General features: G+C 71.7%; 47 protein-coding genes and 1 riboswitch (1 of these 48 running past the window's edge). Of the genes, 13 read left to right on the forward strand and 34 right to left on the reverse strand.

Going from position 1 to position 57,671, the window contains the following annotated elements; genetic code table 11:
* The first annotated feature begins 204 nt into the window (after positions 1–204).
* Both ABD211_RS04700 and ABD211_RS04705 read left to right on the forward strand, forming a co-directional pair.
* Positions 205–651: a Fur family transcriptional regulator gene (locus ABD211_RS04700; RefSeq protein ID WP_344126573.1), complete on the forward strand. Its 447-nt coding sequence runs from the start codon at positions 205–207 to the stop codon at positions 649–651.
* Positions 652–728: 77 nt separating this feature from the next.
* Positions 729–1,688 carry an endonuclease/exonuclease/phosphatase family protein gene (locus ABD211_RS04705; protein WP_344126575.1) on the forward strand — a complete coding sequence of 320 codons (960 nt, stop codon included), beginning with the start codon at positions 729–731 and terminating at the stop codon, positions 1,686–1,688.
* Between the two features lie 21 nt (positions 1,689–1,709).
* Here the strand turns inward: ABD211_RS04705 and cimA are convergent, their stop codons facing one another.
* Positions 1,710–3,317 carry a citramalate synthase gene (cimA, locus tag ABD211_RS04710; RefSeq protein ID WP_344126577.1) on the reverse strand — a complete coding sequence of 536 codons (1,608 nt, stop codon included), beginning with the start codon at positions 3,315–3,317 and terminating at the stop codon, positions 1,710–1,712.
* Positions 3,318–3,608: 291 nt separating this feature from the next.
* Here cimA and ABD211_RS04715 point away from each other — a divergent pair, with 291 nt between their 5' ends.
* Together ABD211_RS04715 and ABD211_RS04720 are read left to right on the forward strand one after the other, a co-directional pair.
* Positions 3,609–4,130, forward strand: a complete 522-nt coding sequence (locus ABD211_RS04715) for a ribosome maturation factor RimM (RefSeq protein ID WP_344126579.1) — start codon at positions 3,609–3,611, stop codon at positions 4,128–4,130.
* A 79-nt stretch (positions 4,131–4,209) separates the two neighbouring features.
* Positions 4,210–4,818 carry a gluconokinase gene (locus tag ABD211_RS04720; RefSeq protein WP_344126581.1) on the forward strand — a complete coding sequence of 203 codons (609 nt, stop codon included), beginning with the start codon at positions 4,210–4,212 and terminating at the stop codon, positions 4,816–4,818.
* Here ABD211_RS04720 and ABD211_RS04725 read toward each other — a convergent pair.
* The 14 genes from ABD211_RS04725 to ABD211_RS04790 all read right to left on the reverse strand — a co-directional run bounded on the left by ABD211_RS04725 (position 4,802) and on the right by ABD211_RS04790 (position 22,148).
* Complete coding sequence (locus tag ABD211_RS04725; protein ID WP_344126583.1) at positions 4,802–5,899, reverse strand: branched-chain amino acid aminotransferase; 1,098 nt, start codon at positions 5,897–5,899, stop codon at positions 4,802–4,804. The two genes, ABD211_RS04720 and ABD211_RS04725, sit on opposite strands and share 17 nt — an antisense overlap.
* Before the next feature lie 198 nt (positions 5,900–6,097).
* Positions 6,098–7,132 carry a 3-isopropylmalate dehydrogenase gene (locus tag ABD211_RS04730; protein ID WP_344126715.1) on the reverse strand — a complete coding sequence of 345 codons (1,035 nt, stop codon included), beginning with the start codon at positions 7,130–7,132 and terminating at the stop codon, positions 6,098–6,100.
* 139 nt (positions 7,133–7,271) lie between these two features.
* The gene (locus tag ABD211_RS04735) at positions 7,272–8,021 is read right to left on the reverse strand and encodes a collagen-like domain-containing protein (protein ID WP_344126585.1); all 750 of its coding nucleotides are present in this window, start codon (positions 8,019–8,021) and stop codon (positions 7,272–7,274) included.
* 381 nt (positions 8,022–8,402) lie between these two features.
* On the reverse strand, positions 8,403–9,179 hold the full coding sequence (locus tag ABD211_RS04740) for a 3-ketoacyl-ACP reductase (protein WP_344126586.1): 777 nt from the start codon (positions 9,177–9,179) through the stop codon (positions 8,403–8,405).
* Positions 9,176–10,570 carry a hypothetical protein gene (locus ABD211_RS04745; protein WP_344126588.1) on the reverse strand — a complete coding sequence of 465 codons (1,395 nt, stop codon included), beginning with the start codon at positions 10,568–10,570 and terminating at the stop codon, positions 9,176–9,178. The genes ABD211_RS04740 and ABD211_RS04745 overlap by 4 nt, the downstream gene beginning before the upstream one ends.
* A 134-nt stretch (positions 10,571–10,704) precedes the next feature.
* Positions 10,705–12,297, reverse strand: coding sequence for a phosphoglycerate dehydrogenase (serA, locus tag ABD211_RS04750; protein ID WP_344126590.1), 1,593 nt, complete (start codon positions 12,295–12,297; stop codon positions 10,705–10,707).
* Between the two features lie 575 nt (positions 12,298–12,872).
* Positions 12,873–13,502 (reverse strand): DUF4360 domain-containing protein, encoded by a 630-nt coding sequence (locus ABD211_RS04755; protein WP_344126592.1) that lies wholly within the window; start codon positions 13,500–13,502, stop codon positions 12,873–12,875.
* Entirely contained in the window at positions 13,499–14,128 is a 630-nt protein-coding gene (locus tag ABD211_RS04760) for a DUF4360 domain-containing protein (protein WP_344126594.1), read from the reverse strand. The genes ABD211_RS04755 and ABD211_RS04760 overlap by 4 nt, the downstream gene beginning before the upstream one ends.
* A gap of 95 nt (positions 14,129–14,223) precedes the next feature.
* A complete protein-coding gene (locus ABD211_RS04765; protein ID WP_344126596.1) occupies positions 14,224–15,378 on the reverse strand; it encodes a hypothetical protein in 1,155 nt (384 codons plus the stop codon).
* Positions 15,378–15,875, reverse strand: a complete 498-nt coding sequence (locus tag ABD211_RS04770) for a SigE family RNA polymerase sigma factor (protein ID WP_344126598.1) — start codon at positions 15,873–15,875, stop codon at positions 15,378–15,380. The genes ABD211_RS04765 and ABD211_RS04770 overlap by 1 nt, the downstream gene beginning before the upstream one ends.
* Positions 15,876–16,209: 334 nt before the next feature.
* Positions 16,210–17,223, reverse strand: coding sequence for a ketol-acid reductoisomerase (gene ilvC, locus ABD211_RS04775; RefSeq protein ID WP_344126599.1), 1,014 nt, complete (start codon positions 17,221–17,223; stop codon positions 16,210–16,212).
* A 91-nt stretch (positions 17,224–17,314) separates the two neighbouring features.
* A complete protein-coding gene (gene ilvN / locus ABD211_RS04780; protein ID WP_344126601.1) occupies positions 17,315–17,830 on the reverse strand; it encodes an acetolactate synthase small subunit in 516 nt (171 codons plus the stop codon).
* A gap of 11 nt (positions 17,831–17,841) precedes the next feature.
* Positions 17,842–19,728 (reverse strand): acetolactate synthase large subunit, encoded by a 1,887-nt coding sequence (locus ABD211_RS04785; protein WP_425560344.1) that lies wholly within the window; start codon positions 19,726–19,728, stop codon positions 17,842–17,844.
* A 194-nt stretch (positions 19,729–19,922) separates the two neighbouring features.
* Positions 19,923–22,148 (reverse strand): putative bifunctional diguanylate cyclase/phosphodiesterase, encoded by a 2,226-nt coding sequence (locus ABD211_RS04790; protein WP_344126603.1) that lies wholly within the window; start codon positions 22,146–22,148, stop codon positions 19,923–19,925.
* 163 nt (positions 22,149–22,311) lie between these two features.
* Here ABD211_RS04790 and ilvD point away from each other — a divergent pair, with 163 nt between their 5' ends.
* From ilvD to ABD211_RS04815, 5 genes are all read left to right on the forward strand, one after another.
* Complete coding sequence (ilvD, locus tag ABD211_RS04795) at positions 22,312–24,159, forward strand: dihydroxy-acid dehydratase (protein ID WP_344126605.1); 1,848 nt, start codon at positions 22,312–22,314, stop codon at positions 24,157–24,159.
* Positions 24,160–24,211: 52 nt separating this feature from the next.
* On the forward strand, positions 24,212–25,681 hold the full coding sequence (locus tag ABD211_RS04800) for an AAA family ATPase (protein ID WP_344126607.1): 1,470 nt from the start codon (positions 24,212–24,214) through the stop codon (positions 25,679–25,681).
* A gap of 91 nt (positions 25,682–25,772) precedes the next feature.
* Positions 25,773–25,861, forward strand: a riboswitch (ZMP/ZTP riboswitch).
* A gap of 28 nt (positions 25,862–25,889) precedes the next feature.
* Entirely contained in the window at positions 25,890–27,158 is a 1,269-nt protein-coding gene (locus ABD211_RS04805; protein WP_344126609.1) for a serine hydroxymethyltransferase, read from the forward strand.
* Positions 27,159–27,349: 191 nt separating this feature from the next.
* Complete coding sequence (locus ABD211_RS04810) at positions 27,350–28,084, forward strand: class I SAM-dependent methyltransferase (protein ID WP_344126611.1); 735 nt, start codon at positions 27,350–27,352, stop codon at positions 28,082–28,084.
* Between the two features lie 63 nt (positions 28,085–28,147).
* Positions 28,148–29,704 (forward strand): glycosyltransferase, encoded by a 1,557-nt coding sequence (locus ABD211_RS04815; protein ID WP_344126717.1) that lies wholly within the window; start codon positions 28,148–28,150, stop codon positions 29,702–29,704.
* Here the strand turns inward: ABD211_RS04815 and ABD211_RS04820 are convergent.
* From ABD211_RS04820 to ABD211_RS04835, 4 genes are read right to left on the reverse strand one after another with little or no spacing between them, the layout of a single operon-like run.
* Positions 29,701–31,779: an acyltransferase family protein gene (locus ABD211_RS04820; protein WP_344126613.1), complete on the reverse strand. Its 2,079-nt coding sequence runs from the start codon at positions 31,777–31,779 to the stop codon at positions 29,701–29,703. The two genes, ABD211_RS04815 and ABD211_RS04820, sit on opposite strands and share 4 nt — an antisense overlap.
* Positions 31,776–32,900, reverse strand: coding sequence for a DegT/DnrJ/EryC1/StrS family aminotransferase (locus tag ABD211_RS04825; protein WP_344126615.1), 1,125 nt, complete (start codon positions 32,898–32,900; stop codon positions 31,776–31,778). Before ABD211_RS04825 ends, ABD211_RS04820 begins: the two co-directional genes overlap by 4 nt.
* Positions 32,881–33,579 (reverse strand): acyltransferase, encoded by a 699-nt coding sequence (locus ABD211_RS04830; RefSeq protein ID WP_344126617.1) that lies wholly within the window; start codon positions 33,577–33,579, stop codon positions 32,881–32,883. The genes ABD211_RS04825 and ABD211_RS04830 overlap by 20 nt, the downstream gene beginning before the upstream one ends.
* A complete protein-coding gene (locus tag ABD211_RS04835) occupies positions 33,561–34,592 on the reverse strand; it encodes a Gfo/Idh/MocA family protein (protein WP_344126619.1) in 1,032 nt (343 codons plus the stop codon). The genes ABD211_RS04830 and ABD211_RS04835 overlap by 19 nt, the downstream gene beginning before the upstream one ends.
* A 200-nt stretch (positions 34,593–34,792) precedes the next feature.
* Between ABD211_RS04835 and ABD211_RS04840 the strand changes: the two genes are divergently transcribed.
* Positions 34,793–36,364 carry a glycosyltransferase family 4 protein gene (locus ABD211_RS04840; RefSeq protein ID WP_344126621.1) on the forward strand — a complete coding sequence of 524 codons (1,572 nt, stop codon included), beginning with the start codon at positions 34,793–34,795 and terminating at the stop codon, positions 36,362–36,364.
* Here the strand turns inward: ABD211_RS04840 and ABD211_RS04845 are convergent.
* The 9 genes from ABD211_RS04845 to ABD211_RS04885 form a co-directional block, all read right to left on the reverse strand.
* Positions 36,268–37,872, reverse strand: coding sequence for an FkbM family methyltransferase (locus tag ABD211_RS04845; RefSeq protein WP_344126624.1), 1,605 nt, complete (start codon positions 37,870–37,872; stop codon positions 36,268–36,270). The two genes, ABD211_RS04840 and ABD211_RS04845, sit on opposite strands and share 97 nt — an antisense overlap.
* A 42-nt stretch (positions 37,873–37,914) precedes the next feature.
* Positions 37,915–39,237: a glycosyltransferase gene (locus ABD211_RS04850; protein WP_344126627.1), complete on the reverse strand. Its 1,323-nt coding sequence runs from the start codon at positions 39,235–39,237 to the stop codon at positions 37,915–37,917.
* Complete coding sequence (locus tag ABD211_RS04855; RefSeq protein WP_344126629.1) at positions 39,234–39,803, reverse strand: hypothetical protein; 570 nt, start codon at positions 39,801–39,803, stop codon at positions 39,234–39,236. The genes ABD211_RS04850 and ABD211_RS04855 overlap by 4 nt, the downstream gene beginning before the upstream one ends.
* Positions 39,800–40,984, reverse strand: a complete 1,185-nt coding sequence (locus ABD211_RS04860) for a glycosyltransferase family 4 protein (RefSeq protein ID WP_344126631.1) — start codon at positions 40,982–40,984, stop codon at positions 39,800–39,802. The genes ABD211_RS04855 and ABD211_RS04860 overlap by 4 nt, the downstream gene beginning before the upstream one ends.
* Before the next feature lie 133 nt (positions 40,985–41,117).
* The gene (locus ABD211_RS04865; protein ID WP_344126634.1) at positions 41,118–41,939 is read right to left on the reverse strand and encodes a dolichyl-phosphate beta-glucosyltransferase; all 822 of its coding nucleotides are present in this window, start codon (positions 41,937–41,939) and stop codon (positions 41,118–41,120) included.
* A 108-nt stretch (positions 41,940–42,047) separates the two neighbouring features.
* On the reverse strand, positions 42,048–42,803 hold the full coding sequence (locus ABD211_RS04870) for a class I SAM-dependent methyltransferase (RefSeq protein ID WP_344126637.1): 756 nt from the start codon (positions 42,801–42,803) through the stop codon (positions 42,048–42,050).
* A 62-nt stretch (positions 42,804–42,865) separates the two neighbouring features.
* Complete coding sequence (locus ABD211_RS04875) at positions 42,866–44,647, reverse strand: hypothetical protein (protein WP_344126639.1); 1,782 nt, start codon at positions 44,645–44,647, stop codon at positions 42,866–42,868.
* Entirely contained in the window at positions 44,634–45,215 is a 582-nt protein-coding gene (locus tag ABD211_RS04880) for a hypothetical protein (protein ID WP_344126641.1), read from the reverse strand. The genes ABD211_RS04875 and ABD211_RS04880 overlap by 14 nt, the downstream gene beginning before the upstream one ends.
* Positions 45,212–46,444, reverse strand: coding sequence for a glycosyltransferase (locus ABD211_RS04885; protein ID WP_344126642.1), 1,233 nt, complete (start codon positions 46,442–46,444; stop codon positions 45,212–45,214). Before ABD211_RS04885 ends, ABD211_RS04880 begins: the two co-directional genes overlap by 4 nt.
* A 139-nt stretch (positions 46,445–46,583) precedes the next feature.
* Between ABD211_RS04885 and ABD211_RS04890 the strand changes: the two genes are divergently transcribed.
* A complete protein-coding gene (locus ABD211_RS04890) occupies positions 46,584–46,985 on the forward strand; it encodes a PH domain-containing protein (RefSeq protein ID WP_344126644.1) in 402 nt (133 codons plus the stop codon).
* Between the two features lie 58 nt (positions 46,986–47,043).
* Here the strand turns inward: ABD211_RS04890 and ABD211_RS04895 are convergent, their stop codons facing one another.
* Positions 47,044–47,652, reverse strand: a complete 609-nt coding sequence (locus tag ABD211_RS04895; protein WP_344126646.1) for a malonic semialdehyde reductase — start codon at positions 47,650–47,652, stop codon at positions 47,044–47,046.
* A gap of 161 nt (positions 47,653–47,813) precedes the next feature.
* On the opposite strand from ABD211_RS04895, the gene ABD211_RS04900 reads away from it, so the two are divergent.
* Positions 47,814–48,980, forward strand: coding sequence for a PQQ-dependent sugar dehydrogenase (locus ABD211_RS04900; protein ID WP_344126648.1), 1,167 nt, complete (start codon positions 47,814–47,816; stop codon positions 48,978–48,980).
* 124 nt (positions 48,981–49,104) lie between these two features.
* Entirely contained in the window at positions 49,105–50,709 is a 1,605-nt protein-coding gene (locus tag ABD211_RS04905) for a metallophosphoesterase family protein (RefSeq protein WP_344126650.1), read from the forward strand.
* A 4-nt stretch (positions 50,710–50,713) separates the two neighbouring features.
* Here the strand turns inward: ABD211_RS04905 and gatB are convergent, their stop codons facing one another.
* The 5 genes from gatB to ligA all read right to left on the reverse strand — a co-directional run.
* Positions 50,714–52,207 (reverse strand): Asp-tRNA(Asn)/Glu-tRNA(Gln) amidotransferase subunit GatB, encoded by a 1,494-nt coding sequence (gene gatB, locus ABD211_RS04910; protein ID WP_344126652.1) that lies wholly within the window; start codon positions 52,205–52,207, stop codon positions 50,714–50,716.
* The gene (gene gatA, locus ABD211_RS04915; RefSeq protein WP_344126654.1) at positions 52,208–53,689 is read right to left on the reverse strand and encodes an Asp-tRNA(Asn)/Glu-tRNA(Gln) amidotransferase subunit GatA; all 1,482 of its coding nucleotides are present in this window, start codon (positions 53,687–53,689) and stop codon (positions 52,208–52,210) included.
* Positions 53,686–53,985 (reverse strand): Asp-tRNA(Asn)/Glu-tRNA(Gln) amidotransferase subunit GatC, encoded by a 300-nt coding sequence (gatC, locus tag ABD211_RS04920; RefSeq protein WP_344126656.1) that lies wholly within the window; start codon positions 53,983–53,985, stop codon positions 53,686–53,688. Before gatC ends, gatA begins: the two co-directional genes overlap by 4 nt.
* 40 nt (positions 53,986–54,025) lie before the next feature.
* Positions 54,026–55,393: a putative bifunctional diguanylate cyclase/phosphodiesterase gene (locus ABD211_RS04925; RefSeq protein ID WP_344126658.1), complete on the reverse strand. Its 1,368-nt coding sequence runs from the start codon at positions 55,391–55,393 to the stop codon at positions 54,026–54,028.
* Between the two features lie 766 nt (positions 55,394–56,159).
* On the reverse strand, positions 56,160–57,671 hold the 3' portion of the coding sequence (gene ligA / locus ABD211_RS04930) for an NAD-dependent DNA ligase LigA (RefSeq protein WP_344126660.1). The gene runs 663 nt beyond the window's last position; only the last 1,512 of its 2,175 coding nucleotides appear in the window; the start codon falls outside the window, past its right edge; the stop codon is at positions 56,160–56,162.

Raw genomic sequence — 57,671 nt, forward strand, 5'->3', positions numbered from 1 at the left:
CGCGGTCCGCGCCCGCCTGCGCCGCCGCCGCTGAGGGCGCCGCGCCCCGTCGGACGCCCGGCACGCGTGCGGCGCGGCTCCTGCTCGCCGTTGAGGCGGCGGGCGATCCGGCCGCTACACTCGACAACATTCACCGCCTGGGTGCGCAGGTGCTCCCCCACCTGCGCACCTGGTGTCCCGCCCGCGCAGCGTTGGGAGCGTGCCGTGACGCAGACGTCCGCGCCGGGCGCGAGCCGCAACACCCGCCAGCGCGGTCGGATCCTCGCGCTGCTGGAGGCGACCGACGAGTTCCGCACCGCCCAGCAACTGCACGCCGACCTACGCTCGCGCGGCGACCAGGTGGGCCTGACCACCGTCTACCGCACCCTGCAGGCGCTGTCCGAGGCCGGCGAGGTCGACAGCATGCGCACCACCAGCGGCGAGCAGCTGTTCCGCCGGTGCGGCCGGTCGCACCACCACCACCTGGTCTGCCGCCGGTGCAACGCCACCATCGAGGTCGAGGGACCCACGGTCGAGCGGTGGGCCGCGCAGCTGGCCCAGCGGCACGGGTTCACCGAGGTCAGCCACACCCTCGACGTCTTCGGCACCTGCCCGCGCTGCGCCCGCCGCGCCGGCGACGCAACGTTGCGCGGCACCGCAGCCGTGTCCTAGACGTGGTGACCACGAACCTGGAGACCGCAGCGCACGACGAAGCCGCACCGCAGCCGCGACGGGGCCGAAGGCCCGTCGTGACCGCGTTCGTGTGGGCGTGCGTGGCGCCGACCGCGCTGTGGGCGCTCGTGCGGGTGGCCGGCTGGGAGCGGGGCGGGCTCGGGCTCCAGCTCATCGCCTTCACGCCCTACGTCGCGGCGGGCGCCGTCGCGGTGGCCGCGCTCGCCGCCGCGACGCGACGGTGGTGGGCCGCGCTCGCGGCCGCCGTCGCGACGATCGCGCTCGCGTGCTGCGTACTGCCCCGGTGTGTGGCCGACGCGGACGCCGCGCGGCCCGCGGCGCCCGGCCCCGACGTGGTGTTCATGTCGGCGAACGTGCTCGCCGGCGGGGCCGACGCGACGCAGCTCGTCGACCTGGTGCGCGACCGGAGGGTGGACGTGCTGGCGCTGCAGGAGTTCACGCCGGGGGCCCAGCGCCGGCTGGCCGCCGCCGGGCTCGACGCGCTGCTCGCCTACCGGCACACCGACGGCGCGGCCGAGGGGGTCGGCGGGTCGGGGCTGTACTCGCGCTATCCGCTGAGCGCGACCGGCGTGCGGGTGAACCCGGGCAGGTTCCGGCAGGCCTACGCGACCGTGGCCGTGCCGGGGGCGCGGCCCGTGCTCGTCGAGTCGGTGCACCCCGTGCCGCCGAACCTGGGCCCGGGCTCGGACCTGCTGCTGGACGGGCTCGACGGGCAGCCGGTCGCCACCCCGGACGGGCCGGTGCGCGTGCTCATCGGCGACTTCAACGCCACGCTCGACCACGCGGCGCTGCGGCGCCTGATCGACACCGGGTACCGGGACGCGGCGGCCACCGTGGGCGACGGCCTCACCCCCACCTGGCCGTACTACGGCGAGCGGGTGCCCGTGACGCCCAAGGTGACCATCGACCACGTGCTCGCCGACCGGCGGATCGGGGTGCGCGGCTTCGCCGCCGTCACGGTGCGCCGCACCGACCACCGGGCGCTCGTCGCGACCCTCGCGCTGCCCGGGCCCTGAGCCGGGCCCGGGCGGCCGGGGTCAGCCGACGGGCTGGGTGAGGGCCACACCGTAGGTGAGCGCGTCGACCAGGGCGTGCCAGCTCGCCTCGACGACGTTCTCGTGCACGCCGACCGTCGTCCAGTCGCGACCGTCGGAGTCGACGGTCTCGACGAGGACGCGGGTGATGGCGCCCGTGCCGTGCGAGCCCTCCAGGATGCGCACCTTGTAGTCGGACAGCTCGAAGCCGCCGATGCGCACGTAGTGCCGCGACAGGGCCTGGCGCAACGCCATGTCCAGGGCGTTGACCGGGCCGTTGCCCTCGGCCGTCGCGATCACCCGCTCGCCCCGCACGCGGACCTTCACGGTGGCCTCGGAGACGACCGCGCCGTCCTCCCGGTGCTCCACGATCACCCGGTACGACTCGAGCGAGAACGGCACCGGGGTCTCCCCCAGCTCGGAGCGCACGAGCAGCTCGAAGGACGCGTCGGCGGCCTCGAACGACCAGCCCTCCGCCTCCAGCTGCTTGACCTTGTTGGTCACCCGCGCGGCCGTCTCGGGGTGGCCGGCCAGGTCGACGCCGAGCTCGCGGGACTTGAGCTCGATGCTGGCCCGGCCGGCCATCTCCGTGATGAGGATCTTCATGTCGTTGCCCACGACCGCAGGGTCGATGTGGTTGTAGAGCACGGGATCCACTTTGATCGCGCTCGCGTGCAGACCCGCCTTGTGGGCGAAGGCCGCGGCCCCCACGTAGGCCTGGTGGGTGTCGGGGGCGAGATTGGCGATCTCGGCGATGGCGTGGGAGACCCGCACCATCTTCTCCAGGCCGCCCTCCGGTAGGACCGGCAGCCCGAGCTTGAGTTGGAGGTTGGCCACGGTCGCGAACAGGTCCGCGTTGCCGGGCCGCTCGCCGTAGCCGTTGGCGGTGCACTGGAAGTGGCGCACGCCCGCCTCGACCGCGGCGATCGTGTTCGCCACCGCGCAGGAGGTGTCGTTCTGGCAGTGGATGCCCAGCCGGACGACGGCCTCCTCGGGGGTGACGCCGAGCAGCACCGCGAGGCGCTGCGCGACCTCGCCGACCGCCCGGGTGACCATCGACGGGAGCATGCCGCCGTTCGTGTCGCACATGACGGCGACCTCGGCGCCCGCCTCCAGCGCGGTCGCGGCGACCGACGCGGTGTACTTCGCGTCGAAGCGGAAACCGTCGAAGAAGTGCTCGCAGTCGAGGAAGACCCGGCGGCCCTCGGCGACGAAGAAGCTGACCGTGTCGCGGACCATCGCGAGGTTCTCGTCCAGCGTGGTGCGCAGCGCCCGCTCGACGTGGCGCACGTCGGACTTGGCGACCAGGCACACGGCCGGCGTCTCGGCCTCCAGCAGCGCCCGGACCTGGGCGTCGTCCTTCACGTGGACGCCGGCCTTGCGGGTGGAGCCGAACGCCACCAGCTGCGCGTTGCGCAGCTTCAGCTCGGTGCGGGCACGGGCGAAGAACTCCGTGTCCTTGGGCATCGCGCCCGGCCAGCCGCCCTCGATGAAGGTGACGCCGAACTCGTCGAGCAGGCGCGCCACGGCGAGCTTGTCGACGACCGAGTACGAGATGCCCTCGCGCTGTGCCCCGTCGCGAAGGCTGGTATCGAAGACCTGGTACGTCATAGGACGGATCCTTTCAGTGGCGTGTCCAGCGCTCACCCGGCTCACAAAAAAGACCCCTCGCGGATGCGAGAGGTCTGCGCGCGCAGGTGGGGCGGTCTGCGCGCGCTATTCGATAATGAGCAGGTTTGCGGGTCGTGCCACGCCGAACACCCTTGCATACCTGACCGTGACGGAGAAGCTCCGTTCCGCATGTCGGGAACGAAACTTCGCGCCAGGGAGGATTGCGGCACGCGGAGGACGGGTACGCCTCTGATAGACCGATGACGCAACGATGCGAAAGGGAGGTGCCTCGTGTACCCGACTCAGCAGCCGGAGCCGCGCGACCCGCAGACCGCCGACCAGTGGCCGACGCCGAACCCGGCGGCGGACAACACGTTCCGGACCCCCGAACCGACCGCCGATGACGTCTACGCCCCGCCCACGCGCGGCTTCGACGCCACCCGTGCGTTCGACCCGTGGAACTTCCGGCCGGACAGTGGCCTGCCCAGCGCCCAGGACATCATCGGCTACCACGTGGAGGCCACCGACGGTCGGTGCGGCAAGGTGGAGGAGGTGCACGGCGCGGCCAACGGCAGCTTCCTGGTCGTTGACACCGGCCCGTGGATCTTCGGCCACAAGGCCATGCTGCCCGCCGGCGTGGTGACCAACGTGGACCACGTGGACAGGAATGTCTACGTCGACCGCACCAAGGACGAGATCAAGAACTCGCCCGAGGTGGAGCCCGGCAACTACACCGATGCCGCGCACCGGGAGAAGGTGGAGGGTTACTACGCCACCTACTACGGGTTCCCGCCCGGCGGTACGGTCCGGTAACGGAACGCACCGTACCCGTGGTCAGGTGGGGTCCCCGCGGCGCGCGAGCGTCGCGGGGACCTCGCATGTCCGTACCCTGATGGTTGGGCGACAGGAGGGCATCGGCATGACGGGCGGCATCGTGGTCGTGATGGGGGTGTCCGGCAGCGGCAAGACCACCATCGGCGAGCGGCTCGGCGCGGCGTGCGGAGTGCACTTCGGCGACGCCGACCGCCTGCACCCGCCCGCCAACGTGGCCAAGATGGCCGCCGGCACCCCGCTCACCGACGAGGACCGGTGGCCCTGGCTGCACGCCGTCCTGGCCTGGATGAACGACCACGCCGACCGGACGCCGCGCACCGAACTGGGCGTCGAACTGGGCGTGGCCGCCGTCGTCGGCTGCTCGGCCCTCAAGCGCAAGTACCGCGACCTGCTGCGGACCGCCTCGTGCCCGGTGCGGTTCGCCTACCTGAAGGGCGACCGCCGCACCCTGGCCACGCGCCTGCACCGCCGGCAGGGCCACTTCTTCCCCGAGCAACTGCTCGCCGCGCAGCTCGCCGACCTGGAGGAACCCGCGCCGGACGAGAACCCGGTCGTCGTGTCGATCGGAGCCAGACCCGACGCCGTGGTGGAACAGATCGTCGCCGGCCTGCGCGACGCGGCGCGGCCCGTCGACCCGCGCCGCGCACGACCTACAGGATCCGCTTGACCCAGCCGTACGGGTCCTCGGCGCTGCCGCGCTGGATGGCGACCAGCCGCTCGCGCAGCCCCATGGTCACCGGACCGGGCTGACCCCCGCCGATGGTGAACGCGTAGCCGCGCGACCTGACCGCGCCGACCGGCGTGATCACCGCCGCCGTGCCGCAGGCGAACGTCTCGACGACCCGGCCGCTCGCGGCACCCTCGCGCCATTCGTCGACGCTCACCGGCCGCTCCTCGACCGGCCGGCCCCCGGCCCGGGCCAGCGTGAGCACCGAGTCGCGGGTGATGCCCGGCAGGATCGTGCCGGTCAGCGGTGGCGTGACCAGCGTGCCGTCGTCGAGCACGAAGAAGATGTTCATGCCGCCGAGCTCGTCGATGTACCTCTGCTCGACCGTGTCGAGGAAGACCACCTGGTCGCAGCCCTGCTCGATGGCCTCGGCCTGGGCCACCAGGCTCGCGGCGTAGTTGCCGCCGCACTTGGCCGCCCCCGTGCCGCCCGGCGCCGCCCGCGTGTACTCGGCGGAGATCCACATGGTGGCGGGCTTCACCCCGCCCGTGAAGTAGGCGCCCACCGGGGACGCGACGAGGCAGTACAGGTACTCGTTGGCGGGTCGCACGCCGAGGAACACCTCGCTGGCGAACATGAACGGGCGCAGGTAGAGGCTGCCCTCGGGGTCGGTGGGCACCCAGTCACGGTCCACTGTGACCAGTTCGCTGATGGAACCGAGGAACAGCTCGTCGGGCAGGTGCGGCATGGCCAGCCGGGTGGCCGAGTCGCGGAACCGGCGCGCGTTCGCGTCGGCCCGGAACGTGGTCACGCCGCCGTCGGCGGTCCGGTAGGCCTTGAGACCCTCGAAGATCTCCTGCGCGTAGTGCAGCACCGCCGCCGCCGGGTCCAGCGGGATCGGGGCGCGCGGCTCGACGCGGGCGTCGTACCAGCCCTTGGTGTCGGCGTACCGGATGGTCACCATGTGGTCGGTGAAGACCCGGCCGAAGCCCGGGTTGGCCATGAGCGCGGCGCGCTCGACGGCCGGTACCGGCTGCGACGCCGGACGAATCTCGAAATCGAGGTGGTCACCACCAGCCATCGCTTGCCTCCAAGAGGACTCAGGTATGTGGAATGCCCCGTGCCTGCAACCTACCCGAACGAGCGTTCAGCCGACAGGATGGGGGCGGAAAAGCAAAAGCAGTCCGCCGCCCGGTCAGGCGGCGGACTGCTTGCCGTCTGATCTAGGCGGAGGCGGTCTTGCCGCCTTCCACCTTCGCCAAAAAGACGGCTCAGGCTGTCAGGCGGCGGAGGCGTGGGCCGCCAGGCGGTCGCCGACCTCATCGGTGCGCAGGGCCTGCCCCGGAGTACGGGAGGACAGCTCCACGGCTACGGCGTGCTCGACCCGGCGGGCCTGCTCGGGGTGGCCGAGGTGGTCCAGCAGGAGCGCGACCGACAGGACGGCCGCCACCGGGTCCGCTACGCCCTGGCCCGCGATGTCCGGGGCCGAGCCGTGTACGGGTTCGAACATCGACGGGAAGTCGCGCTCGGGGTTGATGCACCCGCTCGCGGCGAGCCCGATGCCACCGGTCACGGCGGCCGCGATGTCCGTGAGGATGTCGCCGAAGAGGTTGTCGGTGACGATGACGTCGTAGCGCTGCGGCTGGGTCACGAGGAACATGGCCGCCGCGTCGACGTGCTGGTAGTCGGTGGCGATGTCCGGGAACTCCCGGGCCACCTCGGCGAAGGTGCGGGCCCACAGGCCGCCCGCGTGGGTGAGCACGTTGGTCTTGTGGACCATCGTGACCTTGCGCCGCTCGCGCTTGCCCGCGCGGGCGAAGGCGTCGCGGATGACGCGCTCGACGCCGTGGCGGGTGTTGAGGCTCTCCTCCGTGGCGACCTCGGCGGGCGTGTTGGTGTGCATCGTGCCGCCGGCGCCCGCGTACAGGCCCTCGGTGCCCTCGCGGACCACCACGAAGTCGATCTCGCCGGGCTTCACGCTGCCCAGCGGGCCGGAGGTGCCGGGCCACAGCCGGGACGGGCGGAGGTTCACGTACTGCTGGAACGCGAAGCGGAGCTTGAGCAGCAGGCCGCGCTCGAGCACGCCCGGCGGGACGCTCGGGTCGCCCACCGCGCCGAGCAGGATGCCGTCGTACCCGGCCAGCTCCTGCAGGACCGACTCGGGCAGCACCTCGCCGGTGCGGTGGTACCGCGCCGCGCCGAGGTCGTACTCGGTAGCCTCAATCCCGGGCAGCACCGCGTCGAGCACCTTGCGGCCCTGCGCCACCACCTCGGAGCCGATCCCGTCACCCGGCACCAGCGCGATCCTCGCCACCGTCACGTCACTGTCCTCCTCGACACACGTTCCTACGAACGTTAAGAGGCCATCCTACGTCGCGGTACACCGGTCCCAGGATCCGGACATGCCACGACGGGCGCCGAGCCCTCGGCACCCGTCGTGACCAGCGAAAACATCAGGCCTTGAAGCAGACCGCGAACGGCGAGACCCTCGGCGTCCCGCTGACGCGACGCAGCTCGAACAGCCACGTACGGTTGGCCTCGTCCGACTGGTCGCGGCGGGACGTGAACTGGTCCACCCCGCCACCCGAGACGGTGTAGCTACCGCCCAGGACAACCTCGCCCGCGGCGCACTGGACCCTCACGATGGCCGAGAAGCCCGTGATCGTGACGGCCGGACCGGCCGTCCTCACGACGTTGGTGGGGCCGGCGGGACCGACCGGGCCAGCGGGACCAGCCGGGCCCTGCGGGCCGGTGGCACCCTTCGCGCCCGGGGCGCCGGTGGCGCCGATCGGGCCCTGCGGGCCGGCGGGGCCGGCTTCGCCCCGCGGACCAGCGGCACCCGTGGCACCCTGAGGACCCGCGGGACCCTGCGCGCCGGTCGCACCCTGCGCGCCAGTCGCGCCAGTCGCGCCAGTCGCCCCGGTCGCGCCGGTCGCACCAGTAGCCCCGGTCTTGCCGATGGGGCCCTGCGCGCCGGTCTTGCCCGTGGCGCCGGTCTGGCCCTTCACGTTCCAGCGCAGCAGGGTCTCGCCCTTGGCGCACTTGGCCTTCGAGTCGATGACACGCAGCGCGCCGGTCTTGGTGTTGCGGCAGCCCGAGATGGTGCCGTCGGAGCCGGGCACGCTGGCGAAGGCGGCCGTGCCGAACAGAGCGCCGGTCACGCCGATGGCGGCGACGGCGGCGAGACGCTTCTTGGTGAGCATGGCGGTTCCCCTTCGATCCAGTGCGACAAACGGAGTCGATCGACGCAGCCGTCGGAGGAGGTGCCCAGCGTGGTGCACGCACGGTGGGTAACCCCGACGGTCCGTCTCGATCGGGTCTAGTGCCACATCCGTGTTGCACCTGACGAGAACTGCTGCGGCTGCTACCAGATGTGCCGCTGTTCAGTTCGGGGATGACAATAACCCGACAGAAACGGCCACCAAAAGCTTCTTGAGGGACTCTTGACGACCGTTTCTCTCAGTAGTCGGCCCGATCACAGAGAGCGCACCTTGCACCCGCCGGTGGAGCCCGTGATCCGCTACTCCTGCGCATGGTCGGGGCGCCCGCCGCCTTCCCCTTCGGCGGGCGCCCCGACCGAGCCTCTACAGGGCGCGCAGGTGGAACCCGCCGTCCACGTCGATAACCTGGCCGGTGCTGAACGGCAGCAGGCCGCTGGCCACGGCGACCACGGCCGCGCCCACGTCGGCGGGCTTGCCCCAGCGGCGGATGGGCGTGATGCCCTCGTCGTGGATCAGCCGGTCGTACTTCCCGGTGACGGCGCCGGTCATGTCGGTCGCCACGATGCCGGGCCGGATCTCGTACACGTTGATGCCGTGCTCGGCGAGTCGGGCGGCGTACAGCGTGGTCATCATCGCCAGGCCGGCCTTGGCGACGCAGTAGTCGCCCCGGTTCACGCTCGCCGTGTAGGCGCTGATCGACGAGATCGTGACGATGCGCGGCGACGTGACGACCCCCGCCCCGATCTGGGCGATCATGCGGTTGGCGACGAGCTGGGTCAGGAAGTACGGGCCCTTGAGGTTGATGGCGATGAGCCGGTCGAACGACTCCTCCCCCGCCTCCAGCAGGTCGGCGCGCACGTTGGGCGCCACGCCCGCGTTGTTCACGAGCAGGTCCAGCCGCCCGAACGCCGCGTAGGTCTCCCCGACCAGCCGCTCCCGGTCGGCCGCCGACGACACGTCGGCCCGCACCAGCGCCGCGCGCCCGCCGGCCGCCTCAATCGCCTCTCCGACCTCCTTGGCGGCATCCGCGTTGGACGCGTAGTTCACGACGACGTCGTGCCCAGCCGCGGCCAGAGCAAGCGCGATTCCGCGCCCGATCCCCCGCGAGGCCCCCGTGACAAGAGCGACCGGCCTCGTCATGCCCGCACCTCCGCGGGCCCGAAGAACGTGTAGTACTGGCCGTCCTTGGCCACCCGGCCGAGGTAGAGGGCCAGCTCGCGGGCGTGGTAGTCGCCCCACATGCTCGACTCCCCGTTGGGCACCGACTGGCCCTCGTGGACCTGGTCCCAGCCGTTGGGGCGGTGGTAGACCGAGTGCAGGAGCAGGCCCTGGTGGGCCGGGTCGGTGCTCAGGTACGGCTCGGCGAGCAGCGTGTCCGACACGGTCAACCCGGCCTGCCAGTAACGCCGACCCGCCTCCGCGTCGCCGTGCCCGCTCAGGTAGCGCCCGAGGCGCAGCAGGCCCTGCGCGCCGATGGCCGCGGCCGACGAGTCGACCGGCTCGTGCGCGTTGTAGGGCTCGGCCGGGCGGTCGAGGTAGTCGCCGAGGTGGACCAGACCGGGCGCGCCCGTGTCCCAGTACGGGATGCCGTCGACCGGGGTGTGCTCGAGGTAGAAGTCGCAGGTGGCCCGCGCGGCGCGCAGGAACAGGGCGGTCACCTCGTCCCGCCCGCCGAACGGGGACAGCTCGGCGTCGTCGAGGATGTCGAGGAACTCCAGCTGCTCCGGGTAGCCCACCATCGCCCACGCGAGACCCCGCGTCCACGTGGTGAACGGCGAGTAGCCCTGCTGCGTACTCGGGGCTCTGAAGTTTCCGTCGTTGACGTTGAACAGCGCCTCATGCACGGTGCGCCCGTTGAGGTCGTAGCTGTCGCGGCCCTCGCCGTAGTAGATGTTCCACTTCGCGGTCGAGCGGGCGTGCTCGATCAGGCGGCCGAGCAGCGAGATCCGCTGGTCCTGCTCGCCCATGAGCACGTGCCCGAGCAGGTGCGACACGGACAGGGCGCGGCAGGAGCGGATGGTGTCGACGAACAGTGACTGCGGCCCGTTGAACGAGTAGATGTAGCCGTGGCCGGCCGCGGTGGTGCGCCAGCGCGACGCCTGCACGGCGCCGGTGATCTTCAGGGCCAGCTCGTAGAAGTCGCGCTCGCGGGCATCGTCGGCGATGCGGCCCTCGCGCTGCAGGCGCCACAGGTTGCCGTACGTGCTGACGTTGTTGAAGCCGTGGTCGTGCACGCCGATGTGGCTGACGTGGCTGGCCATCGCGGTGACGGTGCGGTCGCGGCCCATGGTCAGGAAGCGCTCGTCGTCGGTCGCGTCGAACTGCAGGACGGCCGAGCCGTACTGGAAGCCCTGGGTCCACTCGGTCCAGCCGCGCGCCGTGTACCGACCGTCGACAGTGAACACCGGCGCGGCGGTGCCCGGCGGACAACTCTCGTCGATCGATTCGATCTTGCTGGCCGACAGCTGCCACATGTGGTCGATCTTGGGCAGCAGGTCGGCCGCGGTGAGGTCGTCGTTGATGTGCAGCATCGCGGCGGGTCTCTCCTTGCGGCGGCCGTGGAGGGAAGCTGGAAAGCGCTTACCTACGCACCCTACGCCATCCCACCCCCGACACGACAGAGGCGGTGACGGTCCGGGGACCGCCACCGCCTCGACGTACCGGGTCAGTCCGTCAGGTCGACCGTCGAGGACGCCGTCGCGCCGATCGCGGCGGCCGCCTTGGCCAGCGTGTCCGCGTCCACCGGCGAGTCGACCGTGAGGATCATCAGCGCCTCGCCGCCCGCCTCGCGGCGCGCCACCTGCATCGCGGCGATGTTGACGCCCAGCTCGCCCAGGATCGAGCCGACCACGCCGACCACGCCCGGCCGGTCGACGTACCGGAAGAACAGCAGGTGCCCGTCCGCGACGAGGTCGATGTCGTACCCGTCCAGCTCGGTCAGCTTGCGCACCTCGCGCAGGCCCGGCACATACGTGCCCGACACCGAGATGAGCCGACCGGTCGGCTTGGCGCCGCGCACCGTCACCAGGTTCACGTGGTCGGTGGCCTCCGTCGAGGAGACCAGCTCCAGCTCCACGCCCCGGTCGGCGGCCAGGTGCGGCGCGTTGACGTAGGTGACCTGCTCGGCCACCACGGGCGCGAACAGGCCCTTGGCCGCGGCCAGCTTGAGCACGCTGACGTCGTTGTTGGCCACCTCGCCGCGCACCTCGACGGTGACGCTCGCCGCGACGCCGCCGGCCAGCGCGGTGAACACCCGACCCAGCTTCTCCGCGAGCGGCAGCAGCGGCCGGACGTCCTCGGCGACCAGGCCGCCCGTCTGCACGTTCACCGCGTCGGGCACGAACTCGCCCTGCAGCGCGAGCTGCACGCTCCTGGCGACGGCCAGGCCGGCCTTGTCCTGCGCCTCGTGGGTGGAGGCGCCGAGGTGCGGCACGGCCACCACGTTGTCGAACGCGAACAGGGGCGAGTCGGTGCACGGCTCCTTGGCGAACACGTCGAGCCCGACACCGCCGACCCGGCCCTCGGCCAACGCCTCGGCCAACGCCGCCTCGTCGATGAGCCCGCCGCGCGCGGCGTTGACGATGCGTACGCTCGGCTTGACGAGCTGCAGCTCCTTGGCGCCGATGAGGCCGACGGTCTCGGGCGTCTTCGGCAGATGGATCGAGATGAAGTCGCTCTCCCGCAGCAGCTCCTCCAGCCCCACGAGGCGGATGCCGAGCTGCGCCGCGCGGGCCGGCTGCACGTAGGGGTCGTAGGCGACCAGCCGGGTGCCGAAGGCGGCCATGCGCTGGGCGAACAGCACGCCGATGCGGCCGAGGCCGACCACACCGACGGTCTTGCCCTGGATCTCCACGCCGGTGAACTTGGACCGCTTCCACTGCCCGGACTTGAGCGAGGCGCTCGCCGTGGCGGTGTGCCGGGCGGTCGCGAGCAGCAGCGCGATCGCCTGCTCGGCGGCCGAGACGATGTTGGAGGTGGGCGCGTTGACCACCATGACGCCCCGGGCGGTGGACGCCGCCACGTCGACGTTGTCGAGGCCGACGCCGGCGCGCGCGACGACCTTGAGCCGGCCGCCGGCCGCGATGGCCTCGGCGTCGATCTGGGTGGCGCTGCGCACGATCACGGCGTCGGCGTCGGCGAGCGCGGCCAGCAGGGCGGGCCGGTCGGTGCCGTCGACGTGGCGCACGTCGAAGTCGTGCGCGAGCACGTCGAGCGCGGCGGGGGCGAGTTCTTCAGCGATGAGGACGACAGCAGGCATGCTTCCTCGCGGTGGCTCAGCGAAACGCGGGCGTATGGGTGGACGAACGGGAACGCCACGTCGCGCTCCGCATTGGCTGCCGCCGATCGTAAGCGCTTTCTGCCCCGCACCGGAGTCCCAGCCCACACCGCCACGCATGCAAAAACCAGACAAACATCACATAGTACGCCGCTGGCGGGTCGGAAGCCGCGGCGGGCGGCCCGCTCCGACAGGTCCCCGGTCGAGCCGAGCTGGACCGTCAACCCGTCCCGCTCGACGATGGCCGGCAGCCCGAGCGTCCGCGTCTGCCTCGACATCGCCCGCCGAACGGCGGCGGGCGCCGGCGGCCAGACCCGACGCGGTGCGTCACCCTCCGGCGGCGCGCTCGTCGACTCGGCCTGGGCCCACCCGCGTAACTCCACCGCCGGTGGCACCACGCCGCCTGCCGTAGGAGCAAGCCGACATTTGGACCGTCACGCAGGTAATTACGCGCTGAGTTCCAGGCGTAACGGTCCACACGTCGCTACTCCGGCCTCGCCAGATGTGCACGGTGGGCGGGTGCCCGGCACAGGTGCACATCTGGCGAGGCCGAATGGTCACCTGGTCGGGCACGCCTTCCAGGTCAGGTTGTACTTCGTGCTGAACTCGACGTCCGAGGAGTCCATGTTCAGGAAGCTGGGGTTACGCAGGTCGGACTGGCCCCCGTACACCCGCAGCTCGGTGTTGATGTTGATGTTGCGCTGGACGCCGCACGGGCGGTAGACCCGTTCCATGATCGGGATCTCGTCGCGGACCTGCCAGTCGTCGTCCATCGGGCCGAAGAACCGCCGACCGCTGCGCTGCGTGGAGCCCTGCCCCTGGAAGTAGTAGGCGGCCTGGTGCAGGCCCGCCGCCCCCCGCTCCAGATGGCCGAAGCCGCGGTAGTCCACGGACGCGACCGCGAAGGTCAGCCCGTTGGGTACGTGCACGTTCAGGTTCAGCTGGCAGTTGCGGCGGAACTCGACCGGCCCCGCGCCCGCCCCGACCCGCGCGGAGTAGTGGCTGTAGGTGACCGTCATGGCCGTGTTGTCCGGCGACATCGCCACCGCCGTGGTCCCGATCGGACAGCCGGAGCCGTTCGCGGTCACCACGTCGATCACGATGCGGTTTCCCGGCGCCGCGCCGGCCGTGGCCGGCATCAGCAGCGACAGGGCCACGCCCGCGAGGGCCGCGACGCGGCGCCTCATCGGCCGCACCGCTTCCAGGTCAGGTGGTAGACGGTGCTGATGGCGGTGTCGGTGGAGTCCATCGTGAGGAAGCTCGCCTGCCGGGGGCTCGAGCTGCCCCGGTTGACCCGCAGTTCGGTGTTGATGTTCAGGTTGCGCTGCACGCCGCAGGGCCGGTAGACGCGCTCGGCGATCCCGGCCTGGTCCCTGATCTGCCAGTTGCGGTCCATCGGGCCGCGGAACGGCGTGGCGAGGCGCTGGTTGAGCGGCTGGCCCTGGAAGTAGTAGTTCGCCTCGTGCCGGCCGCTCGCGCCGCGCGCCAGGTGACCGAAGCCGCGGTAGTCGACCGACATGACCGCGAAGGTCAGCCCGTTGGGTACGTGCACGTTCAGGTTCAGCTGACAGTTGCGACGGAAGGCGAACGGGTCCGACCCGGCGCCGGTCTGCGCGATGTAGCGGCTGTACGTGACGGTGAAGGCGGTGTTGTCCGGCGACATGGCCACGGCCGTGGTCCCGATGGGACAGCCGGAGCCGTTCGCGGTCACCACGTCGATGATGATGCGGTTGCGGGGCGGCGCCGCGTACGCGGCGGTAGTGAACATCATCGACGCGGCCAGCGCGCCGCCGATCATCGAGAGCTTGAACATGGCGCTCCCTCGGTAGATTTCAGACCTTTTGTCCGAATTTCTCGGTTCAACCGAACCTTTTCCGAAGGGTTACGCGCCACGCGCGGCGACACGGCTCAGCGCGTACCCGACCACCCCCGGTACGCGGGCGGCCCGATCACCAGCTTGTCCGCGAGCCGCACCGCCTCGGACGAGGCACGCCCACCGATCTGCAACCACGAGCCGTCCGCCAACTGGACCGTCACGTAACCGTCGTCCGTCAGGACCCCCCGCCGACCCCGTACGGTCGTCGGCTGCTGGTCGACCATCACGGCCGGCTTCGTCGAGCTGAGCAACGCGCGCACGCCGGGATCGTCACCGTCGATGTCGTTATTGAAGATGTCGATCACCTGCGCCCACTCCGCGCCCATAACCGTCGAGATCAGCTCCATCGGGAGGCCCCTGGCCCGCTCCGGCAGCCACCCGAAACTCATGCCGACCTCGACGCCCGACCGCTGCGCGGCCACCACAGACGCAGCCACCCGCGCCGCCGCCTCGGACCCGCCGGCCGCGACCGAGACGGAGACCCTGACCAGCGAACCGTTCAGCACCCAGCTCAGTTCCGCCAGGTCAGGCCCGCCGGGCTCGCTGCGGTACGCGGGTTGGCCGTTGACCGTGGCATTCGCCTCGCCCCCCAGCACGCGCGGATCGCTGACGGGCCCCTGCGTGGCCGGAACGTCCGCCCGCTGGGGATCCAGAGTTCTGGGCAGGGTGACCGCGATCGACACGAACCTCGTGGCCGCCAGCCGCTTGGCCCTTTCATCCATATCGCCGCTCGTTTCCTGGGCGATGTTCTGGTACTCCTGATCGGCCCAGGACTGCAACTGCCGGGGATCGCCACCCGTGCGGGCGAGCCGCTCGAACTCGGCGACACCGGCGGGCAGCCAGGTGGGCTGCACCAACAGCGGCGCCCAGGTGTTCCCGGCGGCGGGCGAGGGGTCCGGCCCGATGGACGGCGCCACTGAGACCGGCGAGGGTTCCGGCCCGGTCGACGGGACCGCCGGCCCCGGCCCCGGTCCCGCGTCGGTGCCCGGACGCAGTACGAAGAAGGCGGGCACACCTGCCGCCGCCGCGCCGACAGTCGCGCCGCCGATGGTGAGCAACGCGCGGCGCTGACGGTGGACCCGGATCCGCCCGGTCAGGCCCTGGACCACCCGGTCCGGCGCGGGTGCCTGATGGGCGATGCGCTCAAGGGCCGCGAAGATCTCGTCGTGCTCGCTTCGCTCGGTCATCAGTACCTCCCGTGCGCGGTCGAAGCGGACATGGCGGTCCGCAGGGTGGCCAGAGCCCGCGAGGCGTGTGCGCGCACGGTGCCCTCCCGGCATCCCAGGTACTCGGCGATCTCGGCGTCCGTCCGCCCGTCGTAGTAGCGCAAGGCGACGACGGCGCGCTGCTTCGGTGGCAGCGAGGCGATGCGGCGGACGAGGTCGTCGCGCACGCCGTAGGCGCCCGCGTGGTCGGGCAGGTGCGGGGACGCGGCGTCCAACGAATCATGGGTCAGCGGGACGGTCCGGCGGGTTCGCCGTCGGGACCGCAGGCACTCGTTGACCACCATGCGTTTGAGGTACGCCTCGGGATGCTCCATCGCGACAATGCGCTGCCAGCGGCCGTGCGCGCGGACCAGGACGTCCTGGACGACGTCCTCGGCCAGGTGCGCGTCGCACGCCACGACCATCGCGAAGCGCAGTAACGCGGACACCCGCGTCCTGAGGTACTCGTCGAATGTCATCCATCCCCCCACGCCCGTTACCGCTACAACCCGCGACGCCACGGATCTGTTGAGTCGGGCGCGGACATTTTCGTGGAGAAACGCCACACGTCGAGACCACTCGCGGCGGGCAGCGCGCCACCTATGCACGGTTGGCGGCCGTCGAGCCCGCCAGATGCCCACGTCGACATCGCAGGGACCGTGCCATCCCGCCAGAAGCGCACATGTGACGAAGCGGGACGCGGCCTTGGCGGCCACGTGTGCACATCAGGCGCGGGGCAGCAGCGGGGCGGAGACAGCTGTGCCGGGGCGACCAGCATGGTCGCCCCGGCACAGGCTGGGAAGCTCGGACGGGTCAGGCCGTCTCGGTGATCGGGCGGTCGACCCAGCTCATCATGGCGCGCAGCTTCTTGCCGGTCTCCTCGATCGGGTGCGCGGCACCCTCCTCGCGGAACTTGGTGAAGTTCGGGCGGCCGCCCTCGTCCTCGGCGATGAGCTCCCGGGCGAAGTCGCCGTTCTGGATCTCGCTGAGGATCTTGCGCATCTCGTCCTTGACCGCCGCGTTGATGACGCGCGGGCCACGGGTGTAGTCGCCGTACTCGGCGGTGTCGGAGACGCTGTAGCGCATCCGGGCGATGCCGCCCTCGTACATCAGGTCCACGATCAGCTTGAGCTCGTGCAGGCACTCGAAGTACGCGACCTCGGGGGCGTAGCCGGCCTCGGTGAGCACCTCGAAGCCGGTCTGCACCAGCGCGGAGGCGCCGCCGCAGAGGACGGCCTGCTCGCCGAAGAGGTCGGTCTCCGTCTCCTCCTTGAACGTGGTCTTGATGACGCCGGCGCGGGTGCCGCCGATACCCTTCGCGTACGACAGGGCCAGGGCGAGCGCGCCGCCCGTGGCGTCCTGCTCGACGGCGACGAGCGCGGGGACGCCCTTGCCGTCGACGAACTGGCGACGGACCAGGTGGCCCGGGCCCTTCGGGGCGACCATGCAGACGTCGACGTCGGCCGGCGGCTCGATGAGCCCGTACCGGATGTTGAGGCCGTGGCCGAAGAAGAGCGCCTTGCCCGCGGACAGGTTGGGGGCGATCTCGTCGGCGTAGACGCGACGCTGCACCGTGTCGGGCGCGAGGATCATGATGACGTCCGCCCAGGCGGCGACCTCGGCCGGCGTGCCGACCTCCAGACCCTGCTCGGCGACCTTCGGGCGGCTCTTCGAGCCCTCGGGCAGGCCGATGCGCACCTCGACACCGGAGTCGCGCAGGCTCAGCGAGTGCGCGTGGCCCTGGCTGCCGTACCCGATGACCGCGACCTTGCGGCCCTGGATGATCGACAGGTCGGCGTCATCGTCGTAGAACATTTCCACAGCCATCCGCTGGCTTCCTTTCGGGTAACTCCGCTTGCTTGAAACTGTCTTCCAGGACCCGGGCGGGCCGGTGGCCGGCTCCGCCCGGGTCCAGTTGTCAGGACGCCGCGCGCAGCACCGGCGCGGTGATCGAACGGGCGCCGCGGCCGATCGCGACCAGGCCCGACTGCACCATCTCCTTGATGCCGTACGGCTCGAGGTCGCGCAGGAGCGCGTCCAGCTTCTCCGGCGTACCCGTGGCCTCGATGATGAGGGCGTCCGGCGATACGTCGACGACGCGGGCACGGAAGAGCGAGACGGTCTCCAGCACCTGGGACCGTATCGCGCGGTCGGCGCGAACCTTGACAAGGAGCAGCTCGCGTTGCACCGCGGCGGCCGGCTCCAGCTCGACGATCTTGAGGACGTTCACCAGCTTGTTGAGCTGCTTGGTGACCTGCTCCAGCGGCGACTCGTCGGCGTTGACCACGATGGTGATGCGCGAGACCTCGGGGTGCTCCGTCTCCCCGACCGCCAGCGAGTCGATGTTGAACCCACGGCGGGAGAAGAGACCGGCCACTCGTGCCAGTACTCCCGGCTTGTTCTCCACGAGAACGGAAAGGGTGTGCTTGGTCATCTCGGTTACACCTACAGCTCGTCGTCGTCGAAGGCAGGGCGCATGCCCCGGGCGAACAGGATCTCGTCGTTGCTGGTGCCGGCGGCCACCATCGGCCACACCATGGCGTCCTTGCCGACGACGAAGTCGATCACCACCGGGGCGTCGTTGATCGACATGGCGGCCTCGATGGTCTTGTCCACGTCGGCGGCGGTCTCGCAGCGCAGCCCGATGCAGCCCAGCGCCTCGGCGAGCTTCACGAAGTCCGGGATGCGGTGCTTGTGGGTGCCCAGGTCGGTGTTGGAGTAGCGCTCGTTGTAGAACAGCGTCTGCCACTGGCGCACCATGCCCAGGTTGCCGTTGTTGATCACAGCGACCTTGATCGGGATGTTCTCCAGCGCGCAGGTGGCCAGCTCCTGGTTGGTCATCTGGAAGCAGCCGTCGCCGTCGATCGCCCACACCGTGGTGTCCGGCTTGCCGACCTTGGCGCCCATGGCCGCCGGCACGGCGTAGCCCATGGTGCCGGCGCCGCCGGAGTTCAGCCAGGTGTACGGCTTCTCGTACGAGACGAACTGGGAGGCCCACATCTGGTGCTGGCCCACGCCCGCCGCGTAGATCGCGTCCGGCCCGGCGATCTCGCCCAGCCGCTTGATCACGTACTGCGGGGCGAGCGTGCCGTCCGTCGGCTCCTCCCAGCCCAGCGGGTACCGCGAGCGCACGTCCTTCAGCTGGCTCACCCACGGCGAGATGTCCGCCCGGTGGCCGGCCTTGTACTCCGCCTCCAGCGCGCCGATCAGCTCGTCGATGACGTAGCGCGCGTCGCCCACGATCGGCACGTCCGCGGTGCGGTTCTTGCCGATCTCGGCCGGGTCGATGTCGGCGTGGATGATCGCCGCGCCCGGCGCGAAGCTGTCCAGCTTGCCGGTCACCCGGTCGTCGAACCGGGCGCCCAGCGCGATGAGCAGGTCGGCCTTCTGCAACGAGAGGACCGCCGCGACCGTGCCGTGCATGCCGGGCATGCCCATGTGCTGGTCGTGGCTGTCCGGGAACGCGCCGCGGGCCATCAGCGTGGTGACCACCGGCATGCCGGTCAGCTCGGCCAGCTTGCGCAGCGACGCCGAGGCGTGCGCCTTGAGCACGCCGCCGCCGACGTACAGCACGGGCCGGCGGGCCGTCGCCATGAGGCGGGCGGCCTCACGGATCTGCTTGCCGTGCGGCTGCAGCGTCGGGCGGTAGCCCGGCAGCTCCAGCGTCGGCGGCCAGCTGAACGTGGTCTGCGCCTGCAGCACGTCCTTCGGCAGGTCCACCAGGACCGGACCGGGCCGGCCGCTGCCGGCCAGGTGGAACGCCTCGGCGAGCACGCGCGGGATGTCCTCGGGGCGCTGCACCAGGTAGTTGTGCTTGGTGATGGGCAGCGTGATGCCGTGGATGTCCGCCTCCTGGAAGGCGTCCGTGCCGATCGCGGCGCGCGCGACCTGGCCGGTGATCGCGACCATGGGCACCGAGTCCATGTACGCGTCGGCGATGGGGGTCACCAGGTTGGTCGCGCCCGGGCCGGAGGTGGCGATGCAGACGCCGACCTTGCCGGTGGCCTGCGCGTACCCCGTGGCCGCGTGGCCGGCGCCCTGCTCGTGGCGCACCAGGATGTGGCGCACGCGGGAGTCGAAGAGCGGGTCGTACGCGGGCAGGATCGCGCCACCGGGGATGCCGAAGGCGACCTCGACGTCGAGCGCCTCGAGCGACCGGACGAACGACTGGGCGCCGGTGAGGGTCTCGACCGACGGGGTGACGGTGGCCGCCGGCGGGTGGGGCCGTACCCCCGCCGCGACGGTGAGCGGCGACGGCGCGCCGGTCGCGGGCGGTGTCGGCGTAGCGCCGCTGCCCGGTCGGGTCTTGGCTGATTCGCTGGGTGACTTCATCGCGTCCATGCCTTCGCGTGAGTGGCTGTCCGGATCCAACAAAAAAGCCCGGGTGCCGGAGCACGCGGGCTAGCGCATCGACCTGGGGTCGACGCGCTATCGGAGAAGTACTCGGACGAGCCGGGTGTGCGACATGACCACAGACTGCCTCATCTCATGCCGCGCGTCAACTCATCTCACATCGTGGTGAACGATCATGGCTCACTGGGGTCTACCAGGGACTCCGCGTCCGCGCCCGCCAACAGAGCCTCCACCCGCTCGGCGGGCATGGCCCGGCCGAAGAGATAGCCCTGACCGAGGTGGCAACCGGCCTGCTCGACGATCGAGCGCTGGTCATCGTCCTCGACACCCTCGGCGACGACCTGCAGCCCGAGCCGCTCGCCCAACTGCACCACGATGTCCACGAGCGGGCCGGCCGTGGTGGGCGTCACTCCCTCGCCGCCCGGGCGGGCCGGCTCGGCCACCAGCTCACGGTCGATCTTGATGACGTCGACGGGCAGCTTCCACAGCTGGCCCAGCGACGAGTAGCCGGAGCCGAAGTCGTCCAGCGCGACCCGCACGCCCAGCTCCCGCAGGGCGGCCAACGGGCGGGCCAGCTCCTCGATATCGTCCGCCACGCTCTGCTCGGTGACCTCGATCACGAGCCGCCGCGGCGGCACGTGGTGCTCGCGCAGCACCTCGGCGACGTGCTCGGCGTAGCGCAGGCCCCGCAGCTCCCGCACGGACACATTCACCGCGAGCCACAGGTCGTGGCCCTCGGCGAGCCAGAGGGAGAGCTGGTGGCAGGCCTCGTGCACGGTCCACCGGCCCAGCTCGCCGATCATGCCGATCTCCTCAGCGACCGGGATGAACTCCCCCGGCGGCACCGGACCCAGCTCGGGATGGCGCCAGCGCAGCAGCGCCTCCACACCGACCGGCTTCCCGCCGGGCAGCGCGACGACGGGCTGGTAGCTCAGGCTCAGCTCCTTGCGACCGATCGCCCGGCGCAGGCCCTGTTCGAGGGTGACGCGGCGGCGGATCCAGCCGTCGTACGTGCTGTCGTAGTGCTGCACCCGGCTCTTGCCGCCCTGCTTGGCCACCCGCAGCGCCACGTCCGCGTGCCGGAACACGGTCAACGGCTCGCCGCTGGCCAGGCCGATGCTCGCCGTGATGTCGACGGTCACCCCGCCCACCTGGTACGGCCGGGACAGGACGACGAGCAGCCGGTCGGCGACCGTGCGGGCGACCTCCTCGGGCGCCCAGGTCAGCACCGCGAACTCGTCGCCGCCGAGGCGCACCGCCACGTCGCCGGGGCGGATGCTGGCCCGCAGCCGCCGGCCCACCTCCAGCAGGACGGCGTCGCCGACCTCGTGACCGTGCAGGTCGTTGATGTTCTTGAAGCCGTCCAGGTCGATCGCGACGACGGCGGCCAGGCCCCGGGCGGGGCGCTCGTGGCGCAGCAGCTCGGTCAGGCGCCGCCGGTTGCCAAGGTTGGTCAGCGGATCCGTGTACGCCATGACGCGGAAGTGCTTCTCGCTGACCTCCAGCTTGTCGGCGTGCCCGCTGACGTCGCGCAGCGCGATGGTCAGCCGGGCGAACAGCGACAGGAGGACGGCGGCGCCGGCGATCGCGCTCACCGCCGCGAGCTGCCCGGTGGTGATCAGCTCGAAGGCCGCGGCGACGAACGCCGCGCCGACGCACAGGGTCAGCCACAGGTGGTTCGGCTGGCGCTCGGCGACCGTCGCGACCTCGGCGCCCGAGCGGCCCACGAGGATCGCCGCGACCGCGATGCACACGCAACCCACGCTGACCGGGATGACGGAACTGCCCGCACGCACGGCCTCGGGAAAACAGCACACGAGTACGCCCGCGAGGCCGCCCACCGCGACCAGGGCGGCGCCGAGGGCCGCGAGCACGGCGAACCGCCGCGGCGTGACCGCCCGCGCCGCGGTCATGACGGCGAGCCCGGCCACGCACGCGGCCACGGCAGCGGGCAGGGCGATCACCAGGAACCGGGCGGTCAGGCCGGGCGTCAGCGGGTCGTCGGCGATCGCGATGAACGCGATCCAGCCCACGAAGAAGATACTGGAGCCGAGGATGAACCCGTCCAGCCCGTGGCGCAGCTTGGCCCGGGCGCCGGCGTCGGGGCCGAGCAGGTCGAGCAGGCCGATCACGAACGGCGCCGCGGCCAGGACGCCGCCGACCGCGGCCGTCCAGGCGACCGGCGTCGCCCGGTCGGCGCCGTGCGCCGCAAGGGCGGTCACCGCGAGCGCGACCGCGCTCGCGGCCATCCCCACACACAGCCACACGTACGCCCGCCGCCACGCGTCGCGGAGCGCGCGCAGCGCGCCGAGCACCGCGAGGACGCACAGGACGGCGACTCCGCCGCCGGCGAACGCGGTGATCTCCACAATGGAGCGGAGCCCGGGGGTGAGGGGCACGGGTCACACTCTGCCCTATCCCGCACCCGCGTGGGAGATCCCGTGCGCGTCCGGTGGATACCGGACACCCGGGCACGGAACTCCCTGATCATGACTCCCGCCCCGTGGACGCTGCGCGTGCCGGTGACTTGCCGTTCCGGCCAGCGGTGCCACACTTGGGCACATGCCGCAGCTCCGTTCCACCACGTCCACCTCGGGCCGCAACATGGCCGGCGCCCGGGCCCTCTGGCGGGCCACCGGGATGACCGACGCCGACTTCGGTAAGCCGATCGTGGCCGTCGCCAACAGCTTCACCCAGTTCGTCCCCGGCCACGTCCACCTGCGCAACCTCGGCGCGCTGGTCAGCGAGGCGATCGAGGAGGCCGGCGGCATCGGCCGCGAGTTCAACACGATCGCGGTGGACGACGGCATCGCCATGGGTCACGGCGGCATGCTGTATTCCCTGCCGTCCCGCGAGCTCATCGCCGACGCGGTGGAGTACATGGTGCAGGCGCACTGCGCCGACGCGCTGGTCTGCATCTCCAACTGCGACAAGATCACCCCGGGCATGCTGCTCGCCGCGCTGCGGCTCAACATCCCGACGGTCTTCGTCTCCGGCGGCCCGATGGAGGCCGGCAAGACCGTCTCCATCGACGGCGTCGTGACCCACAAGCTCGACCTGATCGACGCCATGATCGCCGCCGCCGACGAGAAGGTCACCGACGCGGAGCTGGACACGATCGAGCGCTCCGCCTGCCCCACCTGCGGCTCGTGTTCCGGAATGTTCACCGCGAATTCGATGAACTGCCTCACCGAGGCCATCGGCCTGTCACTGCCGGGCAACGGCTCGACGCTGGCAACCCACGCCGCGCGCCGCGAGCTGTTCACCACGGCGGGTCGCCTCGTGGTGGACCTGGCCCGGCGCTACTACGCGGGCGACGACTCCTCCGTGCTGCCCCGGGCCATCGCGACCCGGTCGGCGTTCGAGAACGCGGTGGCGCTCGACGTGGCCATGGGCGGCTCGACCAACACCGTGCTGCACCTGCTGGCCGCCGCCCGCGAGGCCGAGCTCGACTTCGGCGTCGCCGACATCGACGCGATCTCCCGCCGGGTGCCCTGCCTGTCCAAGGTCGCGCCGAACACGCAGAAGTACCACATGGAGGACGTGCACCGGGCCGGCGGCATCCCCGCCCTGCTCGGCGAGCTGGACCGGGCCGGCGCGCTCAACCGCGACGTGCACGCCGTGCACTCCCCCGACCTGGACACCTGGCTGGGCGAGTGGGACGTGCGCGGCGGCAGAGCCAGCGAGCAGGCCATCGAGCTGTTCCACGCCGCCCCCGGCGGGGTGCGCACCACCGAGCCGTTCTCCACGACGAACCGGTGGAAGACGCTCGACACCGACGCCGCCGACGGCTGCATCCGCGACATCGCGCACGCGTACTCGGCGGACGGTGGGCTGGCCATCCTGCACGGCAACCTGGCGCCCGACGGCTGCGTCGTGAAGACCGCCGGCGTGCCCGAGGAGAACCTGCGCTTCACCGGGCGGGCCCGGGTCTTCGAGTCCCAGGAGTCGGCGGTCGAGGGCATCCTCAACAAGTCCGTCGTCGCCGGCGACGTCGTGGTCATCCGCTACGAGGGCCCCAAGGGCGGCCCCGGCATGCAGGAGATGCTCTACCCCACGTCGTTCCTCAAGGGGCGCGGGCTGGGCCGCGCCTGCGCGCTGATCACCGACGGGCGCTTCTCCGGCGGCACGAGCGGCCTGTCGATCGGGCACGTCTCCCCCGAGGCGGCCGGCGGCGGCCTGATCGCCCTGGTCGAGGAGGGCGACGAGATCGCCATCGACATCCCGGCCCGGTCGATCGCGCTGAACGTCGCCGACGACGTGCTCGACGCGCGGCGGATCGCCCAGGAGAAGCGCGACCGGCCGTACACGCCGGTCGACCGCGAGCGACCCGTGTCCGCCGCCCTGCGCGCGTACGCCTCGATGGCCACCTCCGCCAGCGACGGCGCCTACCGCCGCGTCCCGGAGTAGCCCGCCTGAGAATGATAGCCAGACCTATTATAGGTCTGGCTATCATTCTGTCGTGACCGTAAAGCCATCACGCCTGTTCGGCCGCGATCATGAGTGGTCTGAACTGGTCGACTTCGCCTCGTCCGCGACTGCCGGCGCGACGCTCGGTCTGGTCTACGGTCGTCGCCGGCAGGGCAAGACGCTGCTTCTCGAACTCCTGAGCCGCGAGTTGGGCGGCTTTCTCTTCGCGGCAACGCAGCAGACCGAGGCCATGAACCTTGCTGACCTCGGCGCCGCCTACGCCGCGCACCGAGGTCTCGGTGTTCCCGTCGCGTTCACCGACTGGCGGCAGGCCCTGGCGGAATTGCTCCGCCTGGGTGAAGACCGGCAGGTGCCCGTCATCATCGACGAGTTTCCCTATCTCACGGCCGCGACGCCGGCGCTGCCGTCGTACCTGCAACAGGCGCTCAGCCCGTTGAGCCACGCCAAGGAGCACACCCGAACCCGGCTCATCCTGTGTGGCAGCGCCTTGACCACCATGACCCAACTGCTTGGTGGCGGCGCGCCCCTGCGGGGACGCGCGGTCCTGGAACTGGTGGTCAGGCCGTTCGGTTACCGGGAGGCCGCCGCGTTCTGGGGACTTCTGGACCGGCCCGAGCTCGCGTTCCGGGTGAACGCACTGCTTGGTGGAACCCCCGCCTACCTGGAAATGTCCGGAGGCGTGGGCCCCTCCGACGCTCGATCCTTCGATGCCTGGGTCACGCGACGACTCCTCAACCCCGCGTCCGCCATGTTCCGCGAAGGCAATCTGCTCCTCCGCGAGGAACCGACGATCACAGACCCTTCTTCGTACGCGGCAGTATTGTCAGCGATCAGCGCTGGCCGGACCCGGCGCAGCGAGATCGCGGCGGCGCTCGGCCGGCCCAGTACGGCCATTGCTCACCCACTCACCGGACTCGAGAACATCGGGCTGCTGAACCGGGTTGACGATGCGTTACGCAGCAAGCGCGGCGTCTATCGCATCAGCGAACCGGTGGTGCGGCTCCACCAACTGATCATCTCCCGCCACGAACCTGAGCTGATCTCCGGACGCGCCGAGCGGGTCTGGCAGGAACAGGCCGACACGGTGGCGTCAAGGATCTACGGACCCCATTTCGAGGACCTGGCGCGGGCCTGGTGCCGCGATTATGCAGACCTACGAACTTTGGGCGGTGCGCCGAGCTCAGTGCTGCCCGCGACTGTCGCGTGCCAGGAACACAAGCAGGGCCACGAACTCGACGTTGTGGTGCAGGAGAAGACGTCCAGCGATGGCTCCTCCGTCGTCGCCATCGGTGAGGCGAAGGGAACCAACTCACCGATGAACATCAGCGAGTTGGACAGACTCGAACATCTCCGGGCCCTGGTTCCCACCGAACGGGTGTCCCGGCCGCCCAAGCTGATTCTCTTCGCCCGTGGCGGCTTCACGTCCGACCTGACACACACTGCCGCACATCGCGAAGACGTCGAACTCATCGATCTCGCCCGCTTGTACTCCGGCGACTGACCAGTACGGCGCTGGTGCACTGTGCCGCACGGCACGTCCTGTCCCGGCCGGCGCGCCTCCCCGCCCTGCTGACGCAGGCGGTAAGGTGGGCGTCGACGACCGCGACTGGCGCACGCGAGGTGGAATCGACCACCGGGGAGCGACCGCAGATCGGGAACACCGCGCGCCTGGGTGACCCGGTCGCCGGCTCCTGCCAGGAGGAACGCTCATGCACGTACCCAACCTGTCGCATCTGGCCACCGCGGACCCGCAGCTCGCCGGTCTGATCGAGGACGAGGCGACCCGGCAGCACGACAAGCTCCGCATGATCGCGTCGGAGAACTACGTCTCCGCCGCGGTCCTGGAGGCCACCGGCACGGTCCTCACGAACAAGTACTCCGAGGGCTACGCCGGCAAGCGGTACTACGAGGGCCAGCAGTTCGTCGACCCGATCGAGGAGCTGGCCCGCACCCGCGCCGAGGCGCTGTTCGGCGTCGACCACGCCAACGTCCAGCCGTACTCGGGCTCCCCCGCGAACCTGGCCGTGTTCCTGGCCTTCCTGCAGCCGGGCGACACGTTCCTGTCGCTGGAGCTGGCCCACGGCGGCCACCTCACGCACGGCTCGCCGGTGTCCGCGACCGGCAAGTGGTTCCGGCCGGTGCACTACGCCGTCGACCGGGCGACCGGCCGCATCGACATGGACCACGTGCGCGAGCTCGCCCTCGCCGAGCGGCCCAAGATGATCATCTGCGGCGGCACGGCGATCCCACGTACCATCGACTTCCCGGCCTTCGCGGCGATCGCCCGCGAGGTCGGCGCCGTCCTGCTGGCCGACATCGCGCACATCGCGGGCCTGGTCGCCGGCGGCGCGCACCCGTCGCCGGTCGGCCACGCCGACGTCATCTCGACCACGACGCACAAGACGCTGCGCGGCCCGCGCGGCGCCATGCTCATGAGCACGGCCGAGCACGCAACCGCCATCGACAAGGCGGTCTTCCCCGGTCTGCAGGGCGGCCCGCACAACCACACCACGGCCGGCATCGCCGTGGCGCTGGGCGAGGCGGCCCAGCCGTCGTTCCGCGACTACGCCGCGCAGGTCGTCGCGAACGGCAAGGCGCTGGCCGCGGCCCTGGTCGAGCGGGGCTTCAACCTCGTCTCCGGCGGCACGGACAACCACCTGATCCTCATCGACCTGACCGACAAGGGCGTCGAGGGCAAGCCGGCCGCCAAGGCGCTCGACCGGGCGGGCATCGAGCTCAACTTCAACACCGTGCCGTACGACCCGCGCAAGCCGTGGAACCCGTCGGGCATCCGCCTGGGCACCGCCGCGATCACCACCCGCGGCCTCACCGAAGAGCACATGCCCCAGGTCGCCACCTGGTACGACGAGGCCATCACCGCGGTGGTCAAGGACGACGAGGCGGCGCTCGACCGCGTCGCCGGCGAGGTCGCCGACCTGCTGGCCGGCTTCCCGATGCCGGGCTACGCCGCCAGCTGACCCGATCAGGGCCGCGGGCTGCCGGACCTACCGGCGGCCCGCGGCCCTGATTTATGGCAGCCGACCAACCAAATCCAGACACAACGTTATGATTGCCCTTATCCGCGTAGATAAGGGCAAATGCGATGAAGGTACGATCCTTGGCTCGGCGCGCTCTCCGGCCGCTCGTGCCACGTGGGCGGCGGCGACGCGTGGCGCCGGCAACCGGGGCTCCGGTCGACGTCCGGGACATCGCGCATGACCTGACGCGCCTCGCGGTCCATTTCAAGACCGACAAGTGGGGCACCCACCGGTACACGACGCACTACCAGCGCCACCTGGGGCATCTGCGCGACGAGCCGATCAACCTCCTCGAGATCGGCATCGGCGGCTACAACCGCCCCGGCGCGGGCGGCGCGTCGCTGCGCATGTGGAAGCACTTCTTCCCCCGGGCCCGGATCTTCGGCCTCGATCTCGAGGACAAGTCGCATGTCCAGGAGGACCGGATCACCACGTACGTGGGCGACCAGTCCGACCCGGACACGCTGCGCGCGATCGCGCGGGACATCGGCACGCTGGACGTCATCATCGACGACGGCAGTCACCTGAGCCCGCACGTCATCCTGACCTTCCAGACCCTGTTCCCGCTGCTGGCCCCGAGCGGCATCTACGTCGTCGAGGACACCCAGACGTCGTACTGGCCCGAGTGGCGGGGTCGTCAGGAACGCGACGCGACCGACACGTCCATGAGCATGCTCAAGTCCCTGGTGGACGGGCTCAACTACGAAGAGTTCGTCGACGAGGACTACCACCCCACGTACACGGACCTCAATGTGGTCGCGGCGCATTTCTACCACAACCTCGCGATCATCGAGAAGGGCGTGAACGCGGAGGGCACCAACAAGAGGCGCGTCCTCAAGAAGCGCTATGGGCCGCCCGCGGAGTAACGGGCCCGCCCGCCGGTCGTTCTGCTCACTGGACAGGCTTATCTGTCCAGGTGGGGGGCCGTGATGGCGGACGTCAGCGTCGTGGTGGCCGTGTACAACACGATGCCGTACCTCAAGCGCTGCCTCGCCTCGCTGGCCCGGCAGACCATCGGCCTCGACCGGATGCAGGTCGTCCTCGTCAACGACGGCTCGACCGACGGCAGCGGCGACCGGCTCGACCGGATCGCCCGCCGGCACCCGGGCACGTTCGAGGTGATCCACCAGGCGAACTCGGGCGGCCCGGCCGCGCCGAGCAACCGTGGCCTGGAGCGGGCGCGCGGTCGCTACGTCTTCTTCGTCGGCGCCGACGACTACCTCGAGCCCGACGCGCTCGCCACGGCGGTCGCCATGGCCGACGCGCACGCCAGCGACGTCGTCGCGATCCGGATGGCCGGCGAGAACGGCCGCTTCGTCCACCAGGGCATCTTCGCCCGTACGGCGGTGGACATCGACCTGGCGACCTCGGCGCTGGCCTGGTCGCTGTCCAACGTGAAACTGTTCCGCCGGGCGCTCATCGAACGGCACGCGATCCGCTACCCCGAGGAGCTGAGCGTCTCCAGCGACCAACCGTTCACGCTCGCGGCCCTGACGCACGCCCGGCGCGTCTCGGTCGCCGCTGACAAGATCTACTACCACGTGGTACGGCGCGGCGACGCCAGCAACATCACGTACAGCGCGCACCCGGAGGAGCGGCTGCGCTGCACCGAAGCGATCATGGCGTGCGCGGAGCGGCTCCTGCCCGCCGGCCCGGCGCGCGACGCGGTGCACCGGCGCCAGCTCACCTGGGAGGCGGCCAAGCTGCTCGAACCCGGGCTGCTCGCCCTCGAACGCGACGACCAGGAATGGATCTGCGCGGGCGTGGGCCGGCTGGCGAAGCTGTACCTCACCGACGGGATCGGCGGGAAGCTCGACCAGCGCCGCCGCCTGCGCCTCAGCCTGGCCCGGGCCGGCGCGCTGGACGCCCTGCTCGCCACGCTCGCGGTCGACGTCCGCGACGGGCCGCCGGTGGTCGTGTCCGACGGCCGGGCGTACGCGGCGTACCCGTGCTTCCGCGACGCCACGCTCGGCCTGCCCGACAGCTGGTTCGACGTCACCGACCACGCCGCGGGCCTGGTGGCCCGCGGGCTCACCGTGGACTCCGTGGACCTGACCGCGCGGGGCGGGCAGTGGGCCGTCACGGTCACGGCGGGGGTGGCGCCGGGCGCGACGCTGCCGCTCGGGGCCACCCGCGTCGACGTGGCGGCCGGCGAGGTGAGCGTCCCGCTCACCGCCGACGCGGGCGCGCCCCTGGGGGCGCGGCTGCCCGTCACCGCCCTGGTCGAGGCGTGCCCGCCCGGCGGCGTGCGGCATCCGCTGACGCTGCGCCTGGCCGGGCTGGGCGAGCAGCGCGACGCGCCGATCCGCATCCCCGGTCCGCGCCTGGGCCGCACCGTCTACCGCCAGCTGGGCCGGGGTGTGTACCGCGCGACCTTCAAGACGAACCGCGAGGGCGACGTCGCGCTTGACCTGCGGCCGGTCACGTGGGCCCACGTGACGGGCTGGCTAAGCCGCCGCCTGCGGCTCAAGGCCCGTCCGCGCTAGGGCCGTGACCGGGCGAACGCGGCCGAGAGGGCGTCCTTCAGCCTCGGCCGCAGCGACGCCGCGTAGGTCGCGGTGAGGTGGCTCTTGTCCCGGTAGACGAGCACGCCGCCGATCACCGCGGCGCACCGCTCGGTGGGGCAGATCGCGTCGTTGAGGTCGATGAGCGTGACGCCGGGCAGGTCCCGCGCGGCCTCCTCCTGCGCCTCGCCGGTCCCCGTCAGCGCGGCCGACCGGGGGAACGCGCAGCGGGTCAGCCGCGTACGGTTCGCCGCGACGCAGTCCGCGATGTGCCGCGCGGGGTACGGCGTGTCCCGGAGGACGACTACGCGGGTGCCGGCGTCCACAAAGGAACGCCAGGTCCGGCGGAGCGCGTCGACCACCGCGGCGTCGTTCCGGCCGGACGTGCCGCCCCCGGGCAGGCGGACGTGGTACTGCGCACTGCTGGTGATGAGAACGTCGGGCCGGTGCGGGCCCGACAGCAGGGCGCGAAGGTCGCGGTTCCAGTCGAGACACGACGTCACCTGCCGGGCGGACTGCTTGACGATCTCGGCATCCAGCAGCGGGCACGAGGACTTCGTGTACATGCGCCCGCGCCACCCCAGTTCCGTGGCGACGGGCTCGATCGCCGGCAGCCACTGCGCCATGTGCGAATCGCCGGTCACCGCCACCGTCAGGCGGCCGGCCGGATCCCCGAACTCGCACGTCGTGAGCTTGCCGTAGGTCCCCGCGTGGCAACCCTTCCGGTAGGACGCGGGCATGTCACCCGAGGCCACGGCCGGGTCCGGGACGACCACGGTGGCCCGGTCCGCCGGCGAGCCGGCCGGGTCGTCCCGGGGCTGCGGCCGCAGGACGGCGGCGCCGGGCGCGGACCCGGGGGCGTTGCCGGCCACGGACGGCACGGTCGTCAGCAGGACAACCGCGACGAGCACGGGTACGCCCGCACTGAGCGCCCCGAGCCGCAGCGCGCGGGCTGGCACGCGCACCAGGTGCCGGCTGTAGCGGAACGGGTTCTCGACGAGGTGGTACGTCAGCGCCGCGGGCACGACGGACGCCGTCACGACCACCAGGCCGGCGAGCGCGGACAGTTCCCCGTAACGTGCCTCGGCCGCGACGAGCAGGGGCCAGTGCCACAGGTACAGCGAGTACGAGATGGCACCGAGCGCCCGGAGGACCCCGGTGTCGAGCACGCGGGCCGGCCCGGCCCGGCCCGCCGCGGGACCGGCCGCGATCACCAGGGCGGCGCCGAGGACCGGCAGCGCGGCCGACCAGCCGGGGAAGGACGTCTCCCGGTCGAACCCCACGAGGGCCGCGCCGATCGCGGCCAGGCCGGCCCAACCGAGCCACGCGGCGACCCGGCGGGGCAGGCGCGACAACCGGGCCGCGCCGAGGGCGAGGGCACCGCCCAACGCGAGTTCCCACAGACGGGTGGTGGTCACGAAGTACGCCCGCTCCGGCTCGGCGTCGGTCAGGTACGCCGACCACAGGGACGACGGCACGCCCACCGCGGCGACCGCGCCGAGCAGCCAGGCGCGGGGCACGCGCGACCCGGGCTCGCGTGCGTGCCGCCGTGCCGACGCCCGTCGGCGGGCGACGAGCGCGCCGACGAGCACGAGCAGGACCGGCCAGATCAGATAGAACTGCTCCTCGACCGCGAGCGACCAGTAGTGCTGCAGGATGCTGGGCGGTTGGTCCTGGGCGAGGTAGTCGCCGGCCTGGTCGGCCAGCCGCCAGTTCACGACGTACGCGGCGGCCGCGATGACGTCGCCGGCCGTGTCGGACCACCGCGTGGCCGGCAGGCACCACCAGCCCAGCGCCAACGTGGCCAGCAGCACGACGCCCGCGGCCGGCAGCAACCGCCGCGAGCGGCGGGCGTAGAACGCGACCAGGTCGATCCGGCCGGTCCGGTCGAGCTCGGCGACGAGCAGACCGGTGATGAGAAAGCCGGAGATGACGAAGAAGACGTCCACGCCGACGAACCCGCCGGGCGCGAGCGGCACGCCCGCGTGCCACAGCAGCACCAGGGCGACGGCTACGCCGCGCAGTCCCGCGATGTCGGGCCGGAAGTCGCGGGTCACACCGCGGTCTCGAAGAACGCCGTCACCGCGGCGACGACGCGGGCCTGCTGCTCGTCCAGGAGCTCCGGGTACAGCGGCAGGGACAGGCACTCGCGCGCCCAGGCCTCCGTGACCGGCAGGGCTCCGGCGGGCACGCCGAGGTGCGCGTACGCGGGCTGGCGGTGGATCGGGACCGGGTAGTGCACGCCGGCGCCGATGCCCCGTTCGCGCAGGAAGGCCAGCAACGCGTCGCGGTGGCGGGTACGCAGCACGTACAGGTGGTAGATGCCGCGTCGGCCGGGCGGTTCGATAGGCACGACCAGGTCGCCGACGCCGGTCAGCAGGCTGTTGTACCTGGCCGCCAGCGCCCGTCGCCGCTCGTTGGCCCAGGCCAGGCCGGGCAGTTTGGCGTGCAGGACGGCCGCCTGCAGCGTGTCGAGGCGGTGGGCGTACCCGACGATCTGGTGCTCGTACTTGGAGGTGCGGCCGTGGTCGCGCAGCATCCGCACCGAGGCCGCCAACGCGTCGTCGTCCGTGGTGACCGCGCCCGCGTCACCGAATGCGCCGAGGTTCTTGCCGGGGTAGAACGAGAAGCAGCCGATCCGCCCGTACGAGCCGGCCCGGTGGATCGTGCCGTCCGGGGCGGTGAGCTCGGCGCCCTGCGCCTGGGCGGCGTCCTCGATGACGGGCACGCCCGCGTCCTCGGCGACGGCCGCGATGGCGGGCAGGTCGGCCGGGCAGCCGTACAGGTGCACCGGCATGACCGCGCGGACGCCGTCGATGGCACCCTTGAGCGCGACCGGGTCGAGGCAGCCGGTGGTCTCCTCCACGTCGACGAAGCGCGGCGTCGCGCCCAGCCAGGTGATCGGCTCCACCGAGGCGATGAACGTGTGCGCGGGCACGGCCACGACGTCGCCGGGTCCGATGCCGAGCGCGACGAGGGCCAGATGCACGGCCGCCGTACCCGAGCCGACGCCGATGGCGTGGCGGGTGCCGCAGAACCCGGCGTACGCCTCCTCGAAGAGGCCGACCTGCGGGCCGTTGATGAACTGGGCGCTGTTCACGACCTCGGCCATGGCGGCGTCGATGTCGGCGCGCTGGCGGGCGTAGGCGGCGTTGAGATCAACCAGCGGAATAGACATGATGGCCTCCCTGGCAGGCGTCGTGGCGGGCTTGCTGGTGCGGGAACTGGTAGGGCTGGTGGTCCAGGCCGGCGGGGCAGCCGAGCTGGTCGACGTCGCCGACGTGCCGGGCCGGCACGCCGACCGCGACCGCGCCGTCGGGCACGTCCCGGGTGACGACCGCGCCGGCGCCGATCAGGGCACCCGCCCCGATCCGTACGCCGGGCAGGATGGTCACGTTGGCGCCGACCCGCGCGCCCCGGCCCACGTGGACCCCGGCGATGCAGGACGACACGGACGGGCAGCGTGGGCGGGGGGCGTTGGTCAGCGTCACGCGCGGCCCGAGCCACGCGTCGTCCTCCAGCACCGAGTACTCGGGGATGAAGCACTGCGAGTGCACCCGTACCCGGTCGCCGATGCTGACGTGGTGCTCCACGACGGACAGCGACCCGATGGACACGTCGTCGCCGAGCACCGTGTCCTCGCGGATGAGCGCGTGATGGCCGGTGGCGAAGCCGGCGCCGGCGCGGACCCCCGCGTAGATGACGGTGTGGCTGCGCACGAGCGTGCCGTCGCCGAGGACCGTGGGCGTGGGTTGGTCGGTGGCAGGCCGACCGACCAGGCAGAACTCCTCCACCACGGCGTCCGCGCCGAGCTGGACGTCGGGCCAGATGACGGCGGTCAGTCGCGCATCGACCACGGCAGCCGCACCTCCACCCGCGCGCCGTCGGCCCGCAGCGAGGCGTCGACCGCCTCCAGCGCCGCCACCACCCGGGCGCCGTTCCAGCCGTCCACGACCGGCTGCTCGCCGGTGCGTACGCAGTCGAGGAAGTGGCTCACCAGCGCGTTGAGCGGTTCCACCGTGGGCAGCGCGGGGGCGTGCATGCCGTTGCTGCGCATCCGGTAGCGCCAGGCGCCGAACGGGTCGGCCTCCATCCGGTCCACGCCCTTGTCGTAGATGCGCAGGCTGGCGTCGGGGTCGAGGTCGTCGTAGACGAGCATGCGCTGGCTACCCACGAGCGTCGTGCGCCGGGTCTTCGACGGGTCGAGCCAGCTGACGTGCATGTGGGCCAGCACCCCTCCGGGGTACCCGGCGGTGACGAACATGACGTCCTCGACATCGTCGTTGAGGTACCGCGCGCCCCGGGCGGACACCCATTCAGGGGTACTCCCGACGAGGTAGTTCGCGATCGACACGTCGTGCGGTCCGATGGACCAGAACGCGTTGATGTCGTGTTGCACCCGGCCGAGGTTGAGCCGCTGGCCGTGGAGGTAGAGCAGGTCCCCCGCCTCGCCGCTGAGCAGGTACTCCCGCATCCACCGGATCGCCGGGACGAACTCGAAGGTGTGGCCGACCATGAGCACGAGCCCCAGCTTGTCGGCCCGCTCGGCCAGCCCCGCGGCGTCGACCGCGCTGAGGGCCAGGGGTTTCTCGACCAGGACGTGCTTGCCGGCGTCGAGCGCCCGGCGGGCGAGCGGGGCGTGGGTGGCCGCGGGGGTCGCGATGACGAGGGCGTGCACCTCAGGATCGTCGAGCGCCTCGTCGAGGTGTTCCACGACCCGCACGTACGGGTGCAGTCGGGCCGCCTCGGCCCGGCGGGACTCGGAGGTCTCGACGATGTACCGGAAGGACCGGCCGGCCAGGGTGCTGAGGTTCCGCGCGTGATTAGGCCCCCAGTACCCGAAACCGACCTGTGCGACGCCGACGCTCATGGGGCATCTCCAAGATCAAAGTGTGGGTGGTTTCCATATATAACGGATTAAACCCTGCTAGGAGACACGCGTAGGATGGTGCACTTTTAGACGGATCATCCGGTCTAATGTTTCTCGACCTGCCCCTACCGAGCATCGAGGAGATCGCTTTCATGCAATCAGCTGGGACGAGCGGTCCGGCCGCCCGCGGTCGAATCGTCATGATCGTCGACACCCTGGTTCATGGCGACTCCCGCGTGCAGAAGACGGCGTACTCGGCGGCCGAGGCCGGCTGGGACGTGACCCTGCTGGGACGTGCCCCGAACGAACAGCCGCAGACCTTCGAACTCGGCCGGGCCAGGGTCGAGCTGCTGGCGGTGTCCAACGCCCTGGCCCGGCGCACCCGGGGATACCGGCGCCGGCTCACCCGGCCGCTCGCGTACCCGCAGACGGGCATCGTGACGCTGCGCCAGCAGCAGATGTGGGCCTGGCGCGCGCAACGGGACGAGCGCGTGGTGCGGCTCGACCTGGCCGTCGCGGCGGGCACCGCCCGGGCGGTCGGGGCACGCCGGCTGGCGCAGCGCGCCGAACTGCTCCTGATCCGGATGGCGCACCGTTGGGTGGCGATCCGCAGCCGCCAACTGCGCGCCACCCGCGCCGCCAACGACGCCGGACAGGACCTGCGCGACCGCGCCCGGCTGTGGTTCTGGCGGGCGGTGGGCGGCGCGGGCTACTGGCGACGGGTCGACCCCCACCTGTGGGCGTACGAGATAGCGTTCGCCCAGCGCATCGACGAACTGCGGCCCGACATCATCCACGCCAACGACTTCCGGATGCTCGGCGTCGGTGCGCGCGCCGCGTTGCGGGCCCGGGCCAAGGGCCGCCCGGTCAAGCTGGTCTGGGACGCCCACGAGTACCTTCCCGGCATCCGGCCCTGGCGTTCCTACATCGGCTGGATGGAAGCCAACTGCGCCCAGGAACGGGAGTACGCGCCCGTCGCCGACGCCGTGGTGACCGTTTCCGATGATCTCGCGGACCTGCTGCGCCAACGACACGGGCTGCGTGCCAGGCCCGCGGTGGTGCACAACACGCCGGAGATGCGGCGCATCTCGATCGCGGACGACACGCCCACGCCCAACCTGCGCGCGGTGTGCGGCGTCGGCACGGACACGCCGCTGCTGGTGTACAGCGGGGTGGCGGCGTCGCACCGGGGCATGGACCTGATGGTCGACGGACTGCCCGCCCTGCCCGACGTCCACGTCGCCTTCGTCGTACCCCGCCCCGACCAGCCCTACGTGCGGCAACTGGTTGATCGTGCCGCGGAGCTCGGCGTGGCCGACCGCCTGCACGTCGTGCCCATGGTCTCCCCGTGGCACGTGGTGGAGTTCCTGTCCTCGGCTGACGTCGGGGTGAGCCCGATCCACCGCTGGCCCAACTACGAGATCGCGCTGTCCACCAAGTTCTACGAGTACTCCCAGGCCCGCCTGCCCATCGTGTCCAGCGACGTGCGGGTGGCCGCGGCGACGATCCGGGCGACCGGGCAGGGCGAGGTCTTCCGCGCCGAGGATCTCGCCGACTACGTGCGCGCCGTCCGCGCGGTCGTGTCCGACCTGGCCCGCTACCGCGCCGCCTACGACAAGCCCGGCCTGCTGGCGGGGTGGACGTGGGAGGCGCAGGCCGAGGTCCTCGAACAGGTCTACAGCCGGCTGTGGCCGGCGCCGACGTCGTCGTACGCCCAGGCCGCGCGGCGGTCGGCGGCGCCGTCGCCGGCCGTCGCCCGAAGCGCCGACTGAAGCTCGGCCGCGCGTGCCACCGTGCAGTCCGCCAGGGCCGCGGTGTGCCGGCGCAGCCGGGCCCAGAACGCCGCGTCGGGCTCGACCGGGGCGAACAGCCACATGAGGTGCCGGTAGCTCGGGTCACCGGCGATGACCTGCTTCTCCTGGTACGGCACGGCGTCGGTGATGTGGTACCAGCGGTAGCCGTGCGGCGCGAGGACCCTGGTCAGCCGCTCCTCGACCCGGCCGCGCAGCACCTCGCAGAGGATCCACGGCCGGTGCCGGGCGATGGTCCGCTCGGCTCCCGCGAGCACGTCGGGCTCGGTGGTCTCGGTGTCGACCTTCAGCACGGCCGGTACGAGCCCGGTCCGCTCCACGTACGAGTCGAGTGTCTCCACCGTGACCCGCAACTGCTCCGAGGACGCGCGGAAGCCCTCGGCCAGCGAGTTCGAGCTGTCCGTGGAGTCGGACAGGTAGAACGTCGCGTGCCCGTTCCGGGCGCCCAGCGCCAACGGCTCGACGACGAAGCCGAGCCCGTTGTCCGCCGCGAACCGGCGGGCCGCGTCGACCAGTGCGGGCGTCGGCTCGAACGCGCGCACCGCGCGGGTGGACAGGGTGCTGGCCACCGCCGCGTACAGCCCGATGTTGGCGCCCACGTCGTACACGGCGCCGGGGCCGGCCACGTCCAGGATGGCCAGGAAGCACGCGAGCGCGTCCGGCTCGTACCCGGCGATGCCGTTCTCGCCCAGCTCCTTCGGCACGAACATGTGCTCGGGTGCGGACAGCACCAGGAGCCGCCAGGCCCCCGCGGTGGCGGAGTGGTCGGGCAGCGCCAGGCGCACGACCCGGGTCGCCGGGTTGACCGACCGTTTGGCGGCCTTGTGGGGCAGGGCCCTGTGCGGAAGGGCCTTGCGGGCTGCGGGCGGGCGCGCCGGGACCAGGTGCTTGTACGGCGCCCAGTCACGGTCGGTGGTCGGCAACGCCGCGGGATATCTGCGGGCCAGGCGCGCCGCCAGTGGGATGCTGGCGAGGTCGAGCGCCACGATGCGCTCGAGCTCGGGCAGGTCCACGGCGCGCAACGCGGCCTCGACCCGCCGGCCCACCAGCCAGGGCCGGACCAGCCGGTACACACGCCGGAACAACCGACGGTCGACGAAGCGCGACACGTCGCGCTGCCGACGGCGTACCGACGCCGCGCGGTCCCCGAGGCGACCCGACAGCCGCCGGGCCACCCGGACCAGCCGGCTCAGCACGGCGCCCGGCAGCCGGAACACGACCAGGCGCTCGAGGCGCAGCAGGAACAGGCCGTCCTCGGCCTGCCGCACGACATGGACCGTCAGTCCCGGGTTGGCGCACAGCTCCGCCCAGGGCGCCGGGTCGAGCACGACGAGATGGACCGGGACGCCGCGCTCGGCCAGGAAACGCGTATAGCTCTCCACCGATGGCGTGGGCCGGGAACCGAGCCACAGCAGCGCCACCGCGCCGGGGCCGGGTGACTGTCGCCGCACCGTACCGACCTCACTCATCGACGCTCCTTGCTGCCCATGGGCACTGCTCATCGGCGCCGTCTACCGACGCGCCAGGGAGCGCAGGGTGCGCTCCAGCGGCGCGAGCGTCACGGGCCGCGCGTACCGCTCGGCGTGGCGCTGCGCGCGGGCCTGCTGCTGCGGCGTCAGCTCGCGGGCGGCCAAGCCGGCCGCCACCATCGCGTCCGCGATGGTGGCGACGTCCAGGCCGTTCGGGTTGAACCAGAGCGGGTACCCGTCGAGCACGTCGGCCGCGGCGATGCCGGGCGCGTGCACCGACACGATGGGCCGGCCGGTGGCCATGTACTCGAAGATCTTTCCCGAGGTGACGAACCGGCCGCCGGCGGCCATGAACACCAGCACATCGAGGTCCGCGTACACATCCGCGACCGCGGTCTTGCTGACCGGCTCGTGGTAGTGCAGCGCGTCCCTGGTGCTGGCCTCCTCCAGGCCGAGACGCTCGCGCAGCTGTGCCGGGCTCTTGCGGAAGAAGCCGAGGTACCCGTGGACGTGCAGCTGCGCATCGGTCAGCTCGGGATGCCCACGGGCCTGGCCGAACGCGTCGAGCAGCTCCGCGACCGGCTGCACGCCGGTGACCGTGCCCAGGAAGCCGAACCGCAGCGGCCGGTCGGCCTCGCGCGCACCGGTCGGCACGGGCGCCGGGAACAGGTCGGGGTCCCAGCCGTTGAGCACCACCGTCATCCGGTCGGCGAAGGCGGGGTAGCGCTGGGCGTGCCAGGCGCGCTGGGGTTCGTTGACGAACACGACCGCGGACGCCCGGCTGAGCACCCGCGGCTCCCAGCGCCACGCGCCGTGCCCGGGCGGGAACGCCGGACCGTCCGTGAACTGGTTCAGCGTCCACGCGTCGCGGTAGTCCAGCACATATGGCACGCCGGTGAGGCGGTTGAACAGCCAGGCCACGGCGAACGAGACGAACGGGTTCCCGGTGGCCACCACCACGTCGAAGCGCCGTCGGGCGTGCTGGCGCAGCGCGCGGGCCAGGGCGTTCAGCCCCCACGACGCGTACTGCTCGGGGAAGAACCGGGTGTGCAGGAACTCGTACGCCGACTTGGCCAGCTCCGGCGCGACCCGGCGCAGCCGGCCGAAGCGACGGATGTCGGTCTCCCACCGGAAATGGTTGAGGCCCGGCCGGTACACCCGCACGCACGGGTCGACGGTCTCCATCAGGTCGTCGTCGACCGACCCGATGGCGCCCTCCAGGAAGCTCATCGGCGCTGCGTACGCGGTCACCTCCCAGCCCGCCTCGGCCAGGAAGTTCGCGGTGGCCCGGGCCCGGTAGATGCCGCTGGCCCGCGACGGCGGAAAGTAGAAGCTCAGGTAGAGCACCCTCGGCGCCCGGCTCATCGCGCCGCCCCGGCTCCGACCGCGCCGGCCGCCTCGGCGTCGGTGAGACGGAAGGTGAGCGGCGCGGCGCCGAACGCGTACGGATCGGCCCGCCTGATCGCCGCCACATCGATGACCGAGCGCGGATCGCTGACCACCACCGCGTCGTAGGCCGCACCCCGCAGCACCGCGCGGGATATCAGCCGCGCGCGCACGCGCCGGGTGAGCGCGCGGTAGACCGGCATGAACAGGCCGCGGTGTAGCCGGGTCGCGAAAAGCCGCAGGTACGCCCGGTGCAGCCGGGTCACCGGCCGCATCAGCGCGCCCCGTCCGAGCACCCGCACGACGAACGCCGGCGCCGCGAACACCAGCAACTGCTCCCACGCGCGGGCCCAGTGCCGCAGCTCCAACGCCGTGGTCTCGACGATCTCCACGCCGTCGGGGAGGGCGCTGCTCTTCCACGCGCCGAGGTGATCGACGATCACGGTCGCCCGTCCGCCGGCCGCGAGCACCTCGGCCGACTCGATGCTGACGGCGCGCCGCCGCGAGCCGCCCGTAGCCACGAAGAGCACGCTGCGCCGCGTCATGACACCGCCACCGGCGCGGGCGCCCCGTGCCAGGCCCGCAGGTGGGCCTCGGCGACCGCCGGGTACCCGTACCGCTCGGCGAGCTGGCGGGCGCCCTCCGCCAGGTCCAGGCCGTCAGGCCAGCGCCCGCGCAGCCGCCAGTAACCCTCGACCAGACCGTCCACGCCCGCGGACACGTCGACCAGCTCCCCCACGGCCGACTCGATGCCGGCGAGGGTCTCCTGAGGACCACCGGAGCGGGTGGCCAGCACCGGCATGCCGGCCGCGACGGCCTCCACCAGGGTCATCCCGAACGTCTCCAGCCGGCTCGGGTGCACCAGCAGGTCGTGCGAGCGCAGCAGGTCGAGCGCCGTCGCCGGCGGCACGGCCCCGAGCCACTCGACGGCGTCGGCGACGCCGAGCTCCTTCGCCTGTGTGACCAACGACCGGTACAGCGCTCCGGTGCCGGCGATGGTCAGGGTGAGGCTGTCGTCGCGGGCTCGACAGCGGGCGAAGGCCGCGATGAGGGCGGCCACGTTCTTGCGCTCGATCAGGTGCCCCACGAACAGCCACCGCCGCAGCTGACGAACGGGCTCGGGTCGCGGCAGGTCGAAACGGATGGCGTTGGGCATGACGGCGATGCGGTCGGCGTGCTGCGGGAAGGCGGCCGCGATCATGCTCCGCGGCACCTCGCCGACCACGAAGAACCGGGTCGCGCGGCGCAGCACCTCTTCGTACATGACGCGGGCCTGGGGTTCGGCGAGGACCTGGTCGACGAAGGTCGAGTGCTCGGTCACGAACAGCCGGGCATCGGGGCGCATGTGGCGCAGCGCCGACCATCCACTGTAGATGCCGGTGTGCGCGTGCACGATGCCCGCGTCGATCGGCGCGCCGCCCAGCGCCGCCCGGAGCGCGCGATCGTGCCGCGCCCCCAGCTCGGCGAAGCTCAGGCCCGGCCGGATGGGATAGGGCGCGTGCGTGACCGGCACGCCGGCGGCCGTGCGGTGCGTACGTGCCGCCGCCGGCGCGAGCGCGTGCATGGCACGTTGCGCACGGCGATCGCCACGCGGCGACATCCCGGCCGTCCACAGGTCGGAGTGGTACACGGCGACGCGGTCGCAGCGCGGCGCCACCGCCTCGACCATGGCTGCCACGAACGCGCCCCGGTAGGGCAACTCGTTGGTCGGGAACCAGGGCGTCACCACGGCGACGTCGGACCTGCTCAGGTTCGCCTCCTCGATGGCAGTTCGTACGAGATTCTAGGCTTTTATCGCTGTCTGTCGCGTACGCCGGAGCCTGCGTGTCGAGTCGCTCCGGGAGTGGTGGCCGGGACGGTCACCGGCCAGAACCGCGCGGATGGCCGGGTCCGGTTCGGACACGCGGGACCAGCTCACCGGCGTCGGGTCCGGTGACCGCGGGAAGGTCCGCATGGCGATGCGCCAGACGCACGAACATCAGCTCCCGGAGGACCCGCACGTAGTCGAGGAGACGGACCTTCGATCCGGTCCGGTGGGACCAGCGCACGGGAACTTCTACGACCGACCAGCTCCACCGCAGGCACAGGTGCAGAACCTCGAAGTCGAAGCCGAACCCGTCGAGCCTCGACTGAGCGAAAACGGCCCGCGCCGCGGCGCCCTCGAACAGCTTGAAGCCGCACTGGGTGTCGGCGATGCCCGGCACGGCCAGGACGCGAATGAGCCTGTTCCCCAGGCGGCCGGCGGCCTTGCGCAGCCTGCTCTGGTGAATCTCGATCACAGCCCGCGGCGCCGCCCGCGATCCGATCGCCACGAGATGTCCGTCGGCGAGCGCCTTGGCGAGCAGCTCGACGTCCTCAATCGGCGTTGCGAGATCAGCATCGCAGACCAGGACCTGCTGCCCCCGCGACGCGAGCACGCCCAGCCGGACCGCGTTCCCCTTGCCCCGGTGTGCGGATTCGACCACCCGGATCTCAGGATGGGCCGACGCGGCCATGGCCATGATCGCCTGGCTCCCGTCGGCGGAGCCGTCATCCACCAGGACAAGCTCCCAGGTCTGACTGCCCTGGCCGAGATAATCACACATCGTGGCCAGCGATGCCCCGAGCCGGAGCTCTTCATTGAACACCGGCACCACCACCGACAGGTCGACCCGGTCCCCACTCCACGCCGTGGCAGGCATCGTTACATAACCCCTGATTTCTCGAATTTCCCCCCTTAAAGGTCTATAACGAACTCATGAGCGCCCGGTGTCGTGGTTCGAACGCGTGCCCGGGCCGCCGTGGGCCGGCTAACGCCCGGTCGACCCGACCGCCGCGACGACCGGACCGGGACGTCGTGCCGCGCCCCTCGTGGCCCGGACGAACAGCGACACGCCCGGCAACGACTTGACCGGCAGATAACGCTCGGCCAGCACGATGGCGGTGAGTCCCGCGTTCACCAGGAACGGCAGTTCCTCAAGCTCACTCGTGCCCGCGTCCGACATGCGTCGACGCCGCACGCTGACCACGGGCCGGAGCAGGACGTTCCAGCTCCATAGCCGATCGATGACCAGGCCCGAGCTCTGGACCAGGGTGCTCAGCGACTCCCGGGTGTACCGGCGGACATGGCCCAGGGCGACGTCGTGTGGGGACCAGAGCCGCATGTCGCACGGCACCGACGCGATGAGCGTTCCGCCCGGACGCAGCACCCGGTCGATCTCGGCGGCGGCCCGTGCGTCGTCGTCGATGTGCTCCAGGACATCGAGCGCGATGACCAGGTCCACCGCCGAGGTGGAGAAGGGGAGGTTCCGGGCGTCACCCTGGATCACGTCAAGTCCGCGGTCGCGGGCGAACGCCGCTCCGTCGGAGCCGTACTCCAGGGCGACGGAACGCCATCCGTGTGCCCTGAGCACGCGGGTGTTCCCGCCGCCCGCGGCCCCGATGTCGAGCGCGAGCCCCGGTCTGCCGAGCCGGCCCAGCTCGCGGGACAGAATCGCCCGTCGCTCGCGGTACCACCAGTTGCGGTCCTCAAGGTCCACCACCTTGCGGATCTCCGCGTCGCGCACCGCCGACTCCCCTCGTTCGCGCGCGGCCCGGAAGGCCGCGATGTTCAGGCTCGCGCCCCGGATCAGCGTGGGATGAGCAGCTGCCGGAGCACGCTGGCCATCGACGGCAGGCGCACCACGACCAGCATTCCGTCGCGGCCCGGGAGGTCGACCATCAACCGTGGGTCGCTCCTGTCCCGGAACGTCCGCACCGCAGCCTCGCCGGCCGCTTTCACCCGCACCCGGTGGAAGCGGCTGTAGCTGATCGGCAGCGCGACCGTCGACGGCTGCGTGCAGGCGATCCGGTACGACAGGGTCCGCGGATCGAGCGAGGTGCGGCGCAGCGCCCGGATGGTGCAGCTGCCCCGGATGACCTCGGTCTGGCGTCTCTTCGTGTACATCGCCTCGTACGCCGCCATGACCTCGACCGACGGCATTTCGTGACCGTCGACCGCCACCCGCGGCAGATACTCCCCGATGCCCATGTTCGCCGCGGTGGGGCTGGGCGCGGTGGCGAGATCAATACGCTGCTGCGGATAGAAGTTGTACTGAAAATCGTGGTGCAGCGGCGAGAGGACCGCGAAGGTCGCGACCCAGCACAAGGCGAGCACCAGCATCACCCGGCGGCCCAGGACACGCAGATTGCCGGCGACGTGGGCGACCAGCAGAATGCCCAGCGGGGTGATGAAGGCGAGCAGGCGCCAGGGGAACTGCAGAAACTCGAGAATGGAAACGGCCTGGTACAGCGGGCGCGTGAACGAGCACTGCAGCATGAGCATCACAGTCGCGGTGACCACCAGGAACGCGCCCGCCGGGCTGAACATGACACGCCCGACAACGGACATGGCCGGACGGTGCCGCAGCGCCACGGCCGCGGCCCCTGCGACGACGAACAACGCCAACGGAAGCCAGATGCCGTAGTCGATCTGGGTCGTGAACTTGTGCGCGTCCCGCAACCACCGGAAATCGCTGTTGACGAAGTACGTGGAGAATTCGCGGAAGCGCTCGCTCGCCTTGTATCCCGCTTGCGTTACTTTTCCCGGGTTGTAGTCGTCCAGGAATCCCCACTGGACGACGAACAGCGGGACGAGCAGGACGACGATCCCCCCGGCGGACAACAACGCCGGTCGCCAGACGGCGGCCAGGCCGCGCCGTCGCTCCTTGACGAGAAACACTGTTCCGGCGATCGCCAACGGGACGGTGGCGTACATCGTCAGTGCGTTGTGCGCATTGAAGAGGAGAAAGTAGATCGGCACGATCCACCATGACCAGGTGCCGCGCCGCACCAACCGCAGACACCACCACAACAGCCAGGGAACGAGCATCATGGCGGTCAGTTCCGCCATGGCGCCGCGGATGAGCCAGTCGGTGAAGGTGTAGTTGGCCAACAACAGGACCACCGGCGCCGAGAAGGCCAGCAGCCTTCGTCCGGTGAGTTCGTGCGTGGCCGCACGCATGCCGTAGGCCCCGGCGAACATGAAGACCGCGATGGCCAACACGATGGAGAGCTTCATGGCACCGAGGACGAGGTACAGCGACGCCGACACGAAGTAGAACGTCTTGTGGTAAAAGAGCGGAAATGGTGTGCCCATGTGGAAGGCGTTGAGGGACGACCACACCGGCAACAGGTCACCGTGTCTGAAGTGGTCCGCGTACACGGCCGTGCGGTTGGCGAAGTGCAGGGCCTCGTGGTTTCTCGGCCAGCCGGCCCGTCGCAGCGGCGACAGGCAGAGCGTGACCGTGCCCGCGATGATCGTCGCAAAGAAGATCTCGCGCCACAGCCGTTGCGCCCACAGGCGTGGCCGCGGCCGGGGCGCGGCGGACTCCGTCGACGTCTCCGGACAGTCGAGCTCAACGGCCGTCACGGTTGACCGCCTGGTGAGGGTCGGGTCCGACCTCGGAGTCGTAGGCCAGACCGAACGACACCCGGGTGCCGTGGAACACGTCGGGATTGGCCCTGACGAGCGCCGCGACATCACGCAGCCCGTGCGGATCCGAGACGACGACCGCGTCGAACGGACCCTTCGACAGAACATGCCTGTTGATCAGGCGGGCCCGCGAGGTCCGTGACAGAGCCCGGTAGACGGGCAGGACCACCAGACGCTGCACCCGCGAGGCCACCTGATCCTGGTACGCGGTCAGCATCCGCCCCGCCGGATCGGCAAGGCGGCCACGGCCGACGGCCCGCAGCAACCAGGCGGGTCCCCGGAAGAGGACCAGGTTCGCGGCCCGCCGCGGCCAGTGCCGCTTTTCGAGCTTGCTCGTCTCGACGACCTTCACCCGGCGGTGCAACGGCTTGCCCGGCCACGCGTCCGCGTGGTCGAGCAGGACGAGCGCCCGTCCGCCACCGGTCACCACCCTGCGCGACTCGGTCCACACGCCCAGGTGGCGATCGCCGCCGGTGGCCACGAACAACACGTGCGGAGCAGTCATCGCACCGCCTGCTCCGCCATGGGCGCGACATCCAGCCCGCCCGTTCCCGACCACGTCGCCAGATGCGCCTCCGCCACGGCGGCGTAGCCGTAGCGGGCCGCCAGATCGGTCGCTGCCCGGGCCAGATCGAGGCCGTGCGGGAACCGGTCGCGCAGGCGCCAGTACCCGTCGACGAGCGCGTCCGGGCCCGCTTGGACCTCGACGAGTTCACCGACCATGTGCTCCACCCCGGCCAGGGTCTCCTCCGGGCCGCCGCACCGCGTGGCGAGCACAGGCATCCCGGCCGCCACCGCCTCGATGAGCGTCATGCCGAAGGTCTCCATCTGGCTGGGATGCACGAGCAGGTCGTGCTCGCGCAGCAGAGCCAACGCGGCCTCGGGGCCCACCGCGCCGCGGAACGTCACCGCGTCGCCCACACCGAGCCGCTTCGCCAGCCGCCACGTCCGTCCATACAGGGCGCCGCTGCCCACGAGGGTCAGCGTCAACGCGCTGTCGCGCTCCCGGCACCGGGCGAACGCCTCGATGAGCGCGAAGATGTTCTTGCGGGGAATGATGCTGCCGACGTACAGCCACCGCCGCAGGTCGCTCACCGGCAGGTCCCGGGGGAGGTCGAACCGCACGGCATTGGGCAGGATCCCCAGCCGGTGGGCGTGGTGCGGGAACGCCTCCGCGATCGTCGTGCGCAGCCCCTCACCGACGGCGAAGACTCCCGCCGCCCGGCTCAGCACCGTGTCGTACATCGCCCGTGCGCGCGGTTCGCGCACGATCTTGTCGATGAACGTGGCGTGCTCGGTAACGAACACCCTGGTTCCGGGGCGGACGTTGTGCAGGGCCGCCCAGCCGCCGAAGATCCCGGTATGCGCGTGCACCAGGTCCGCTGCCAGGGGCCGACGGCGGAGCGCGACCCGCAGCGCCCGCTCATGGCACAACGCGTACTCCGAATAGCTCAGGTCCGGCCGCACCGGATACGGAGCACAGACCACGCCGACGCCCGCGGGGGTGTGCCGGCCGCGTAGCGCGGTGGGGGTCAGCGCCTCAAGTGCCCGGACCGCGGATCCGCGCGCGCGCCGCGGCATACGAGTGGTCCACATCTCCGTGTGGTACACCGTCACCCGCTCGCACCGCGGCGCCACCGCATCGGCCATGGCCTGGACAAACGCGCCACGGTACGGATGGTCGTCGGTGGGGAACCAGGGGGTCACCACGGCGACGTCTGCTCGGTTCAGCATGTTCTCCCAGACCCGGTGGCGCGGTTGATCCGACGAAGATTTTACCCATATGAGATACTTTCTCCGTATATCTACCTTTGCGTGTCGGCGCGATCCAGGTCAGTCGGTCCGGCGTCTGCCGTCATGGGAGGATGGCCCGGTGGAGACCGCTGCCAAGACCCTCCGGTACCGCCACTCGTCCGCGATCACGGTCGCGGCGGTGGTGGCCCTCATCGGCGCCCTGCCCATGCTCGCCGGCGGCACCGCGTTCGGGTTGATCCTGCTCGTCCCGGCGGCAGTCGCCCTGTGGAGCTGGCGCGCGGGCACCGACGTGGGCGCCGACGGCCTGCGCGTCCGCGCGGTTCTGACGTCGCGACGGGTCCCCTGGTCGGACGTGGCGGAGCTGGCCGCCACCCCGAAGGGCGGCGTGGCGGTGCGCCTCACCTCGGGAATGACCCTCACCCTGCCGGCCGTGCCGGCCCGCGCGCTGTCCGCCGTCGCGGCCGCCGGCGGCGAGCTGACCAGCGACGAGGAGCCGGCGCGCACGGAAGCCCTCAGCTGACAGCCCACCAATAGGAAAATGGCCCACGCCGGAGCGTGGGCCATGATGATGACGCCGGTCAGACGGTCGAGACGACCTCGTCGTACTCGAGCCTGGGCAGGCGGTCGCGCCAGGCGTTACCGGCCGGACGACCGATGTTGACCACGGCGACCACCTGGTGCTCGCCGTCGGGGAAGAAGTCGGCGTTGATCCCGGCGGCGTCGTAGCCGCCCATCGGCCCGGCGGCCAGGCCGGCGGCCCGGATGCCGAGGATCAGGTAGCCGAGCTGGATGGCGGCGTTGAACCGGGCGGCGTTCTCCCGGACGGACGCGTCCGCGAAGCGGTCCTTCGCGCCGGGGGCGTGCGGGAAGACGCGCGGCAGCTCCTCGTGGAACCGGTTGTCCGCCGCGACGATCGCCACCAGCGGCGCCGCCGCCGTCTTGTCCTGGTTGCCGGGCGCCATGCGCTCCACCAGCCGCGCCCGCGCCTCGCCGGAGCGCACCAGCACCAGCCGCATCGGCTGGGCATTCATGGCCGTCGGCGCGTTTTTCACAAGGTCGTAGATCGCCCGGACCTGTTCGTCGGTGACCGGCTCGTCGGTGAAGGCGTTGGCGGTGCGCGCGTCGCGGAACAGCAGGTCCGCCGCGTCCGCGCTGAGGTGGAGCCGGTCGATCGCGGGTGCGGTCATGGCGTGTCTCCCTGGCTTGCCGAGGAGGTCCTCGTCGGTGAGGGCCGTTCAGTCGGCAATAACGTTGCCTAGCGGATTATTGTTTCGACAACATATGGAGACGATCACCACACCGCCGCGCCGGCTGGCGCCGGCGTGACAGGCCTCGCTACTGTTCGGCGATGAGGGCCACACCCCCACCTCGACGCCTCGCCGCCGTTCTCGCCACCGCGGCGCTCGCCGCAGGCCTCCTCACAGGCTGCAGCTTCGGCGAACCCGACGACACCACCGGGGGCGGCGCCCCGAACCTGCCCAAGCCCTCGCCCAGCGTCGGCGAGGGGCAGGGCGGCACCGAAACCGTCGCGACGGTGCTGGCCAAGGGGCTCGCGGTGCCGTGGGCGATCGCCTTCCTGCCCGACGGGGCCGCGCTGGTCACCGAGCGGGACAGCAAGCGGATCCTGAAGGTCGGCCCCGAGTCCGACGCGGGCGGCCTGAAGGTCGAGCCCGTGCAGACGATCGACGAGGCCCGCCCCTCCGGTGAGGGCGGGCTGCTCGGCATCGCCGTCTCGCCCAAGTACAAGACCGACAGGACGGTGTTCGTCTACTACACCGCCGAGTCCGACAACCGCATCGCCAAGCTCACCCTCGGCGGCACCCCCACCCCGATCCTCACGGGCATCCCCAAGGCCGGCAACCACAACGGCGGCCGCCTCGGCTTCGGCCCGGACGGCTACCTCTACGCCACCACCGGCGACGCCGCGCAGACCGCACGCTCCCAGGACCTCAAGAGCCTCGGCGGCAAGATCCTGCGGATGACCGCCGACGGCAAGCCGGCGCCGGGTAACCCGTTCCCGGACTCCCTGGTCTGGTCCTACGGGCACCGCAACGTGCAGGGCCTCGCCTGGGACGCGAAGGGCCGCCTCTACGCCACCGAGTTCGGGCAAAACACCTGGGACGAGATCAACGAGATCGTCAAGGGGAAGAACTACGGCTGGCCGGCCGTCGAGGGCAAGGGCAACAAGAAGGAGTACGTCGACCCGGTCGCCGTCTGGCCCACCGACGAGTCCTCCTGCTCGGGCGCCGCGATGGTGACCAACGTGTTCGTGGCGGCCTGCCTGCGCGGCGAGCGGCTGTGGCTGCTCCGGTTCACCGACACCGGCGCGCTGCTCGGCGCCCCGACCCCCGCCCTGCAGGGGCGGTACGGGCGCCTGCGCGCGGCCGCCGCCGCCCCCGACGGCTCGCTGTGGATCACCACCTCGAACAAGGACGGCCGGGGCGACCCCGCGCCCGACGACGACCGCATCCTGCGCATCGTGCTCTCCGGCAACGGCGGCGTGAGCAAGGCCTAGGCCCCTGACCGGACGGGCCGGGACACCCGGGACGGCCGGGTGAAGCTCGCCACCACCCGGCCCGGACCGGACGCAACCGCGCCGCACCGTCACATCGGTGGGGTAAGGATGAAGGGTGCGCCCCATGGCCCGTACTCGCCGGATTGTCACAACCGGGACCACCGCGGTGGTCGCGGCGGCCCGTCAGGCCCGACGGCTGGGTTACCACGTGCGGCAGGCGGCGCCGCGCTGGCGGGCCGAGGGCGGCCCGGACTGGTGGCGCTCGCGGGCCGCGCGGCGGGTGCGTTCGGCGCTCGCGCTGCTGGCGGTGACCGTGATCGGCGCCTCGGTCGGCACGCTGCTGCTGGCCAACGTGCGCCAGGACGTCGGCCCGTTCCAGGCCGACTTCTCCGTCCAGCCGGCGCTGCGCGGCGGCACCGAGGTGCGCCTGCCGCCGCTGGGGTCGCTCACGCTGAACAGCCACACCGGGCCGGCCCACCTGGTGATCAACCTCGAGTCCCTCGACGAGGGGCGCACCCGCGAGCTGGTCACCCAGCCCAACGCGATCAACCAGGCCAGCGCCGACGCCGTCACGGACGTCATGCAGGGGCTGCGGCGGCTCGCGCTGCAGTTCGCCGCCGCGGCGGTCCTCGGCGCGATGCTCGCGGCCCTCGTGGTGTTCCGGTCCACCCGCCGCGCCGCGCTGGCCGGCGGGCTCGCGCTGCTGCTCACGGCGGCGACCCTGGGCACGGCGGCGGTGTCGTTCCGGCGCTCGGCGCTGGCCGAGCCGACCTACCGGGGGCTGCTCGGCAACGCGCAGACCGTCGTGGGCGACGCCGAGCGGATCGCGAGCCGCTACGGGGAGTACACGGCGCAGCTGCAGAAGATGGTCACCAACGTCAGCCGCCTCTACGCCACGATCACGAACCTGCCCGTGTACGAGCCGGCCGACGGCACGATCCGCGTCCTGCACATCTCGGACATGCACCTCAACCCGGCCGGCTGGTCGGTGGTCCGCACGGTCGTGGAACAGTTCCACATCAGCGTCGTGGTCGACACCGGCGACCTGACCGACTGGGGCAGCGAGCCCGAGGCGTCGTTCGTCGCCGCGATCGGCGACCTGAACGTGCCGTACGTCTACGTCCGCGGCAACCACGACTCGTCGACCACGCAGGCGGCCGTGGCCAGGCAGAAGAACGCCGTCGTGTTGGACAACAAGGTCGCCACGGTGGCGGGGCTGACCTTCGCCGGCATCGGCGACCCGCGCTTCACGCCCGACAAGAACAACGTGGAGTCACCCGACCCGAACGACCCGTACGAGCAGGCGGGCCTGCAGGTCACGGGCGCGCAGCTCGCGGCAACCATCGCGGACTCGCCCGAGCGGGTGGACATCGCACTCATCCACGACCCGGCGGGCGCCGGGCCGCTGGCCGGGCAGGTGCCGCTCGTGCTCGCCGGCCACCGGCACCACCGCGAGATCAGCACCGAGCCGGGGCCGGTCGGCGCGACGTACCCGCAGACGACCATTATGGTCGAGGGCTCCACCGGCGGCGCCGGCCTGCGCGGCCTGGACAGCGGCTCGCCGCTCCCGTTGGAGCTGTCCGTGCTCTACCTCGGCGGCAACGACCACAGACTCCAGGCGTACGACGAGATCAGCGTCGGCGGCGCCGGACTCACCGAGGTCCAGCTGGAACGCCACCTGGCCGGTACCGCTGCCGCGCCGGAGCCGACAACGACTCCGACGCGGTAGTCGGTCAGCCCAGGCGGGCGATGATCAGTTCGCGGACGGTCTTGGCGTCGGCCTGGCCGCGGGTGGTCTTCATGACCGCGCCGATGAGCACGCCGGCCGCCTCGACCTTGCCGGACCGGATCTTGTCGGCGATGGCGGGGTTCGCGGCGATCGCCTCGTCCACGGCCTTCTCCAGCGCCCCGGTGTCGGACACGACCTCCAGCCCGCGGGCCGCCATGACGGCGGCCGGGTCGCCCTCGCCCGCGAGCACGCCCTCCAGCACGGTGCGCGCCAGCTTGTCGTTGAGCTTGCCCTCGTCGACGAGCTGCTGGAGCTGCGCGACCTGAGCGGGCGTCACATTCATGGCGCCCAGCTCGACGCCGGCCTCGTTGGCCCGGCGGGCGAGCTCGCCCAGCCACCACTTGCGGGCGCCGTCGGCGCTGGTGCCGGCCGCGACGGTCGCCTCGATCAGCTCGACGGCGCCGGCGTTGACGATCGCCTGCATCTCGGCGTCGGCGAGGCCCCACGCGTCCTGCAGCCGCTTGCGGTGCACCCGGGGCGGCTCGGGCAGGGCGGCCTTCAGCTCGGCGACCCACGCCGGGTCCGGCGCTAGCGGCACGAGGTCGGGCTCGGGGAAGTACCGGTAGTCGGTCGCCGTCTCCTTGCTGCGGCCCGACGTGGTCTCGCCGGTGTCCTCGTGGAAGTGGCGCGTCTCCTGGGTGATCTTCCCGCCGGCCTCCAGCACGTTGGCCTGGCGGATGATCTCCGAGCGGACGGCCCGCTCGACGCTGCGCAGCGAGTTCACGTTCTTCGTCTCGGTACGGGTGCCCCACTCGGCGCCCGGCTTCGACAGCGACGTGTTCACGTCGCAGCGCATCGAGCCCTGCTCCATGCGCACGTCCGAGACGCCGAGCGAGCGGATGACGTCGCGCAGCTCCGTCACGTACGCCTTCGCGACCAGCGGCGCCTTCCCGCCCGTGCCGACGACCGGCTTGGTGACGATCTCGACGAGGGGGATGCCGGCCCGGTTGTAGTCCACCAGCGACTCCGTCGCGCCGTGGATGCGCCCGGTGGCGCCGCCGACGTGCAGCGTCTTGCCGGTGTCCTCCTCCAGATGCACGCGCTCGATCTCCACCCGGACCGTCTCGCCGTCGACCTCGACGTCCAGCCACCCGTCGACGCACAGCGGCTCGTCGTACTGGCTGATCTGGAAGTTCTTCGGCATGTCGGGGTAGAAGTAGTTCTTGCGCGCGAACCGGCACCACGTGGCGATGGAGCAGTTGAGCGCCAGACCGATGCGGATGGTCGCCTCGATGGCGGCCTTGTTGGCCACCGGGAGCGCGCCGGGCAGCGCCAGGCAGACGGGGCAGACCTGCGTGTTGGGCTCCGCGCCGAACTCGGTCGGGCAGCCGCAGAACATCTTGGTCGCGGTGCCCAGCTCGACGTGCGTCTCCAGGCCGATGACCGGCTCGAACCGCTCGAGCGCGTCGTCGTAGGTCAACATCGCCAGGGTCGTCATCTAGACCTCCAGGTCCGGCGGGGTGAGCGTGCCGAGGGCGGACTCGAGCGCCGCGCCGACCCGGTACATGCGGTCGTCGGCCAGGGTCGGCGCCATGATCTGGAAGCCGACCGGCAGGCCCTCCGACAGTCCACACGGGACCGAGATGGCCGGGCCGCCGTAGAGATTCGTCGGGATCGTGTAGAGGTCCGCGAGATACATCTGGTACGGGTCCGCGGTGCGCGACCCGAACGGGAACGCCACGAACGGGGTCGTCGGCGACACCAGCACGTCGACCTGCTCGAACGCGGCGGTGAAGTCGCGCGTGATCAGGGTCCGCACCTTCTGCGCCTGCCCGTAGTAGGCGTCGTAGTAGCCGGACGACAGGGCGTACGTGCCGATGATGATGCGCCGCTTCACCTCAGCCCCGAAGCCGGCCTCGCGGGTGAGCGACATGACCTCCTCCAGCGACCGGTTGCCGTCGTCGCCCACCCGCAGGCCGTAGCGCACGCCGTCGAAGCGGGCCAGGTTGGACGAGCACTCGCTCGGCGCGATGAGGTAGTACGCCGGCAGGGCGTACAGGAAGTGCGGGCAGCTGACCTCGACGACCTCGGCGCCCAGCTTGACCAGGGCGTCCACCGCGTCGCGGAAGGCGGCCATGACGCCGGGCTCGGCGCCCTCGCCGCTGAACTCCTTGACGAGGCCGAGCTTGACGCCGGTCAGGTCGCCGGTCGCGCCCAGCTTCGCGGCGGCGACCACGTCCGGCACCGGCGCGTCGATCGACGTGCTGTCGCGCGGGTCGTGGCCGGCGATCACCGCGTGCAGCAGCGCCGTGTCCTCGACGGTCCGGGCGCACGGACCGGGCGTGTCCAGCGAGCTGGAGAACGCGACCAGGCCGTAGCGGGACGTGCCGCCGTAGGTCGGCTTGGCGCCCACGGTGCCGGTGACGGCGCCCGGCTGGCGGATCGAGCCGCCCGTGTCGGTGCCGATGGACAGTGGGGCCTCGTAGGCGGCCAGCGCGGCCGCCGAGCCGCCCCCGGACCCGCCGGGGATACGGCCCAGGTCCCACGGGTTGTTCGTGGGCCCGTAGGCGGAGTATTCGGTCGACGAGCCCATGGCGAACTCGTCCATGTTCGTCTTGCCGAGCATCACCATGCCGGCGCCGTTGATGCGCTCCATGAGCGTCGCGTCGTACGGCGGGCGCCAGCCCTCCAGGATCTTCGAGGCGCAGGTGGTCGGCACGCCCTTGGTGGCGATAACGTCCTTGATCGCGATCGGCACGCCGGCCAGGGGGCCGAGCTGCTCCTTATCGGCGCGCGCCTGGTCGATCTTTCGGGCCTTCTCGATCGCGCCCTCGTTGTCGACGTGCAGGAAGGCGTGCACTTTGTCGTCGACGGCCGCGATGCGGTCGAGGTGGGCGCGGGTGACCTCCTCGGCGGAGACCTCACCGTCAGCGAGGAGGCGACCCAGCTCCGCGGCGGTCGCCCTGGTCACGTCACTCACGCTTCCTCCTCCAGAATCCGGGGTACGCGGAAGCGCTGCTCCGCCGGGTCCGGCGCGCCGGACAACGCCTCGTCCGGGCCCAGCCCGGGCACCACGACGTCCTCGCGCAGCACGTTGGTGAGCGGCACGGAGTGCGAGGTGGGCGGGATGTCGTCCGCGGCGACCTCGCCGACCCGGGCCACCGACTGCAGGATCACGTCGAGCTGGCCGGCGAACCGGTCCAGCTCCTCGTCGGTGACGGCGAGCCGCGACAGGCGCGCGAGGTGCGCGACCTCCTCGCGGGAGATGGCGGCCATGATGCCCCCTAGACCAGGTTCAGATTGCGTCGCGGTGAGTCTATTTGCCGCCCTGTGCGACGCCGGAGCCGGTCCCGGCCACGGGGTGACGCGCCGCGTCGTACCGGGTCAGCCACGAGGGTATCGCCGCGGCCGGCATGGGAGCGGCGAATAACCACCCCTGGGCGAGCCCGCAGCCGGCGTCGGCGAGCATCCGCCGGGTCGCGTCGTCCTCGACGCCCTCGGCCACGACGCGCAGCCCCAACTCGGCGCCCAACCCGACGATCGCCCGCGCCACGGCCGCGTCCTGCGGGTCGGCCGCCATCCCGAGCACGAACGACCGGTCCACTTTGACCTCGGTCAGCGGCAGCCGCCGCAGGTGCCGCAGCGACGAGTACCCGGTGCCGAAGTCGTCCAGCGACAGCCCCACCCCGAGCCGCGCGAGCCGGTGCACCGCGTCCACCGCGCGCGGCGGGTCGATCATCAGCGCGCTCTCGGTGATCTCTACCTGGAGGCCGTCCGGCGGCAGGTCGTGCGCCGTCAGCCGCGCGGCGATGCCCTCGACCAGCCCGTTCTGGTGCAGGTCCCGGCCGCTCACGTTCACCGAGACCCGGAACGCGAGTCCCACGTCCCGCCAGGCGGCGGCCTGCGCGACCGCCTCGCTCAGCACCCGCTCGGTGACCTGCCGCATGACGGCCGTCCGCTCCGCGAGCGCCACCAGGCGGGCGGGCTGCACATACCCGCGCTCGGGGTGGCGCCACCGCAGCAGCGCCTCCACGCCGACGACCCGACCGGTCGCCAGCTCGACCTGCGGCTGGTAATGCAGGCTGAGCTCGTCGTCGTCGCGGCCGAGCGCGGCGCGCAGGTCGGCCAGCAGCGCCAACCGCTCCGCGGAGTGGTGGTCGGCCCGCGCCGAGTACAGCGCGACGCCCGCCCCCGACTGCGCCTGCGCCATCGCGGTGTCGGCGTGCCGCATGAGCGTCTGCGGGTCGTCCCCGTGCTCCGGGTAGAGCGCCATCCCGATCGCCGCGCTCACGTCCAACGGCAGCCCGTCGAGCACCACCGGCTCGGCCAGCAGCGCCGCGACCTGGCCGGCGCGCTCGGCGGTCGCCCGCCCCTCGACCTCTCCCCCACGGGCCACCATGATCGCGAACTCGTCGCCGTCCAGCCGCGTCACCAGGTCGCCGGGCGGCAGGTGAGCCCGCAACCGCTCCGCCACCGCGGCGAGCAACCGGTCGGCCATGGCATGCCCGAGCGCCTCCACGACCTCCCGGAAAGAATCAAGACCCAGCAGGAGTACGCCGTCCAGCGCGTCACCGCGCCCGACCGCCGCGAAGAACGCCCACCGGTCCGGCAGCCCGGTCACGGGGTCGACGCCGGCAAGATCACGCGGCCCCCCGCGCAGCCGCCGCACGGCATCCCGAATCACGCCCCCACGCTATGCGCTACCTGTCCGTTTTCGCCAGATCACCCCACTTCGTAACCAACCCGAGACCCGCCCCACCGCGCCAAAGCTCACCAGCGACGGCCGCGGGCGCAGGTCGGCCACCAAGAGCGCACTTTTGGCGGGATGGAGGCGCCGCGCCCTCGCCACATGTGCACATGTGGCGGGCACCCGGACGCTCTGCTCCGCCACATGTGCGCTTCTGGCGGGCCGGACGGCACTTGGCGCCGCCAACTGTGAACATGTGGCGAAGTAGGAACGCGGAGTCCCGCCACATGCGCACATGTGGCGAGGGGTCGCGGAGACTGGCCCGCCAGCGGCGCACATGCGGCGAGGCACAGGCACGCGGTAGCCGCCAAAAGCTCACTCTTGGCGACGCCCGAGGCCCCCACCGCCACCAAAAGCTCACTCTTGGCGAGGTCAGGGCCATCCGGGCTCGCCAAAAGCTCACAGTTGGCGAGCCCGGGAGCTCTCACGCCCGCCACAAGCTCACATCTGGCGAGGGCCGCGCCCTGCAACGCCGCCAAGAGCGCGCGAGTGGTGGGGTGCGGTCGCGCCGGCGTCGCCAAGAGTGGACATCTGGCGGAAGGGGCGGCGCGCGGGGGCCGACAGATGTGCACCGTTGGGACGACCTCGGGCCGCAACGGCTGCTAGTGACCACCCGGCGAATCGTGGAACCGTTCTCGCGGACGTCCACGCGGAGCGATCCAAGATCTTTTACAAAGATCGCCAAGGGCGCGGTTGGATGAGGTCACGCGGGTGGGGTGGTGGCTACCGGCCGGGCCGCGTCGGGGCCGTCGGCGAGGAGGACGGCGAAGCCGGCGTCGTCGAGGATGGGGACGCCGAGGGAGACGGCCTTGTCGTACTTCGAGCCGGGGTTGTCGCCCACGATCACGAAGGCGGTCTTCTTCGACACCGAACCGGCGACCTTGCCGCCCCGGGCGGTGATCGCCTCGGCGGCCTCCTCGCGGGTGTACCCCTCCAGGGTGCCCGTGATGACCGCGGTGACCCCGGCGAGCGTCTGCGGCAGCTGCTCGGACGGCGGGCGGGGCTCGTCGGCCATCCGGACGCCGGCGGCGCGCCATTTGGCGACGATCTCGCGGTGCCAGTCGACCGTGAACCACTCCGTGAGCGACTCGGCGATCTCCGGGCCGACACCTTCGACGGCGGAGAGCTCCTCGACGCTCGCCGCCTCGATGGCGTCGAGCGAACGGAAGTGGTCTGCGAGCGCCTGCGCGGCGGTGGGCCCGACGTGCCGGACGGACAGCGACACGAGCACCCGCCACAGCGGACGCTCCTTGGCCGCCTCGATGAAGCCGAGCATCTTGACCGCGTTGGCGGACAGGGTGCCCTTCTTGGTCACGAAGAACGGCGCCGTCGACAGCCGCGCCTCGTCGAGGGAGAACAGGTCGCCCTCGTCGACGATCACCTTGGCGTCCAGCAGCGCCATGGCCGCCTTGAAGCCGAGCAGCTCGATGTCGAAACCGCCCCGTCCGGCCGCGTGGAACACGCGCTCGCGCAGCTGCGCCGGGCAGGACCGGGCGTTGGGACAGCGGATGTCGACGTCGCCCTCCTTCGCGGGCGCGAGCGGCGACCCGCACGCGGGGCACTCGGCAGGCATGACGAACGCCCGCTCGGCGCCCGTCCGCTTCTCCTGGACTGCGCCGACGATCTCGGGGATCACGTCGCCGGCGCGGCGCACGATGACCGTATCGCCGATCAGCACGCCGCGGCGCACCACGTCGGACGGGTTGTGCAGGGTGGCGTTGGTGACGGTCACCCCACCGACGTAGACGGGCTCCAGCACCGCGAACGGCGTCACGCGGCCGGTGCGGCCCACGTTGACCTCGATGTCGCGCAGCAGCGTGGTGGCGGTCTCCGGCGGGTACTTGACGGCGATGGCCCAGCGCGGCGCCTTGCTGGTGGTGCCGAGCCGCCGCTGGGTCGCCACGTCGTTGACCTTGACGACGACGCCGTCGATCTCGTGCTCGACGTCGTGGCGGTGCTCGGCGTAGTACTCGATGAACTTCCGGACGCCGGCCACGTCCGGCAGCACCCGCCACCGGTCGGAGGTCGGCAGGCCCCACGCCTTGAGCTGCTCGTACGCGTCCGACTGGCGGGCCGGCTCGAAGCCGGAACGGGCGCCGAAGCCGTGCACCACCAGGCGCAGCGGCCGGGAGGCGGTGACGCGCGGGTCCTTCTGGCGCAGGCTGCCCGCCGCCGCGTTGCGCGGGTTGACGAACGGCGACCTGCCCTGCGCGAT

The sequence above is a fragment of the Luedemannella flava genome, from assembly GCF_039528515.1.
GTDB classification, from domain to species: Bacteria; Actinomycetota; Actinomycetes; order Mycobacteriales; family Micromonosporaceae; genus Luedemannella; species Luedemannella flava.

Excerpts from the sequence above, each read along its gene's own strand:
- ABD211_RS04865 (WP_344126634.1), bottom strand. The coding sequence starts at position 41,939 with ATGCCTGCCACGGCGTGGAGTGGGGACCGGGTCGACCTGTCGGTGGTG.
- ABD211_RS04745 (WP_344126588.1), bottom strand. The coding sequence starts at position 10,570 with ATGCTGCACATCAACGACGACCTCACCGCGGCCGACCTGCTGCCCAAG.
- ABD211_RS04880 (WP_344126641.1), bottom strand. The coding sequence starts at position 45,215 with ATGACTGCTCCGCACGTGTTGTTCGTGGCCACCGGCGGCGATCGCCAC.
- cimA (WP_344126577.1), bottom strand. The coding sequence starts at position 3,317 with ATGACGTACCAGGTCTTCGATACCAGCCTTCGCGACGGGGCACAGCGC.
- ABD211_RS04900 (WP_344126648.1), top strand. The coding sequence starts at position 47,814 with ATGAGGGCCACACCCCCACCTCGACGCCTCGCCGCCGTTCTCGCCACC.
- gatC (WP_344126656.1), bottom strand. The coding sequence starts at position 53,985 with ATGGCCGCCATCTCCCGCGAGGAGGTCGCGCACCTCGCGCGCCTGTCG.
- ABD211_RS04855 (WP_344126629.1), bottom strand. The coding sequence starts at position 39,803 with ATGACGCGGCGCAGCGTGCTCTTCGTGGCTACGGGCGGCTCGCGGCGG.
- ABD211_RS04845 (WP_344126624.1), bottom strand. The coding sequence starts at position 37,872 with ATGAGTGAGGTCGGTACGGTGCGGCGACAGTCACCCGGCCCCGGCGCG.
- ABD211_RS04895 (WP_344126646.1), bottom strand. The coding sequence starts at position 47,652 with ATGACCGCACCCGCGATCGACCGGCTCCACCTCAGCGCGGACGCGGCG.
- ABD211_RS04755 (WP_344126592.1), bottom strand. The coding sequence starts at position 13,502 with ATGAGGCGCCGCGTCGCGGCCCTCGCGGGCGTGGCCCTGTCGCTGCTG.
- ABD211_RS04825 (WP_344126615.1), bottom strand. The coding sequence starts at position 32,900 with ATGTCTATTCCGCTGGTTGATCTCAACGCCGCCTACGCCCGCCAGCGC.
- ABD211_RS04805 (WP_344126609.1), top strand. The coding sequence starts at position 25,890 with ATGCACGTACCCAACCTGTCGCATCTGGCCACCGCGGACCCGCAGCTC.
- ilvD (WP_344126605.1), top strand. The coding sequence starts at position 22,312 with ATGCCGCAGCTCCGTTCCACCACGTCCACCTCGGGCCGCAACATGGCC.
- ABD211_RS04740 (WP_344126586.1), bottom strand. The coding sequence starts at position 9,179 with ATGACGAGGCCGGTCGCTCTTGTCACGGGGGCCTCGCGGGGGATCGGG.
- ABD211_RS04815 (WP_344126717.1), top strand. The coding sequence starts at position 28,148 with ATGGCGGACGTCAGCGTCGTGGTGGCCGTGTACAACACGATGCCGTAC.
- ilvC (WP_344126599.1), bottom strand. The coding sequence starts at position 17,223 with ATGGCTGTGGAAATGTTCTACGACGATGACGCCGACCTGTCGATCATC.
- serA (WP_344126590.1), bottom strand. The coding sequence starts at position 12,297 with ATGCCTGCTGTCGTCCTCATCGCTGAAGAACTCGCCCCCGCCGCGCTC.
- ABD211_RS04850 (WP_344126627.1), bottom strand. The coding sequence starts at position 39,237 with ATGAGCCGGGCGCCGAGGGTGCTCTACCTGAGCTTCTACTTTCCGCCG.
- gatB (WP_344126652.1), bottom strand. The coding sequence starts at position 52,207 with ATGACGACCCTGGCGATGTTGACCTACGACGACGCGCTCGAGCGGTTC.
- ABD211_RS04885 (WP_344126642.1), bottom strand. The coding sequence starts at position 46,444 with ATGCTGAACCGAGCAGACGTCGCCGTGGTGACCCCCTGGTTCCCCACC.
- ilvN (WP_344126601.1), bottom strand. The coding sequence starts at position 17,830 with ATGACCAAGCACACCCTTTCCGTTCTCGTGGAGAACAAGCCGGGAGTA.
- ABD211_RS04735 (WP_344126585.1), bottom strand. The coding sequence starts at position 8,021 with ATGCTCACCAAGAAGCGTCTCGCCGCCGTCGCCGCCATCGGCGTGACC.
- ABD211_RS04840 (WP_344126621.1), top strand. The coding sequence starts at position 34,793 with ATGATCGTCGACACCCTGGTTCATGGCGACTCCCGCGTGCAGAAGACG.
- ABD211_RS04835 (WP_344126619.1), bottom strand. The coding sequence starts at position 34,592 with ATGAGCGTCGGCGTCGCACAGGTCGGTTTCGGGTACTGGGGGCCTAAT.
- ABD211_RS04765 (WP_344126596.1), bottom strand. The coding sequence starts at position 15,378 with ATGACCGAGCGAAGCGAGCACGACGAGATCTTCGCGGCCCTTGAGCGC.
- ABD211_RS04760 (WP_344126594.1), bottom strand. The coding sequence starts at position 14,128 with ATGTTCAAGCTCTCGATGATCGGCGGCGCGCTGGCCGCGTCGATGATG.
- ABD211_RS04725 (WP_344126583.1), bottom strand. The coding sequence starts at position 5,899 with ATGGCTGGTGGTGACCACCTCGATTTCGAGATTCGTCCGGCGTCGCAG.
- ABD211_RS04785 (WP_425560344.1), bottom strand. The coding sequence starts at position 19,728 with ATGAAGTCACCCAGCGAATCAGCCAAGACCCGACCGGGCAGCGGCGCT.
- ABD211_RS04905 (WP_344126650.1), top strand. The coding sequence starts at position 49,105 with ATGGCCCGTACTCGCCGGATTGTCACAACCGGGACCACCGCGGTGGTC.
- ABD211_RS04770 (WP_344126598.1), bottom strand. The coding sequence starts at position 15,875 with ATGACATTCGACGAGTACCTCAGGACGCGGGTGTCCGCGTTACTGCGC.
- ABD211_RS04720 (WP_344126581.1), top strand. The coding sequence starts at position 4,210 with ATGGTTGGGCGACAGGAGGGCATCGGCATGACGGGCGGCATCGTGGTC.